This window comes from Streptomyces sp. NPDC001406 (assembly GCF_042895285.1).
In the GTDB taxonomy this organism is placed as follows: domain Bacteria; phylum Actinomycetota; class Actinomycetes; order Streptomycetales; family Streptomycetaceae; genus Streptomyces.
On record NZ_JBIAWG010000012.1, the window covers coordinates 339,488 to 384,858 of the forward strand.

34 protein-coding genes and 7 pseudogenes (1 of these 41 cut by a window edge) are annotated in these 45,371 nt (G+C 70.7%); 20 read left to right on the forward strand and 21 right to left on the reverse strand.

What is annotated here, in order from left to right:
• Together metG (ACFY1J_RS29280) and metG (ACFY1J_RS29285) are read left to right on the forward strand one after the other, a co-directional pair.
• On the forward strand, nt 1-1,111 hold the 3' portion of the coding sequence (gene metG, locus ACFY1J_RS29280) for a methionine--tRNA ligase (RefSeq protein ID WP_390708238.1). It extends 605 nt beyond the left edge of the window; the window shows 1,111 of its 1,716 coding nt (coding positions 606-1,716); its start codon lies off the left edge, out of view; its stop codon occupies nt 1,109-1,111.
• 4 nt (nt 1,112-1,115) lie between these two features.
• Nucleotides 1,116-2,738 carry a methionine--tRNA ligase gene (gene metG / locus ACFY1J_RS29285; protein WP_390732271.1) on the forward strand — a complete coding sequence of 541 codons (1,623 nt, stop codon included), beginning with the start codon at nt 1,116-1,118 and terminating at the stop codon, nt 2,736-2,738.
• Between the two features lie 19 nt (nt 2,739-2,757).
• Here the strand turns inward: metG (ACFY1J_RS29285) and ACFY1J_RS29290 are convergent, their stop codons facing one another.
• Nucleotides 2,758-3,105: a DoxX family protein gene (locus tag ACFY1J_RS29290; protein ID WP_390708240.1), complete on the reverse strand. Its 348-nt coding sequence runs from the start codon at nt 3,103-3,105 to the stop codon at nt 2,758-2,760.
• A 262-nt stretch (nt 3,106-3,367) separates the two neighbouring features.
• Here ACFY1J_RS29290 and ACFY1J_RS29295 point away from each other — a divergent pair.
• Nucleotides 3,368-4,216, forward strand: a pseudogene (locus ACFY1J_RS29295) (helix-turn-helix domain-containing protein); the annotation flags it as partial.
• 82 nt (nt 4,217-4,298) lie between these two features.
• Nucleotides 4,299-4,646, forward strand: coding sequence for a hypothetical protein (locus tag ACFY1J_RS29300; RefSeq protein WP_390708241.1), 348 nt, complete (start codon nt 4,299-4,301; stop codon nt 4,644-4,646).
• Nucleotides 4,647-4,984: 338 nt separating this feature from the next.
• On the opposite strand, the pseudogene ACFY1J_RS29305 reads toward ACFY1J_RS29300, so the two are convergent.
• A pseudogene (locus tag ACFY1J_RS29305) lies at nt 4,985-5,404 on the reverse strand (pectate lyase); the annotation flags it as partial.
• A 230-nt stretch (nt 5,405-5,634) separates the two neighbouring features.
• Here ACFY1J_RS29305 and ACFY1J_RS29310 point away from each other — a divergent pair.
• Nucleotides 5,635-6,240, forward strand: a complete 606-nt coding sequence (locus tag ACFY1J_RS29310) for a hypothetical protein (protein ID WP_390708549.1) — start codon at nt 5,635-5,637, stop codon at nt 6,238-6,240.
• Nucleotides 6,241-6,265: 25 nt separating this feature from the next.
• On the opposite strand, the pseudogene ACFY1J_RS29315 reads toward ACFY1J_RS29310, so the two are convergent.
• Nucleotides 6,266-6,676: pseudogene (locus ACFY1J_RS29315) on the reverse strand (dioxygenase); the annotation flags it as partial.
• Here ACFY1J_RS29315 and ACFY1J_RS29320 point away from each other — a divergent pair.
• A complete protein-coding gene (locus ACFY1J_RS29320) occupies nt 6,614-6,979 on the forward strand; it encodes an FG-GAP repeat protein (RefSeq protein WP_390708550.1) in 366 nt (121 codons plus the stop codon). The pseudogene ACFY1J_RS29315 and the gene ACFY1J_RS29320 sit on opposite strands and share 63 nt — an antisense overlap.
• A 72-nt stretch (nt 6,980-7,051) precedes the next feature.
• Here the strand turns inward: ACFY1J_RS29320 and aspS are convergent, their stop codons facing one another.
• Nucleotides 7,052-8,815: an aspartate--tRNA ligase gene (aspS, locus tag ACFY1J_RS29325; protein ID WP_390732272.1), complete on the reverse strand. Its 1,764-nt coding sequence runs from the start codon at nt 8,813-8,815 to the stop codon at nt 7,052-7,054.
• 165 nt (nt 8,816-8,980) lie between these two features.
• Between aspS and ACFY1J_RS29330 the strand changes: the two genes are divergently transcribed.
• A complete protein-coding gene (locus tag ACFY1J_RS29330) occupies nt 8,981-11,113 on the forward strand; it encodes a SpoIIE family protein phosphatase (protein WP_390732273.1) in 2,133 nt (710 codons plus the stop codon).
• Between the two features lie 17 nt (nt 11,114-11,130).
• Here ACFY1J_RS29330 and ACFY1J_RS29335 read toward each other — a convergent pair whose 3' ends face one another.
• The 4 genes from ACFY1J_RS29335 to ACFY1J_RS29350 form a co-directional block, all read right to left on the reverse strand.
• Nucleotides 11,131-12,162: an AI-2E family transporter gene (locus tag ACFY1J_RS29335; protein WP_390708245.1), complete on the reverse strand. Its 1,032-nt coding sequence runs from the start codon at nt 12,160-12,162 to the stop codon at nt 11,131-11,133.
• A gap of 120 nt (nt 12,163-12,282) precedes the next feature.
• Complete coding sequence (locus ACFY1J_RS29340) at nt 12,283-13,260, reverse strand: pirin family protein (RefSeq protein ID WP_390708246.1); 978 nt, start codon at nt 13,258-13,260, stop codon at nt 12,283-12,285.
• Nucleotides 13,261-13,367: 107 nt separating this feature from the next.
• Entirely contained in the window at nt 13,368-14,123 is a 756-nt protein-coding gene (locus ACFY1J_RS29345; RefSeq protein ID WP_390732274.1) for a hypothetical protein, read from the reverse strand.
• Between the two features lie 136 nt (nt 14,124-14,259).
• Nucleotides 14,260-14,721: an SseB family protein gene (locus ACFY1J_RS29350; RefSeq protein ID WP_390708248.1), complete on the reverse strand. Its 462-nt coding sequence runs from the start codon at nt 14,719-14,721 to the stop codon at nt 14,260-14,262.
• Between the two features lie 214 nt (nt 14,722-14,935).
• On the opposite strand from ACFY1J_RS29350, the gene ACFY1J_RS29355 reads away from it, so the two are divergent.
• The 3 genes from ACFY1J_RS29355 (at nt 14,936) to ACFY1J_RS29365 (ending at nt 18,487) form a co-directional block, all read left to right on the forward strand.
• A complete protein-coding gene (locus ACFY1J_RS29355; RefSeq protein WP_390708249.1) occupies nt 14,936-16,762 on the forward strand; it encodes an acyl-CoA dehydrogenase in 1,827 nt (608 codons plus the stop codon).
• A gap of 87 nt (nt 16,763-16,849) precedes the next feature.
• Nucleotides 16,850-18,148 (forward strand): M18 family aminopeptidase, encoded by a 1,299-nt coding sequence (locus tag ACFY1J_RS29360; RefSeq protein WP_390708250.1) that lies wholly within the window; start codon nt 16,850-16,852, stop codon nt 18,146-18,148.
• A gap of 90 nt (nt 18,149-18,238) precedes the next feature.
• Entirely contained in the window at nt 18,239-18,487 is a 249-nt protein-coding gene (locus ACFY1J_RS29365) for a DUF6458 family protein (protein ID WP_390708251.1), read from the forward strand.
• On the opposite strand, the gene ACFY1J_RS29370 is transcribed toward ACFY1J_RS29365, so the two are convergent.
• The 3 genes and pseudogenes from ACFY1J_RS29370 to ACFY1J_RS29380 all read right to left on the reverse strand — a co-directional run bounded on the left by ACFY1J_RS29370 (nt 18,475) and on the right by ACFY1J_RS29380 (nt 21,786).
• The gene (locus tag ACFY1J_RS29370) at nt 18,475-20,322 is read right to left on the reverse strand and encodes a thioredoxin-like domain-containing protein (protein ID WP_390732275.1); all 1,848 of its coding nucleotides are present in this window, start codon (nt 20,320-20,322) and stop codon (nt 18,475-18,477) included. The two genes, ACFY1J_RS29365 and ACFY1J_RS29370, sit on opposite strands and share 13 nt — an antisense overlap.
• A 69-nt stretch (nt 20,323-20,391) precedes the next feature.
• Nucleotides 20,392-21,252 (reverse strand): calcium-binding protein, encoded by an 861-nt coding sequence (locus ACFY1J_RS29375; protein ID WP_390732276.1) that lies wholly within the window; start codon nt 21,250-21,252, stop codon nt 20,392-20,394.
• A gap of 148 nt (nt 21,253-21,400) precedes the next feature.
• Nucleotides 21,401-21,786, reverse strand: a pseudogene (locus tag ACFY1J_RS29380) (cupin domain-containing protein).
• Between ACFY1J_RS29380 and ACFY1J_RS29385 the strand changes: the two are divergent.
• The 3 genes and pseudogenes from ACFY1J_RS29385 (at nt 21,785) to ACFY1J_RS29395 (ending at nt 25,995) form a co-directional block, all read left to right on the forward strand.
• Nucleotides 21,785-22,743, forward strand: a pseudogene (locus ACFY1J_RS29385) (helix-turn-helix domain-containing protein). The pseudogenes ACFY1J_RS29380 and ACFY1J_RS29385 overlap by 2 nt on opposite strands.
• Nucleotides 22,744-22,775: 32 nt before the next feature.
• Nucleotides 22,776-23,270: an LURP-one-related/scramblase family protein gene (locus tag ACFY1J_RS29390; RefSeq protein WP_390708254.1), complete on the forward strand. Its 495-nt coding sequence runs from the start codon at nt 22,776-22,778 to the stop codon at nt 23,268-23,270.
• 43 nt (nt 23,271-23,313) lie between these two features.
• Nucleotides 23,314-25,995: a SpoIIE family protein phosphatase gene (locus ACFY1J_RS29395; protein WP_390708255.1), complete on the forward strand. Its 2,682-nt coding sequence runs from the start codon at nt 23,314-23,316 to the stop codon at nt 25,993-25,995.
• Nucleotides 25,996-26,052: 57 nt separating this feature from the next.
• Here ACFY1J_RS29395 and ACFY1J_RS29400 read toward each other — a convergent pair whose 3' ends face one another.
• On the reverse strand, nt 26,053-26,853 hold the full coding sequence (locus ACFY1J_RS29400) for a carbon-nitrogen family hydrolase (protein ID WP_390708256.1): 801 nt from the start codon (nt 26,851-26,853) through the stop codon (nt 26,053-26,055).
• Nucleotides 26,854-27,067: 214 nt separating this feature from the next.
• On the opposite strand from ACFY1J_RS29400, the gene ACFY1J_RS29405 reads away from it, so the two are divergent.
• Nucleotides 27,068-27,892 (forward strand): maleylpyruvate isomerase family mycothiol-dependent enzyme, encoded by an 825-nt coding sequence (locus ACFY1J_RS29405; RefSeq protein ID WP_390708257.1) that lies wholly within the window; start codon nt 27,068-27,070, stop codon nt 27,890-27,892.
• A 137-nt stretch (nt 27,893-28,029) separates the two neighbouring features.
• A pseudogene (locus tag ACFY1J_RS29410) lies at nt 28,030-28,859 on the forward strand (SAM-dependent methyltransferase).
• Between the two features lies 1 nt (nt 28,860).
• On the opposite strand, the gene ACFY1J_RS29415 reads toward ACFY1J_RS29410, so the two are convergent.
• Nucleotides 28,861-30,156: a nitrate/nitrite transporter gene (locus ACFY1J_RS29415; protein WP_390708258.1), complete on the reverse strand. Its 1,296-nt coding sequence runs from the start codon at nt 30,154-30,156 to the stop codon at nt 28,861-28,863.
• Nucleotides 30,153-30,803, reverse strand: coding sequence for a GntR family transcriptional regulator (locus ACFY1J_RS29420; protein ID WP_390708259.1), 651 nt, complete (start codon nt 30,801-30,803; stop codon nt 30,153-30,155). The genes ACFY1J_RS29415 and ACFY1J_RS29420 overlap by 4 nt, the downstream gene beginning before the upstream one ends.
• Nucleotides 30,804-31,043: 240 nt before the next feature.
• Here ACFY1J_RS29420 and ACFY1J_RS29425 point away from each other — a divergent pair, with 240 nt between their 5' ends.
• Both ACFY1J_RS29425 and ACFY1J_RS29430 read left to right on the forward strand, forming a co-directional pair.
• Nucleotides 31,044-31,895: a D-alanyl-D-alanine carboxypeptidase family protein gene (locus tag ACFY1J_RS29425; protein WP_390708260.1), complete on the forward strand. Its 852-nt coding sequence runs from the start codon at nt 31,044-31,046 to the stop codon at nt 31,893-31,895.
• Between the two features lie 189 nt (nt 31,896-32,084).
• The gene (locus ACFY1J_RS29430) at nt 32,085-33,062 is read left to right on the forward strand and encodes a Bro-N domain-containing protein (RefSeq protein WP_390708261.1); all 978 of its coding nucleotides are present in this window, start codon (nt 32,085-32,087) and stop codon (nt 33,060-33,062) included.
• 89 nt (nt 33,063-33,151) lie between these two features.
• On the opposite strand, the gene ACFY1J_RS29435 is transcribed toward ACFY1J_RS29430, so the two are convergent.
• Genes ACFY1J_RS29435 through pdhA form a run of 3 tightly spaced genes read right to left on the reverse strand, consistent with a single transcriptional unit; the run spans nt 33,152 to nt 36,735 of the window.
• A complete protein-coding gene (locus ACFY1J_RS29435) occupies nt 33,152-34,555 on the reverse strand; it encodes a dihydrolipoamide acetyltransferase family protein (RefSeq protein WP_390708262.1) in 1,404 nt (467 codons plus the stop codon).
• A 10-nt stretch (nt 34,556-34,565) separates the two neighbouring features.
• Nucleotides 34,566-35,543: an alpha-ketoacid dehydrogenase subunit beta gene (locus ACFY1J_RS29440; protein WP_363296231.1), complete on the reverse strand. Its 978-nt coding sequence runs from the start codon at nt 35,541-35,543 to the stop codon at nt 34,566-34,568.
• A 1-nt stretch (nt 35,544) separates the two neighbouring features.
• Nucleotides 35,545-36,735 carry a pyruvate dehydrogenase (acetyl-transferring) E1 component subunit alpha gene (gene pdhA / locus ACFY1J_RS29445; protein ID WP_390732277.1) on the reverse strand — a complete coding sequence of 397 codons (1,191 nt, stop codon included), beginning with the start codon at nt 36,733-36,735 and terminating at the stop codon, nt 35,545-35,547.
• Between the two features lie 491 nt (nt 36,736-37,226).
• Here pdhA and ACFY1J_RS29450 point away from each other — a divergent pair, with 491 nt between their 5' ends.
• The gene (locus ACFY1J_RS29450) at nt 37,227-38,270 is read left to right on the forward strand and encodes a phosphotransferase (RefSeq protein ID WP_390708264.1); all 1,044 of its coding nucleotides are present in this window, start codon (nt 37,227-37,229) and stop codon (nt 38,268-38,270) included.
• Between the two features lie 92 nt (nt 38,271-38,362).
• Here ACFY1J_RS29450 and ACFY1J_RS29455 read toward each other — a convergent pair whose 3' ends face one another.
• Nucleotides 38,363-39,916, reverse strand: coding sequence for a protein kinase (locus tag ACFY1J_RS29455; RefSeq protein WP_390732278.1), 1,554 nt, complete (start codon nt 39,914-39,916; stop codon nt 38,363-38,365).
• A gap of 343 nt (nt 39,917-40,259) precedes the next feature.
• Between ACFY1J_RS29455 and ACFY1J_RS29460 the strand changes: the two genes are divergently transcribed.
• Nucleotides 40,260-41,894 carry a protein kinase gene (locus tag ACFY1J_RS29460; protein WP_390708266.1) on the forward strand — a complete coding sequence of 545 codons (1,635 nt, stop codon included), beginning with the start codon at nt 40,260-40,262 and terminating at the stop codon, nt 41,892-41,894.
• A gap of 87 nt (nt 41,895-41,981) precedes the next feature.
• On the opposite strand, the gene ACFY1J_RS29465 is transcribed toward ACFY1J_RS29460, so the two are convergent.
• Entirely contained in the window at nt 41,982-42,518 is a 537-nt protein-coding gene (locus tag ACFY1J_RS29465) for a bacterial proteasome activator family protein (protein ID WP_390708267.1), read from the reverse strand.
• Nucleotides 42,519-42,681: 163 nt separating this feature from the next.
• Between ACFY1J_RS29465 and ACFY1J_RS29470 the strand changes: the two genes are divergently transcribed.
• Nucleotides 42,682-43,257, forward strand: a complete 576-nt coding sequence (locus ACFY1J_RS29470; RefSeq protein ID WP_390708268.1) for a hypothetical protein — start codon at nt 42,682-42,684, stop codon at nt 43,255-43,257.
• A 35-nt stretch (nt 43,258-43,292) separates the two neighbouring features.
• Here the strand turns inward: ACFY1J_RS29470 and ACFY1J_RS29475 are convergent, their stop codons facing one another.
• Nucleotides 43,293-44,273, reverse strand: coding sequence for an NAD(P)H-quinone oxidoreductase (locus ACFY1J_RS29475; RefSeq protein ID WP_390708269.1), 981 nt, complete (start codon nt 44,271-44,273; stop codon nt 43,293-43,295).
• 47 nt (nt 44,274-44,320) lie between these two features.
• Nucleotides 44,321-45,010 (reverse strand): annotated as a pseudogene (locus tag ACFY1J_RS29480) (potassium channel family protein); the annotation flags it as partial.
• Nucleotides 45,011-45,371: the final 361 nt, after the last annotated feature.

Sequence of the window (45,371 nt, forward strand, 5' to 3'; positions counted from 1 at the left end):
GTGGGTCGCCCGCCATGACAACGACTGGCCGCAGCTGGCGTCCTCCATCGCCCACAAGTGGCTGACCGAGGGCCTGCACGACCGCGCGATCACCCGTGACCTGGACTGGGGCGTCCCGGTCCCGGCCGACACCTGGCCGGAGCTGGCCGCCGAGGGCAAGGTCTTCTACGTCTGGTTCGACGCCCCGATCGAGTACATCGGCGCGACGAAGGAATGGTCGGACCAGGACCCGGAGACCCGCGACTGGAAGTCCTGGTGGTACGACGTCGACAACGACGTCCGCTACACGGAGTTCATGGCGAAGGACAACGTCCCCTTCCACACGGTGATGTTCCCGGCCACCGAGCTGGGCGTGCGCGAGCCGTGGAAGAAGGTCGACTTCGTCAAGGCCTTCAACTGGCTGACGTACTACGGCGGAAAGTTCTCCACGTCCCAGAAGCGCGGTGTCTTCACCGACCAGGCCCTGGAGATCCTCCCGGCCGACTACTGGCGCTACTTCCTCATCGCGAACGCCCCGGAGTCCGACGACTCCTCCTTCACGTGGGAGCACTTCACCGCCACGGTCAACAAGGACCTCGCCGACACCCTCGGCAACTTCGTCAACCGTGTCCTGTCCTTCTCCCGCAAGCGCTTCGGCGACGACGTCCCCGCGGGCGGCGAGCCGGGCGAGGCGGAGGCGAAGCTCGGCGAGGAGATCGCGCGTCTCCTCGCGGAGTACGAGGAGCACATGGAGGCCCTCCAGTTCCGCAAGGCGTCCGCCGCGCTGCGCGCCCTGTGGTCGGCCGGCAACTCCTACCTGGAGGAGAAGGCCCCCTGGCTGGAGATCAAGACCGACAAGGACGGCGCGGCCCTCACCCTGCGCACGGCGATGAACCTGATCCACCTGTACGCGGTGGTCTCGGAGCCCCTCATCCCCAGCTCGGCGGCCACGATGCGCGCGGCGTTCGACCTGAAGGACGACTCGGCCGTGTGGGTCTCGGCGGACGAGGCGAAGGCCCTCTCCTCCGTCCCGGCCGGCACGCCCTTCACGGTCCCGCCGGTGCTGTTCGCCAAGCTGACGGACGAGGACCTGGAGACGTACAAGGAGCGCTTCGGCGGCCAGGAGGGATGACGCCGTGACGACCCGGAACCCGACCCGGAACCCGTCGTCGTACTACGTCACCACCCCCATCTACTACGTCAACGACGCGCCGCACCTGGGCCATGCCTACACCACGGTCGCGGCGGACGTGCTCGCCCGCTGGCACCGCGGGCGCGGCGAGCGCGTCTGGTTCCTCACCGGCACCGACGAGCACGGCCAGAAGGTCCTGCGCACGGCCGAGGCGAACGGCACGACGCCCGGGGCGTGGGCGGACCGGCTGGTCACGGAGTCCTGGCAGCCCCTGTGGGAGCACCTGGAGATCGCCAACGACGACTTCATCCGCACCACGCAGAAGCGCCACACCGACCGCGTCCAGGAGTTCGTGCAGGACCTGTACGACAAGGGCGAGATCTACAAGGGCGGCTACGAGGGGCCGTACTGCGTGGGCTGCGAGGAGTACAAGCTCCCGGGCGAACTGATCGACGGCGAGGGCGAGTTCGCGGGCCGCAAGCTGTGCCCGATCCACCGCAAGCCGGTGGAGATCCTCAGCGAGGAGAACTACTTCTTCCGGCTGAGCGAGTACGGCGACAGGCTCCTCGCCCACTACGCGGCCAACCCGGGCTTCATCCAGCCCGAGTCGGCGCGCAACGAGGTCGTGAACTTCGTCCGGGGCGGTCTGCAGGACCTCTCCATCTCCCGCTCGACCTTCGACTGGGGCGTCCCGGTGCCGTGGGACGACAAGCACGTGATCTACGTATGGGTCGACGCGCTCCTGAACTACGCCACGGCGGTCGGCTACAACGAGAACCGGGAGAAGTTCGAGTCGACCTTCCCGGCCGATGTGCACCTGGTCGGCAAGGACATCCTCCGCTTCCACGCGGTCATCTGGCCGGCGATGCTGATGGCACAGGGCCTGCCGCTGCCCGCCAGGGTCGCGGCGAACGGCTGGCTGATGGTCGGCGGCGAGAAGATGTCCAAGTCCAACCTGACCGGCATCAGGCCGCAGGACCTCACGTCCCACTTCGGCGTGGACGCGTACCGCTGGTACTTCCTGCGGGCCATCGCCTTCGGCCAGGACGGCTCCTTCTCCTGGGAGGACTTCTCCGCCCGGTACACGAGCGAGCTGGCGAACGGCTACGGCAACCTCGCCTCCCGCGTGGCGGCCATGGTCGGCAAGTACTTCGACGGCACGCTGCCCGGGGCCACGGCGGACGGCGCGGCGGAGCGGGCGGTCCACGAGGGCCTCGCGAGGGCGGCCGCCGAGTCCGACCGCCGTATCGGCGACGAACTGGACTTCCAGGGCGGCATCCTGGCCGTCTTCGACTTCATCAAGCAGGTCAACGGCTATCTCACGGAGCAGGAGCCGTGGAAGGTGGCCAAGGACGGCTCGGCCGAGGGCCGTGCCCGACTGGCCACCATCCTCTACACGGCGGCGGAGTCCCTGCGCGCGGTCGCCGTCCTCCTCGCCCCGGTCATGCCGGAGACCTCCGGAAAGCTCTGGGACTCCCTGGGCGCGGAGCCCTCCCTGGGCCCCCTGTCGGACCAGCGGATCCAGCAGGCCGGAGACTGGGGCAGACTCCCGGCCGCCTCGACGCTGACCAAGGGCCCGGCCCTCTTCCCACGCCTGGAGGAGCAGCCGGGCGTACAAATCAGCTGAATCCGCCCGGCTTCTCCCCTCAGACCGAGGCACCAAGAACAAGCGCACCGATGACCGGGGCCGCGTAGACGAGCGGGAACGGGATGTGCGAGTAACAGCGCGCCCGTGCCACGGTGACGACGGCCCCGGCGAAGTAGAGCACCAGCCCCACCCCCGCCGCGACCCCGACCACCGGCACGAACAGCCCGACCAGCAGCCCCACGGCCCCGGCGGCCTTGGCCAGCCCGAGCAGGGTCCACCACGACCGGGGCACCCGGTAGTCCTCAAGCAGCTTGACGATCCACTGGGCCCGCAGCAGCAGGACGGCACCCGAGAAGCCGGACATCAGAGCGGCGAGGACGGTGACGACGACATAGGCGATACGCATGAGAAGCTCCGCTCGAAATCAACACCGGACACCCCTCTGACGACCGCAAACCCACACGTGTGACAGCCCACGCAAAAAACTTCGCAGTACTGTCCGGGCCGAACTCGACCTCCTCCGCACCGGATCATGAAGAACCACGCTCCGGTGCGACCAGCCCTCTTCTCCAAGAACCCCGGGGAGAAAGAAACCTCACCAAGCCCCACCCCTACCGCCCGCCGCGCAAACTCACTCCCGCGAGTGAATATGCCCAACTCGGCTGGATTTGGGCCCGGTTGCCTGCCCTACGCTCAGCGCAAGCAACCACCCTCTCCGGGACCGGCAGGCGCACCCCGGCGGCGTCATCCACGACAACGCCCGCCACACCACCCACTTCACGGTGATCGGCAACCACCTCACCCAGCACCGGGAGCTGTCCCTGCTGGCCATCGGACTGGCCTGCCACATCCAGTCGCTCCCCACCGGCGCCGCCATCGACATCAAGTCCCTCACCGCGCGCTTCCCAGAGGGTCCGACCCGTATCGCCACCGCGCTGCGCGAACTCGAAGCCCACGGCTACCTCCGCCGCACCCGCGAACGCACCCCCGCCGGACGGATCGTCACCCGCACGGACTGCAACAGGCCCGGACACCACACCACCGCGGCCGACACCCCCAGCAGGCCCACCCGCCGCACGGACGCCGACAAGCCCCCACCCCGCAAGCTCCTCCCCGCCGTACCCCGACCCGCACACCCCAGCCCCACCCTCATCCGCACGGCCACCGACCTCCTCGCCGGCCTCCGCCGCACGGACCCCCGCCTCGTCCTCTCCGCCACCGACGCCGAACACCTCGCCCCAGGCGTCGCCGCCTGGCTGGAGCGCGACGTCACCCCCACCGCCGTACGCCACGCCCTGACCGGGGACCTCCCCCAGGACCCCCTGCGCCGCCCGGCCACCCTCCTGGCCCACCGCCTGGCCGCCCAGCTCCCGCCCCCACCACCGTTCCGGGCCCCGGCCCCGCCGCCCCCGGACCCACGGCACCCGATCCAGAACTGTGACGGCTGCGACCGCGGCTTCCGCTCCCCCACCCCCGGCCGCTGCCGCGACTGCCGATCCGACCTGATGGAGGCCGCCCAGCATGAGCGTGACGACGCAGGAGTTTCCTTCACTCCAAGCCCGGCCGGATACCCTGGCTGGGGCACTCCTGGAGGACACCATGAGCACACTGGCCGACCACGGACGCGAGCTGATCCCCCGCCCCGAGCAGACCCCTGACGCCCTCCGTGCGGCCCTCGCCGTCGTCGCCCCAGGGCGCCTGGACGAGATGCAGGCCACGAAGGACGACGCCTTTGCCAAAGCCGTCGAGTGGGAGTCTCTGAGCCCCGTGCGGAGCTGGGTCCTCATCTGGGCCAGGGATATCGAGATCGCCCGCCGTCCCGACCTGTCCTCCCGCTTCGCTCGGGCGCAGAGAACGCTGGAACACGAGGACCCTGCCACCGCTCAGGAAGCTCTGCGGCAGCTGAGCGCTGTCCTGGACGAAGCCATGAAGGCAGTACGCGGTTGAGCTGGAAGTGGGAGTACGCCTTCGGTGCGGAGGAAGCCGCGCGCACCGCTCCCGCCGACTTCCTCGCGAGGGTGGAAAACAAGGCGGAAGAGCTGGTCAGAGCAGCCGAAGCCGCCCATGTGCACGGCGAGGCCCACCAAGGCAGCGACCCGAAGGGCGGCGACGTCATCGTCCCTGGCAATGTTCACGTATCAGGTCGTCGTGCGCAGCGAGCGCGTCTACGTCGTTCAGATCACCTACCTGGGATTCTGAACCGTCGCAGGCGCCTGTCGGATGCGGCCACGAGCCCGGGGGAAGGGCCTGTTGCTTGCGTCACCGCTTCCCCCGGCCCTGATCGCTCAGCCGCCGGACAGAACCCCGGCGCCGGTCGTCGTCGCCAGTTCCGTCGGGAGGTTCTTCGCGGAGGTCTCCAGGCCGGCCGTGAGGGTCGGTGTCCGGTTCACCGTCGTCCTGAGCTTCTTCGACGTCGTGGCGTTGTACGCGGCGACCAGGTCGGTCGTCGTGCCGTTGACGAGGTTGCCGCTGCCCGCGACCGAGCCGGTGCCGTCGCCGCTGAGGAGCTTGGAGAGCTTCTGGCCGGAGGCGACCTTCCAGTAGTTGTTCTGCGCGACGACCTGGGCCTTGGCGCGGGAGTTGATGCTGTACTGCAGGACGTACCCGTTGAGGGTGGTCGTGTCGTAGAGGTTGTTGTAGATGTGGACCTGGCCGATGCGGGTCAGCGGGGCACGCTGGACGATGCCCTTCCACACGTTGTGGTGGAAGCCCCCGGCGAGGGGGCTTACGCCTCCCCAGTTGCCGCCCCGCCCACAAAGGTTGCCGCGACCGCACGGCCTCGTCGCAGATCGGGCACCGCGCCCGGCCACTAGGCTCCTGCCCTACGACCGCACCTCCCCCGGGCCACCGAGTGAACCTCCCCGCATCCCTTGCCGCACACCTCCCCGAACCCCATCGGCGTCTTCTCGCCGACGTCCCGGCCGTGGCCGCCCGTATGGCCCTGGCCGGCGGATACGCCCTTCAGGCCCACGGCCTGCTCGAACGCGCGCACGCGAACGTCGACTTCGCGACGGAGAGCGCCGAGCCGATGCCCCGCATCGCGGCCGCGCTGCACGACGCGCTCGTCTCCAGGGGCCGTGAGACGACCGTCCAGGACGTGGATCCCCTCTCCGCCCATCTGACGGTCACGGATCCGCCGACCGGCACGGCCGTCCCCCTCGGCCTCCACAAGGAGACCTTCTGGAGCCCGCCCGTCCTGACCTCGTACGGCCCGACGCTCTGTCCGGAGGACGCGGTGGGCACCAAGATCCGGGCCCTGTACGACCGGGGCCTGGCGGTCGACCTGATCGACGCGCGGGCGGCGGCGTCCCGTTTCTCCCTCCCCGACCTGGAGGAGCTGGCCCGCCGCCACGTCCGCGACGAGTTCGACCTCCCCACCCTCCGGACCCGCCTGGAGGGCACGGACTACTACCCGGACACGGCCTTCACGGCCTACGGCCTGGCGGACGACGAGATCACCGTCCTGCGCGCCTGGGCCCAGGCCTGGTCGACGGACATCGCCGAGCGGCTGCTGGAGGAGGGGGCGTCCCCGGACGACTGATCCGGGGACGCCCCCTCGTCCGGAATTACGACGCCGACGCCGACGGCGTCTCCGACGTGCTGGGCCGGGGAGCGTCCTGGCCGTCATGGGTCGCCGCCGGGTCCACGGCCACGGTGATCGAGCCCCGGACGCCCCGGGCGATGTGGTCCTTGTGGTAGCGGAGCTTCAGGAGGCCGCCCTGGGTGCCGCTCTGGTCGTAGATGGTGTCCTCGGTGAGGGTGGTGCGTTCGGCGGTGTTCGTGGCGTACGGGTCCACGGTCGCCGTGGCGAGCACCGCCTCCTCCGCGAAGAAGAACTGGCCCGTGTGGCAGGTGTGCCCGCCCTCGTAGCCCGCGTCCGTCCACTCGCCGTCCACGTGCACCTTGACGTGGATGTGGACACAGCGGCCCCGGTACCAGCCCGGGAAGACCGTCCGGAACTCCACCCGGCCGTATCGGGCGCGCTGGGCGCCGGTTCGTACGCGTTCAACCAGTACGCGGCGGGCATCCAGGGCGGCAACGAGGTCGACGACTTCTTCGGTACGACCGTCTCCGCCGGGGACATCAACGGCGACGGCAAGCCCGAACTGTTCGTCGGCGCGGCCGGCGAGAACAACTCCACCGGCGCCGTCTGGGTCCTCCCCGGCTCCGCCACGGGCCCGAAGGCCAGGGGCAGCCACGTCTTCACGGCAGCCTCGGTCAACCTCACCCAGCAGAACGGCACACTGCTGGGCGGCAACGGCCTGCTCTGGGTGATCTAGAGCACCGCAGGGGCGTACGGCCGAGGGGCCGGAAACCGTGTCGGTTTCCGGCCCCTCGGGACGTCCTGGTGCCTACTTCGGCTGCGGCTTGCGCACCGACAGGTGCAGTTCCTTCAGCCGTGCCTCCTCCAGCTCCGTCGGCGCGCCCATCATCAGGTCCTGGGCGTTGCCGTTGAGCGGGAAGGCGATGGTCTCGCGGATGTTCGGCTCGTCGGCCAGCAGCATGACGATGCGGTCGACGCCCGGCGCGATGCCGCCGTGCGGCGGGGCACCGAAGCGGAAGGCGCGGAGCATGCCCGCGAACTTCTCCTCGACGGTCTCCCGGTCGTAGCCCGCGATCTCGAAGGCCTTGAGCATGATCTCCGGCTCGTGGTTCCGGATGGCACCGGAGGACAGCTCGACGCCGTTGCAGACGATGTCGTACTGCCAGCCCAGGATGTCCAGCGGGTCCTGGTTCTCCAGGGCCTCCAGGCCGCCCTGCGGCATGGAGAAGGGGTTGTGCGAGAAGTCGATCGCGCCGGTGTTCTCGTCCTTCTCGTACATCGGGAAGTCGACGATCCAGCAGAAGCGGAAGACGCCCTCCTCGAAGTGGCCGGCCCGCTTGGCGGCCTCGACCCGCACCGCGCCCATGACCTTCGAGACCTCGTCGAACTCGCCCGCGCCGAAGAAGACGGCGTGACCGGCCACCAGGCCGAGGCGCTCGGTGAGGACCTTGACGTTCTCCTCCGTCAGGAACTTCGCGATCGGGCCCGTCAGCGAGCCGTCCTCGGCGACCCGGACCCATGCCAGACCCTTGGCGCCCAGCGACACCGCGAAGTCGCCCAGCTGGTCGAAGAACTTGCGGGGCTGGTCCTGGACGGCCGGCACCGGCAGCGCCCGCACGTGCTTGCCGGCGAACGCCTTGAACTCGGAGCCCTCGAAGACATCCGTGATGTCCACCAGCTCCAGCTGGGCGCGCAGATCCGGCTTGTCGGAGCCGTACTTGAGCATCGCCTCGCGGAACGGGATCCGCGGGAAGGGCGAGGTGACGTGGCGGCCGTTGCCGAACTCTTCGAAGAGCTCCGTCATGAGCTTCTCGACGGGCTGGAAGACGTCCTCCTGCTCGACGAAGGACATCTCGATGTCGAGCTGGTAGAACTCGCCCGGCGAGCGGTCCGCGCGGGCGTCCTCGTCACGGAAGCAGGGCGCGATCTGGAAGTAGCGGTCGAAGCCGGAGATCATCAGCAGCTGCTTGAACTGCTGCGGGGCCTGCGGCAGGGCGTAGAACTTGCCCGGGTTCAGACGGGAGGGGACCACGAAGTCACGGGCGCCCTCGGGGGAGGTGGCGGACAGGATCGGCGTCGCCATCTCGTTGAAGCCGAGCGCCGTCATCTTGTGACGGATCGCGGAGATCACCGCCGTACGCAGCATGATGTTGCGGTGCATGCGCTCGCGGCGCAGGTCCAGGAAGCGGTACTCCAGGCGCCGCTCCTCGTTGACCCCGTCCTCGGCGTTGATCGTGAAGGGCAGCGGGGCGGCGGCGCCGAGCACCTCGACCTCGCCGACCTCGATCTCGATCTCGCCCGTCGGCAGGTCCGGGTTCACGTTCTCGGTGCCTCGCGAGACGACCTTGCCGTCGGCGCGGACCACCGTCTCCTTGGACAGCTTGTCCAGGGCCTCGTACGCGGCCGTGCCGGGGCGGGCGACGAGCTGCGTGATGCCGTAGTGGTCGCGCAGATCGATGAAGAGGATGCCGCCCAGGTCGCGCCGATTGTGCAGCCAGCCACTCAGCCGGACGTCGGTCTCGACGTCAGAGGCGCGGAGCTCGCCGCAGGTGTGGGACCTGTACCGATGCATCGTCGTTCATCCAGTCTTCGCGGATCGGGGTCTGGGTGGGGCAGTGCTTCAGGTTGTTTCACGTGAAACACAGACCAGCGTACCGGGCACCCGAAGATCGCCTCCCACCATTGCCGCAGCAGGGAGCAGTGGCACTCTTCGATCGCATCTTCTTAAAGTGGGGCAATGCGCACTGGCGAGCCCCTGCCCGCCGTCGGGGACGTTCTCTCCTCCCTCGCGACCGGGGTGTGGCACTGGAACACCGCCACCGGGCTGGTCACCATCGACGCGGAGACCGCTCGGCTGCTCGGACTGCCCGGCGAGACGACCACCCTCACCGAGGCCCGGGCGCGCGCCCGCTTCCATCCCGTCGACTGGAACGAGAACACCAGCATCATCCGGCTCGCCTCCGACGAGGGCACGCTGGCCGAGGTGCGGCTGCGGATCATGGACGAGCAGGGCCGCATCGTACGCACGGTACGCAGCCGCTTCAGACCGGTGTACGACCGGGGGGAGCGCGTGTACCGGGTGACGGGCACCCTGCAGGAGGTCACCGAACCGACGCCGGGCACCGCGGCGCAGACCCCCGTCACCGGTGACTGGCGCCGCTCCCGGGAGGCGTTCCTGCTGGACGCGGGCCGGGCGCTGGCCGAGGCTCGGTCCACGTCGGAGGTGCTGCGGGTCGCGGCGGGGCTGTCGATGCCGGGGTTCTCGCCGGACGGGCTGGCCGTCTTCGGGGTGCAGGGCGACCGGCTGACGGTCATCGGCCATCACGGGCATCAGCCCGGCGACGAGGCTCCCTTCACCGATATGCCGCTGGAGACGGACTACCCGGCCGCCGAGGTGGTCCGGACCGGCCGTGCGGTCTATCTGTCCTCCCCCGAGCAGTACAAGACCCGCTACCCGGTGACCTGGCCGCTCGCCCGGCACGTCGGCCGGCAGTCCTGGGCGTTCCTGCCGCTGACGGCGGCCGGCCGCACGATGGGCGCCTGGCTGGCGGCCTTCGCCTATCCGGTCGCCTTCACCCCGGACGAGCGGTCGGTGCTCACGACGGTGGCCCGCATGCTCGCCCAGGCCCTGTCCCGGGCCGGGGCCGCCGAGTCCCAGCGTGAACTGACCGACGGGCTGCAACGCTCCATGCTGCCCACGCTGGGCCCCGAGGTCCCCGGCATGGGCGTGGCCGCCCGCTACATCCCCACCGGCGGCGGGCTCCAGGTCGGCGGCGACTGGTACGACATGATCCCGCTGCCCGGCAGCCGGTTCGCGCTGGTCATCGGTGACGTCCAGGGACATGACGTGCGGGCCGCCGGTCTGATGGGCCAGCTGCGGATCGCCCTGCGCGCCTATGCCTCCGAGGGCCACCGCCCCGACGCAGTCCTCTCCCGGGCCTCCCGCTTTCTGCACGGCGTCAACGACGGCGCTCTGCACGGTGTCGACGACAGCACCGGTGACGACGCCGACCCGCGCTTCGCGACCTGCCTCTATGCGGAGGTCGACCCGGTGTCCGGCGTCCTGGAGATCGCTCGCGCCGGGCATCCGGACCCGGCGATCCGGATGGCGGACGGCACGGTGATGATGCGGCCGACGGCGGGCGGTCTGCCGCTGGGCATCGACCCGGACGCCGACTACCCGACGACCCGGTTCGCGCTGGAGCCCGGCGAGACCATGATGATCTGCACCGACGGGCTGATCGAGACCGGCGGTCATGACCTGGAGAGCGGCTGGCACCGCCTCCGCGCCGTACTGGAGGACCACGAGGGCGGCCTGGAGTCGCTCGCGGACGCCCTGGTGCAGGCGGTGCACGGACCGTCCTCGCACCAGACGCCGGGGCCGCTGGCCGACCGGCGCGAGGACGACATAGCCGTGCTGCTGCTGGGCAGGCCGGGGGAGGGCGAGGGCTACGGCGCCACGATGCTCGTCGGGCCCACGGTCCGGCGCACCCTGCTGTCGGTGGCGCAGGACGAGCCGGAGCGGATCGCCGAGGCCCGCGAGCATGTGCGCGGGCTGCTGCACGACTGGACCTCCGACGAGCAGGTGGACACCGCGGTGCTGCTGGTGTCGGAGATGCTCACCAACGTCCTCGTGCACACCGACGCCGACGCCCTGCTGCTCGCCGAGGTCACCGGGGAGACGGGCGAGCGGCGGCTGCGGGCCGAGGTCACCGACGCCGGGGACGACCTCCCGCACAAGCGAAGCCCCGGGGAGCTGGCCTCCTCCGGGCGCGGTCTGGTGCTGATGGAACTGCTCGCGGACGCGTGGGGGGTGGATCCGCGGGGCGAGGGGAAGAGCATCTGGTTCGAGCTGTACGAGAAGCGGTGACCCGGTCGGAACGGTGGCTACTTGGTGGCGTACCGGCTCCGCAGCTCGTGCACGACCCCGAAGGCGGCCGCGGTGAGCGGTACGGCCAGCAGCATTCCGACGATGCCCGCGACGGACGCCCCGGCCGTGATCGCCAGCATCACCACCGCGGGATGCATCTGCACGGTCCGGCTCTGGATCACCGGCTGGAGCACATGACCCTCCAGCACCTGCACCGCGACGACCACCCCGAGGGCCCACAGCGCGATCACGAACCCCCGGTCGGCAAGCGCGACCAGCACGGCCACCGCGCCGGAGAGAAAGGCGCCGAGGTAGGGGATGTAGGCGCCGACGAAGACGAGCGCGCCGAGGCCCGGCGCGCCCGGCACCTGAAGGATCAGCAGCCCGATGGTGATGCAGGTGGCGTCGATGAGCGCGATGACGGTGGTGCCGCGCATGAACCCCTCGACGGCCGCGAAGGCCCGCCGCGCCATGGCCTCCAGGGTGTCGCCGGTGCCGCGCGGGGCGAGGGACCGCAGGCTCTCGGCGGCCCGGTGGGAGTCGCGCAGGAAGAAGAAGACGAGCAGCAGCGCCAGTACGGCCATGGCGATGCTCTCGCCGACCACGCTGACCCCGCTGATGACGTTGGAGGCGGCCGTCCCGCCGAACTTGGCCAGCAGGTTCTTGGCGTTCTCGGCGAGGTCGTCCAGCGAGGTCCCGGCGGCCCCGAAGTGCTCGGCGACGGATCTCGCGGCGGCCCGCAGCGAGGAGATGATCTGGCCCCCGGTGTCGATCAGCGCGGCGACCACGATGTAGACGGCCCCGCCGATGACGGCCACGACCGCGACACAGGTGAGCCCGGCGGCCAGCGAGCGCTGCACCCCGGCCCGGACGAGCCGCCGGTACAGCGGCCCGAGCAGCGCGGTCCCGAGCAGCGCGAGCAGCACGGGCGTGACGGTCGTACGGAACGTGGTGCACAGCCGGACCCCGACGTACCCGACCCCGGAGACGAGCAGGATCACCACGCACCAGGCGGCGAGTCGGCGGACGGGGTCGGGCAGAAGCTGCACGCACCCAGCCGATCATGCGCGCGGCCGGGCTGTCCTGCGCTCGGGCCCGGCCGGGTGACGCGGTACGGCGAAAGCCCCGTCCGGCGCCGTTGACGGACGGGGCTTTCGCCGGACTCGGGCTCAGGCCTGCGGTCCGCTCTCGGTCATGCCGTGGACGGCCGGGATCGTTCCGAGCCGGCCCTTCTGGAAGTCCTCGAAGGCCTGCTGGAGTTCCTCACGGGTGTTCATGACGAAGGGGCCGTAGTGGGCCATGGGCTCGCGGATGGGCTGCCCGCCGAGCAGGACGATCTCCAGGTCCGGTGTGTGGGAGTCCTGCTTCTCGTCCGCGCGGACGGTCAGCGAGGAGCCGTTGCCGAAGACGGCGGTCTGGCCCAGCTGGACCGGACGGCGGTCGTCACCGACGGAGCCGCGCCCGGCCAGGACGTACGCGAGGGCGTTGAAGTCCTCGCGCCAGGGCAGGGTGATCTCCGCGCCCGCGGCGAGGGTCGCGTGGATCATCGTGATCGGGGTGTGGGTGATACCGGGACCGGTGTGGCCGTCCAGCTCACCGGCGATGACGCGGAGCAGCGCGCCGCCGTCGGGGGAGGTGAGCAGCTGGACGTTGCCGCCGCGGATGTCCTGGTAGCGGGGGGCCATCATCTTGTCCTTGGCCGGGAGGTTCACCCACAGCTGCAGGCCGTGGAAGAGACCGCCGGACATGACCAGGGACTCCGGCGGGGCCTCGATGTGGAGCAGGCCCGAGCCGGCGGTCATCCACTGGGTGTCGCCGTTGGTGATGGTGCCGCCACCGCCGTGGCTGTCCTGGTGGTCGAAGGTGCCGTCGATGATGTAGGTGACGGTTTCGAAGCCACGGTGCGGGTGCCACGGGGTGCCCTTGGGCTCGCCCGGCGCGTACTCCACCTCGCCCATCTGGTCCATCATGATGAACGGGTCGAGGTAGCGGTAGTTGACCCCGGCGAACGCCCGGCGCACCGGGAAGCCCTCGCCCTCGAATCCGCTCGGTGCGGTCGTCACGGCCAGCACGGGACGGGCGACGGCGTCGGCCGGCGCGGCCACACGGGGCAGGGTCAGCGGGTTCTCGACGGTCACTGCAGGCATTGGTCGGTACCTCCTTGTGCGCCCACTTTAGTTGAGCATTGAACTTTCTGCCACCCCCAACAGAGAAAGCCCGGAGGACATTCCCTCCGGGCCTCGCCGGGTGCCGGTCAGTCGAACAGGGCGGCCATCGCCGGCCCCACCAGGGAGGGGCCGAGCAGGGTCATGGGGAGCCCGAGCACCAGCGCCAGGCTCAGGGCGCCGATCAGATGCCCCACCGTCGCCCGCCCGACCGTGGTGGTGCCGTCCGGATCCTCGGGGTCGTACACGATCTCGACCTCGCTCGGGCCGCCCTCCGGGCCGCTGCGCTCGCGCCGCTCACCGCGGGCGTCGACGTAGGGGTAGACGTGGTGCGTGGCCGCGTCCTCGCCGGTTCCGACGTCGTAGGAGAACTCCAGCCGCCCCTCGACCGCGATCCCCCGGGCCCGCAGCACGACGGTGTCGCGCAGCGTGCGCAGGCCGGCCACCACGGCGGCGACGCCGGGCGCCAGGACACTGGGGACGCCCACCGCCCAGGAGACGGTGGCCCGCTCCCCCGCGCCGCGGGCCACCAACGCGGCGGCGACCAGTACATAGAGGACACCCAGCACCCCGAGGGCCACGTTCCTCGGTTCCGGCCCCGGGCGCTCCACCGGCTCGACGGTCACCCGGGCCGCCCCGTCCCGGCGCGGCTCGTCGGCGTCCCGCACCGGCAGCGCGCGGCGCAGCGCCTCGGCGAACTCGTGCACGGCGGGTGCGCTGCGGGAGACGAGGCAGTGGGTCGCCGGGCCGGGCAGGGCCGAGGTCAGGACGACGATCAGCTCGCGCCCTGCGCGGCCGCTCACGTCGACGCGTTCGATCGCGGCGACGGGTATCCTGCGGCGCACTCCTCCCGACTCCAACAGCAGTACGCCGCGGCGGAGTCGGGCAGCAGAACGCCGCCGGCCGTGCAGGGCCGGCGGCGAGGTGTCGGGTGGGGTCACGCGGGCACACTAGGGCCAACCCGTGGGCGGAGGGGACGGTTCAGCCGCCGTACATCCGGCGCATCGCGAAGTCCACCATCTGCTCGACCGCCTTCGCGTCGAAGACCATCCGGTGCTCGCCCTCCATGTCCAGGACGAAGCCGTACCCGGTCGGCAGCAGGTCGATCACCTCGGCGCCGGTGATCACGAAGTACTTGGACTCCTTGCCCGCGTACCGGCGCAGTTCCTTGAGCGAGGTGAACATCGGGATCACCGGCTGCTGGGTGTTGTGCAGGGCGAGGAAGCCCGGGTTGTCGCCGCGCGGGCAGTAGACCTTGGACGTGGCGAACACCTGCTGGAAGTCCTCAGCGGCCAGCTGACCGGTGGTGAAGGCACGCACCGCGTCCGCGAGCGACGGCGGCGACGGCTCCGGGTAGAGCGGCGCCTGCTGGCCGTACCCGCCGGGCATCTGCTGCTGCGGCGTGGTGTACTGCGCACCCACGTTCTGGTCGTAGCCGTACATGGGCGCTAGCCTACCGACCCCACCGGGGTCGCCGAAGGCCCGTCAAGCCTTCTTGAGCCGTTCCCCAGCGTTCTTATGTAGACCCTTCTCACACTTGGACGGGCAGGGGTTGCTTCTTATTACCGACGGGTAGCATCATCGTAGCTACTTGTTGGTACGTGAACCAGTTGCGAGGAGACAGTGCCTCGCCGAGTCCGATACGGAGCCGTCACCCATGGGGCACTACAAGTCGAACCTACGCGACATCGAGTTCAACCTGTTCGAAGTACTCGGGCGCGACAAGCTGTACGGCACCGGCCCGTTCGGTGAAATGGACACGGACACCGCCAAGAGCGTCCTGGAGGAGCTGACGCGCCTCGCGGAGAACGAGCTGGCCGAGTCCTTCACGGACGCGGACCGCAACCCGCCGGTCTTCGACCCGGAGACCAACACCGCGCCCGTCCCGGCGTCCTTCAAGAAGAGCTACAAGGCCTTCATGGACTCCGAGTACTGGCGCCTGGGCCTGCCCGAGGGCATCGGCGGCACGACGGCTCCCCCGTCCCTGATCTGGGCGTACGCGGAGCTGATCCTCGGCTCGAACCCGGCCGTGTGGATGTACTCCTCCGGCCCGGCGTTCGCCGGCATCCTCTACGACGAGGGCAACGACGTACAGAAGAAGATCGCGCAGATCGCCGTGGAGCGGACCTGGGGTTCGACCATGGTGCTCACCGAGCCCGACGCGGGCTCCGACGTCGGCGCCGGCCGCACCAAGGCGATCCAGCAGGAGGACGGCTCCTGGCACATCGAGGGCGTCAAGCGCTTCATCACGTCCGGTGAGCACGACATGGAGGAGAACATCCTCCACTACGTCCTCGCCCGCCCCGAGGGCGCCGGCCCCGGCACCAAGGGCCTGTCCCTCTTCCTCGTCCCGAAGTACCTGTTCGACTTCGAGACCGGCGAGCTGGGCGAGCGCAACGGCGCCTACGCCACCAACGTCGAGCACAAGATGGGCCTGAAGGCCTCCAACACCTGCGAGATGACCTTCGGCGACCGCCACCCGGCCAAGGGCTGGCTGATCGGCGACAAGCACGACGGCATCCGCCAGATGTTCCGCATCATCGAGTTCGCCCGCATGATGGTCGGCACGAAGGCGATCTCCACGCTGTCCACCGGCTACCTCAACGCCCTTGAGTACGCCAAGGAGCGCGTCCAGGGTCCCGACCTGGCCAACTTCATGGACAAGGCCGCGCCCAAGGTCACCATCACGCACCACCCCGACGTGCGCCGCTCGCTGATGACGCAGAAGGCGTACGCGGAGGGCATGCGCGCCCTCGTCCTCTACACCGCCTCCGTCCAGGACGCCATCGCGGTCAAGGAGGCGAACGGCGAGGACTCCAAGGCCGAGCACGCGCTCAACGACCTGCTCCTGCCGATCGTCAAGGGCTACGGCTCCGAGAAGGGCTACGAGCAGCTCGCCCAGTCGCTGCAGACCTTCGGCGGCTCCGGCTTCCTGCAGGAGTACCCGATCGAGCAGTACATCCGCGACGCCAAGATCGACACCCTCTACGAGGGCACGACCGCGATCCAGGGCCAGGACTACTTCTTCCGGAAGATCGTCCGCAACCAGGGCGCCGCGCTGAACTCCCTCGCGGAGGACATCAAGAAGTTCCTCGCGCTCGGCACCGGCGGCGAGGAGCTGGCCGGCGCCCGCGAGCACCTCGCGAAGGCGGCCGTCGAGCTGGAGGCCATCGTCGGCCTGATGCTGACCGACCTCGCGGCCACCGAGCAGGACGTCAAGAACATCTACAAGGTGGGCCTGAACACCACCCGCCTGCTGCTGGCCTCCGGTGACGTGGTCGTCGGCTACCTGCTGCTGAAGGGTGCCGCGGTCGCCGCCGAGAAGCTGGAGACGGCCTCCGCCAAGGACAAGGCCTTCTACACCGGCAAGATCGCGGCGGCGAAGTTCTTCGCGGCCAACGTCCTGCCCGGCGTCACCCTGGCCCGCAAGGTGTCCGAGGGCGTCGACCTGGACCTCATGGAGCTGGACGAGGCGGCCTTCTAGTCCCGGCCGCCACTGCCACAGGTTTCCTGCGTGGGCCCGTTCCCGGTAAGGGGGAGCGGGCCCTCGCCCGTCGTTAAGGTGAACCCCATGAGCGAACCAGCCCGCTTCGACCGCGGCCACACCGATGACCTCATGTCCTTCCTCGCGGCGAGCCCGTCGCCCTACCACGCCGTGGCGAACACCGCCGAGCGGCTGGAGAAGGCCGGCTTCCGGCAGGTCGCGGAGACGGACGCGTGGGACGGGACGAGCGGCGGCAGGTTCGTGCTGCGCGGCGGCGCGATCGTGGCCTGGTACGTCCCCGAGGGCGCCGTGCCCCACACGCCGTTCCGGATCGTCGGCGCGCACACCGACTCGCCGAACCTGCGGGTCAAGCCGCAGCCGGACAGCGGGGCGCACGGCTGGCGCCAGGTCGCCGTGGAGATCTACGGCGGACCCCTGCTCAACTCCTGGCTCGACCGGGACCTGGGCCTGGCCGGGCGGCTCACCCTGCGGGACGGCTCGACCCGCCTGGTGAACGTGGACCGGCCCCTGCTGCGGGTGCCGCAGCTGGCCATCCACCTGGACCGGTCGGTGTCGACCGAGGGGCTCAAGCTCGACAAGCAGCGGCATCTGCAGCCGGTCTGGGGCCTGAGCGGCGATGTGCGCGACGGCGACCTGATCGCCTTCCTCGAAGAGGAGTGCGGGCTGCCTGCGGGCGACGTGGCCGGCTGGGACCTCATGACGCACTCCGTGGAGCCGCCCGCCTATCTGGGCCGCGACAAGGAGCTGGTCGCCGGTCCCCGGATGGACAACCTGCTGTCGGTGCACGCGGGCGCGGCGGCCCTGGCGGCCGTGGCCTGCTCCGAGCAGGCCCTCCCGCACATCCCCGTGCTGGCCGCCTTCGACCACGAGGAGAACGGCTCGCAGTCGGACACCGGCGCGGACGGGCCGCTGCTCGGCAACGTTTTGGAGCGTTCGGTGTTCGCGCGCGGCGGGTCGTACGAGGACCGGGCCCGCTCCTTCGCCGGCACCGTCTGTCTGTCCTCCGACACGGGCCACGCGGTCCACCCCAACTACGCGGAGCGGCACGACCCGACGCACCACCCGAGAGTCAACGGCGGGCCGATCCTCAAGGTGAACGTCAACAACCGCTATGCCACGGACGGTTCGGGCCGCGCGGTCTTCGCCGCCGCCTGCGAGCGGGCGGGCGTCCCCTTCCAGACCTTCGTCTCCAACAACGCCATGCCCTGCGGCACCACCATCGGCCCGATCACCGCGGCCCGCCACGGCATCCGGACCGTCGACATCGGCGCGGCGATCCTGTCGATGCACAGCGCCCGCGAACTGTGCGGCGCCAACGACCCGTTCCTGCTGGCGAACGCCCTGGTGGCGTTCCTGCAGCAGTAGGCCCGCCCCTGCACCCCGGGCATGAGCACCGGGGTCCCGGGTACCCGACCCCCGACCGGAACCACCGGATCGCAAGGGGAGGAGACACCCATGGGCCTAGGCGGATGCATCATCCTCATCGCCGCGGGCGCAATCCTCACGTTCGCGACCGACTGGCACATGAAGGGGGTCGACCTCGACCTGGTCGGGCTCATCCTGATGGCCGTCGGACTGATCGGGGTCACCACGTTCACCAGCATCGCCCGGCGCAGGAGGATCGTGGTGCCGCCCCCGACGACGGTCGTCGAGGAGGAGCGGCACCACCACCGTGACGGCTACGGCGACGGCTACGGCAGCTGAGCGTCGTCCGTCCCCGCGTCGTCCATCCCCGCGAGGACCAGCGGAAGACGGTCCGCACCGCCTTCGGTGAGGCGGACCGGTACGCCCCAGTCCTGCTGGTGGACATGGCAGGCGGGGTACTCGTTCGTGGGATCGTCGTCGCACGACGCCGCCATCGCCGAGACGTGCAGGACTCCCTCCGCCACCGCCGGATCGAGCTCCAGGGTGCGGGACAGGTCGGTGTCCGCGCCCTCGCCCTTCAGCAGCAGCCCGGGCGGGGTGGCGGAGACCAGGAGGCGGGTCGAGGGGCCGTACCGGGTGTCGAGCTTCTGGCCGGCCGGGGCCTGGAAGATCACGTCCAACCGCAGCCTGCCCGGGGCGACTTCGGTCGTCGCGCGCTGGGTGCGGTGGGCGACGGCCGTCACCCGGACCGCCTCCTCCGGGAGCCGCAGCCGGGTCAGCCGGTGCCGGGCCGACTCGACGACCACGATGTCGTCGCCGACGAGGACGGCATCGCTCGGCTCCCTCAAGTCGGTGGCCAGGGTGGTCACTTCACCGGTCGCGGGGTCGTAGCGGCGCAGGGCGTGGTTGTAGGTGTCGGCGACGGCCACGGAACCGTCGGGCAGCGCCGTCACCCCCAACGGATGCTGGAGCAGCGCCTGTTCCGCGGCGCCGTCACGGTGGCCGAAGTCGAACAGCCCGGTGCCGACGGCGGTGCGGACCCGACCGTCGAGGTCCACCCAGCGCAGCGCGGAGGTCTCGGAGTCGGCCAGCCAGAGCCGGTCGGCACTCGCCGCAAGACCGGAGGGCTGGGCGAACCAGGCCTCCGTGACCGGTCCGTCGACCAGCCCCTCATTGGTGGTCCCCGCCGCCACCGCCACGGTGTTCCCGACCGGGTCGTACGCCCACAGCTGGTGCACACCGGCCATGGCGATCCACACCCTCCCGTCGAAGACGGCCACGTCCCAGGGGGAGGAGAGGTCGATCTCACGGGCCGGTCCCGAGGTCGGCGACCCCTGCCACCACTGCCGGCCGGTGCCCGCGAGCGTGGTCACCTCGCCCGTGCCGAGGTCCAGTCGCCGCAGGGCGTGGTTGACGGTGTCCGCGACGACCACGGACGCCCCGTCCTCGAAGAGGGCGAGGCCCTGCGGCTCGCTGAAGGAGGCCGTCCCCGCCGCACCGTCCACGAAGCCGCGCGCACCGGAGCCGATCCGCCGCACGACGGTCTCCCCGTCCGCCTCCAGCTCCACCAGTTGATGCCGGGTGGTGTCGCTGACCAGGAAGTTCCCGGACGGCAGCAGCAGCGCCTTGCCGGGGAAGCGCAGCACGGTCGGCTCCGGCTCCGGCGCCACGTACGGCCCGTCCCCGCGCCGCAGCGTCCCCTTCGCCCCGTGCTCGGCTTCCAGTTCCCGCACCAGCCGCTCGATGGCGTGCGCATGCCCCTCGCCGGCGTGCTGCGCGACGACGTACCCCTCGGGGTCGATCACGACGAGCGTCGGCCAGGCGCGCACGGCGTACTGCTTCCAGGTGGCGAGCTCGGGGTCGTCGAGCACCGGATGCTCGACGCCGTACCGCTCCACCGCGTCCACGACCGCCTGATGCTCGGCCTCGTGCACGAACTTCGGCGAGTGCACGCCGATGATGACGACCGTGTCCCGGTGCTTCTCCTCTAGTTCGCGCAGTTCGTCGAGGACGTGCAGACAGTTGATGCAGCAGAACGTCCAGAAATCAACAACAACGCACTTACCTCGCAGGTCGGCGAGGGTCAGCTCTTTGCCTCCGGTGTTCAGCCAGCCGCCCTTGCCGATCAGCTCGGGGGCGCGGACACGGGCGCGACGGGGTGCGGAATCGGTCATGCGTCCAAGAGTGCCATTCGCGCGGCACGCCGTGACATCCGTCCGCACCCAGCCCCCACCGCGGCCTCGTCAGTCCTGGTGGACCACGTTCCTGCCGGGCCCGCCGGACAGCGTGTCCCGGCCGGGGCCGCCGTACAACTTGTCGTTGCCGCTGTTGCCGTAGAGCTTGTCGTTGCCGCTGTTTCCGTACAGGACGTCGTTGCCCTTGCCGCCGTACAGGCTGTCGTTTCCGGTTCCGCCGTAGAGCTTGTCGTTGCCGTCGTCGCCGGACAGGTACTGGGCGCCGGCGCCGCCGTGCAGCTCGTCGTCGCCCTTGCCGCCCTGCACGATGTTGTCGCCGCCGCTCGCGTAGATCGTGTCCCTGCCGTCACCGCCCCAGGCCAGGCCCTCGGCGCCCACCGTGATGGTGTCGTTGCCCGCGTCGCCCGAGACGTAGGCGCCGTCGAGGCGGCCGGAGTCGGTCAGCCGGTCGTTGCCGGCGCCCAGGGAGATCTCGGCGTAGTAGTAGATCTGATCGGTGGAGTTCTTGTACGCGACCGTGTCGTTGCCGTCGCCGAGGTTCATGACCAGGGCGGCGTACGGGTCCTGGCTGTCCACGTTGGTGACGGTGCAGGAGACCTTGGTGTGGTCCGCGCTGTCGGGGTACGCGCAGTCGTGGCCCGCGGTGATTTGGACGACGTCGTCGATCACATAGGTGATGCCCGTGCGGTCCGCCGTGAGCGCGGCGGTGACGGTGGCCTTGTTCGTCTGGCCGGCGGCGGCCTGGTAGGTGAGCTGCCAGTCGTACTGGTTGACCGAGGCGGTGGCCGGCGCCGTCGCGGCGTCGGCCGGGCCGGCCAGGGCGAACGGGACGGCCAGGGCGGCGCCGAGGGCCAGCGTCAGCGCCGGGAGGGCGCGTGTCGGCCTGCGGCGGGCGGGACGAGAGGGCATGGCGGAACCTCCGGGAGGAACGTGCGGAATCTTGGCGACCTACGCAGCGTTCGACTCGGGGCCGATGCGTCAGGTTGGGCAACTTCCTTGCACGCACCGGAAGTTCAACTGCGGGACACCCCCTGTCCCGGAGGATTTGGCGCCCCGGTCAGGACAGGGCGTGTCCGGTGGTCGCGTCCACGTGCCCGGTGACCTCGTCGTGCCGGTCGCCCACCGAGAGGGTGCCGGTGGGCTCGAAGACCAGGATCTCGGCGGGCCCGGGGCATAGGGCTTGTGCTCGGTGCCGCGCGGGACGGTGAACACCGAGCCCGTGGGGAGGACGACCGTGCGCTCGCCGGCCGGTTCCCTGAGCGCGATGTGCAGCTCGCCGCCGAGGACGAGAAAGCACTCGTCGGTGTGATCGTGTACGTGCCGGACGTGCTCGCCCTCGACCTTCGCCACGCGTACGTCGTAGTCGTTGACGGTGGTGACGATGCGGGGGCTCCACCGCTCGGTGAAGCCGTCACGGTCGCACGAGTGCTGGAAATCGCGTATGCCGCAAGGATCCTCTCAGCCGGTGCGGCCCCATCGGGTCGCCGTGATCGTCGACCAGGGCACGAACCCGTTCGAGGTCGGTGTCGCCACCGAACTGTTCGGGCTGCCGCGCCCCCAGCTGGGCCTGCCCCGGCCCCTGTACGAGGTGACGCTGTGCGCGCCGACGCCCGACGTGCGGATGAACCACGGTTTCTTCACGCTGACGGCCGCCCGGACAACGTCGTACCGCGCGGGCCCGAGGTCCTGGACGCGATCCGGCGCACGCACGCCCGGGGCATCAGCTTCTGCACGGGCAGCTTCGCGCTCGCCGAGGCGGGGCTGCTCGACGGCCGACGGGCCACCACCCTCCCCCACTGCCTTGAGGGCGTGGGGGGACCCCCAGGCTGTGGGCCGACTCCTTCCGGAAGCTGCACCCGAAGGTGCGGCTGAAGCCGGACGTGCTCTTCGTGGACGAGGGCGACCTCCTGACCGCCGCGGGCAGCGCCGTCGCCCTCGACCTGGGGCTGCACATCTGGCGCCGGGACCACGGCGCCGAGATCGCCAACGCGGTCTCCCGGCACCTCGTCTTCGCCTCCCACCGGGACGGCGGCCGGCAACAGTTCGTGGAGCGTGCCGGTCCCCGAGGTCCCCGACGAGTCGCTCGGCCCGCTGCCGGCCTGGGCACTGGAGCGGCTGGCCGAGCCGCTGACGGTGGCGGACCTGGCGGCCCGCGCGGCGCTCTCCCCCGCCACACTCCACCGCCGCTTCCGCACCCAGCTGGGCACCACCCCACTGGCCTGGCCGACCGGGGAGCGCGTCGCGCCGGCCTGCCGCCTGATCGAGCGGGGAGAGGAACGACTGGACGTCGTCGCGCCCCGCAGCGGCCTCGGCACGGCGGCCGACCTGCGAGCACGCCTGCGGCGGGAGACGGGGTTGAGCCCGTCGGCCTACCGCCGCCGTTTCGGGTCCCGTCCGTGATGACCGGCCCGCTCCCGGGAACCGGTGACCGTATGAGACTCCTCGTACGCGACCGGCTCCTGGGCATCGGTGACGACTACTGGATCGAGGACGAGCACGGCGACAAGGTCTTCCTCGTCGACGGCAAGGCCATGCGGCTGCGCGACACCTTCGAGCTGAAGGACACGCACGGGCGCGTCCTGATCGACATCCATCGGAAGGTGTTCTCGCTGCGCGACACCATGGTCGTCCAGCGCGCCGGCGAGCCGCTGGCGACCATTCGGCGCAAGCGGCTCTCCCTTCTTCGCAACCACTACCGCGTGTCCCTGGCCGACGGCACGGAACTGGACGTCAGCGGCAAGATCCTCGACCGTGAGTTCGCCATCGAGTACGACGGCGAGCTCCTCGCGGTGATCTCCCGGCGTTGGCTGCACGTCCGGGAGACGTACGGCGTCGACGTCGTACGGGACGACGCGGACCCGGCGCTGCTGATCGCGGTGGCCGTGTGCGTGATCCACCTCGCGGAGAAGGAGCGGGCTGCAGACTGACGGCCGCGGTGTCCGGCCCGCGGAACGGTGTTAGAAAAGAGGCATGGCGGGATTTCCCGGCCGCCTGCGTTCGGTGCTGAGCGCACGCACCGTCGCCCAGCAGGTCTTCGTCCTTCAGGCGGCGATCGTGGTGCTCCTCGTCGTCGCCGCGGTGGCCGCCGTCCTGCTTCAGGTGCGGTCTGACAGTGGACGAGAGGCCCGCAACCGCGCGCTCGCGGTCGCCCAGACCTTCGCGCACTCACCGGGCATCGCGGCGGCGATGCAGGGCCCGGACCCGAGCGCGGTGCTGGAACCGCGCGCCGAGGCGGCACGGAAGGCATCCGGCGTCGATTTTGTCGTGGCCATGAGCAAGAACGGCGTCCGCTACACGCACCCCGACCCCGGCCAGATCGGCAAGCACTACATCGGCAGGATCGGCCCCGCCGCGAAGGGCGGGACCGTCCGGGAGACCTACACGGGCGCCCTGGGCCCCGCGGTGCGCGCCGTCGTCCCCGTGAAGGACGCGCACGGCAAGGTCGTCGGTCTCGTCGCCGCCGGGGTCAGGCTCTCCGCGGTGACAGGGGTCGTCGCGCGCCAGCTGCCCGTGTTCATCGGCGCGGCGGCCGTGGCCCTCGCCGCCGGCACCGCCGGCACCGCCCTGGTCAGCAGGCGGCTGCGCAACCAGACGCACGGTCTGGAGCCCGCCGAGATGACCCGGATGTACGAGCATTACGACGCCGTCCTGCACTCCGTGCGGGAGGGCGTGCTGATCCTGGACGGCGAGGGCAGGCTGGCGCTGGCCAACGACGAGGCGCGCAGGCTGATCGGGCTGCCCGCGGACGCGGAGGGACGCCAGGCCCTCGACCTGGACATCGGCGGCGACATGGCCCGCCTGTTCGCCTCCGGACGGGACGCCACCGACGAGGTGCACCTGGCCCGCGGCCGGTTGCTGGCCGTCAGCCAGCGGCCGACCGACCGTGAGGGCGGGCCGCCGGGCAGCGTCGCGACCCTGCGGGACACCACGGAGCTGCAGGCCCTCAGCGGCCGGGCGGACCAGGCCCAGGAGCGCCTCAAGCTGCTGTATGACGCCGGGCTGGAGGTCGGCACCCGCCTCGACGTGACCCGCACCGCCCAGGAGCTGGCGGACGTCGCGGTGCCCCGGTTCGCCGACTTCGTCACCATCGACCTGGCCGATCCCGTCCTGCGCGGCGGGGAGCCCGGGGACGGTTCCCCGGACATGCGGCGCGTCGGGTTCCGCGGGGTGCGGGAGGGCAGCCCGCTCTACGGCGTCGGCCGGCTGATCCGTTTCGTCCCGGCCACCCCGCAGGCCAACGGCTTCGGCACCGGCGTGGCCGTGCTGGAGGCGGACCTGGCCGCGTTCTCCGGGTGGCAGGTACAGGATCCGGAGCGGGCCCAAAAGCTCGTGGAGTTCGGGATCCACTCCATGATCGCCGCTCCGCTGCGCGCCCGCGGCGTCATCATGGGCGTGGCCACCTTCTGGCGCTCCGGCCCGCGCAAGTCCTTCGAGCAGGACGACGTCTCCCTCGCCGAGGAGCTGGTGGCGCGCGCCGCCGTCAGCATCGACAACGCCCGCCGCTACACGCGCGAGCACGCGATGGCCGTGACGCTGCAGCGCAGCCTGCTGCCCCGGGCCCTGCCCGACCAGAACGCCCTCGACGTGGCCTACGGCTATCTGCCCGCGCAGGCCTCCCAGGGCGGGGTCGGCGGGGACTGGTTCGACGTCATCCCGCTGCCCGGCGCCCGGGTGGCGCTCGTCGTCGGGGACGTCGTCGGCCACGGTCTGCACGCGGCCGCCACGATGGGTCGGCTGCGGACCGCCGTGCACAACTTCTCCACCCTGGACGTCCCGCCCGATGAGCTCCTGGGACACCTGGACGAGCTGGTGACCCGTATCGACCAGGACGAGGACGGGACCGCCGGCGACGAGGGCCCGCCGGTCACCGGAGCCACCTGTCTGTACGCCGTCTACGACCCCGGATCCGGCCAGTGCGTCCTGTCCCGCGCCGGGCATCTCCAGCCCGCCGTCGTCAGTCCCGACGGCAGCGTGGAGTTCCTGGACGTCCCCGGCGGGCCTCCGCTGGGCCTGGGCAGCCGCCTCCCGTTCGAGATGACCGGGCTGAAGCTTGCCGAGGGCAGCGCGCTGGTGCTGTACACGGACGGGCTGGTCGAGGACCACGACCGTGACATCGACGAGGGGCTGGAACTACTGCGGCAGACGCTGGCCCGGCCCGGCCGGACACCGGAGGCGACCTGCCGGGCGGTGCTGAAGGCCATGGTGCCCGAGCGGCCGCGCGACGACGTGGCCCTTGTCGTCGCCCGTACGCGGATGCTCGCCGCCGACAGCACGGCGGCCTGGGACGTGCCGTCCGAACCGTCGGCCGTCGGCCGGGTCCGTGCCTCGGCAGGGCGGACGCTGGAGGCATGGGGCCTTGCGGAGTCCGCCTTCACGACCGAACTGATCCTCAGCGAGCTGGTCACCAACGCCATCCGGCACGCCAACGGCCCCATCCGCGTCCGTCTGATCCGCGACCGCTCCCTGATCTGCGAGGTCGCCGACGGCAGCAGCACGGCCCCGCATCTGCGCCGCGCGTCCGCCACGGACGAGGACGGACGGGGCCTGTTCCTGGTGGCCCAGTTCGCCGAACGCTGGGGCACCCGCTATACGGCCGAGGGCAAGGTCGTCTGGGCGGAACAGCCGCTGCCGGCCGGGCGGGACGAGAAGTAGAGCCGCCGCCCGCCACCGGCCGCTCCCTACGCGCTCCCTACGCGCTCCCTACGCGATCTAGAGGCCGCGGCGCGGGGGCGCCAGCCCCAGGACGCGGTCCTTGAGCGCCGGGAACTGCTCCCGGATCGTCGCCACCCTTCCCGGGTCGAACTCCACGGTGAGCACCTGCTCCTCGGCTCCCGCCTCCGCCAGCACGTCGCCCCAGGGATCGACCACGATCGAGTGACCTGCCTGCGGAACCCGTCCGTGGGTCCCGGACGTTCCACACGCGAGCACGAACGCCTGGTTCTCGACCGCCCGCGCCTTGGCCAGCAGCGTCCAGTGCGCGCGCCGGCGCTCGGGCCAGCCCGCCGGGATCACCAGCGTCTCGGCGCCGGCGTCGACGAGCCCGCGGAAGAGTTCGGGGAAACGGAGGTCGTAACAGGTGGCCACGCCAAGGGTGGTCCCGGGCAGACGGACCGTCACCAGATCCTGCCCCGCTCCCATCAGGACGGCCTCGCCCTTGTCGAAGCCGAAGCGGTGGATCTTGCGGTATGCCGCGACCAGATCACCGGAGGGGGAGAAGACCAGGGACGTGTTGTAGAGGGGGCCGTCGGGGTCGCGCTCCGGGATCGAGCCCGCGTGCAGCCAGACACCCGCCTCGCTGGCGGCCTTCGCCATCACCTCGTACGTCGGGCCTTCGAGCGGCTCGGCCTCGCGACCGAACTCCTCGTACGCGAAGGCGCCCGTCGTCCACAGCTCGGGCAGCACGACGAGATCGGAGTCGGCCTGGTCCCGTACCAGCGCGGCGACCCGTCGCCGACGGGATTCGACCGATTCGCCCTCATCTACGGCGATCTGGATCAGCGAGGCGCGCACACTACCACCGTCCTGGCATTCGAGCCGTCCACACGGGCCTACGATCGTCACACGAAAGCACTGCCGGGGTGCCTCACAGCAGCGTAACTTGGGGGTCCCCCCTGTTCGAGCAAAGCCGAGAGCCTGGGGGAGTTCCAAGACACCCGCCGACAGGCACGTCCCTGGCACCGCCGCCCAACCTGCCCGTGTACCGACCGCCGAGGGGTCCCGTTCCGTGAGTCTGCATCCCACCCTCCAGCCCTACGCCGACGCCTGGACCCACTCCATCGATGCGATATCCGAGCTGGTGCAGCCTCTTGTCGAGGGTGAATGGAACCGGCGGACCCCATGCCCCGGATGGTCGGTCCGCGACATCGTGTCCCATGTCATCGGCATGGACTGTGAACTGCTCGGCGACCCGCGCCCCATCCACGCGCTGCCGCGCGACCTGTTCCATGTGACGAACGAACACCAGCGGTACATGGAGATGCAGGTCGACGTCCGCCGGCATCACACGGCCCCGGAGATGACCTCCGAGCTGGAGTACACGATCATCCGCCGCAACCGCCAGCTGCGGAACGAGTCCCGCGAACCCGGCCACAAGGTGCGCGGCCCGCTCGGCACCGAGATCACTCTTGCGGAGGCCATGCGCAACCGCGCGTTCGACGTGTGGGTCCACGAGCAGGATCTGCGCACGGCCCTGGGGCAGCCGGGCAACCTCGACTCCCCGGGCGCACACATCACCCGTGACGTGCTGCTCGCCGAGCTGCCCCGCGTCGTCGCCGACAGGGCGAACGCCCCGCGCAGTTCGGCGATCGTCTTCGACGTGTACGGGCCCGTGGAGTTCCTGCGCACCATCCGCGTCGACATCCAGGGCCGCGGCACCCTGGAGACGGCCCCCGCACTCGGCCCCGCCGCCTCCTTCACCCTGGACTGGGAGACCTATGTCCGGCTGGCCTGCGGCCGTCTGACGCCGGAGGCGGCGGGCGAGCGGGTGAAGACGGAGGGCGACCCGGAACTGACGGCGGCCGTCCTGCGGAACTTCACGGTCACGCAGTAGGGCCGTCCGCGCGGTCACGCGGCAGGGCCGCCCGGGCGGTCGTCCGGCGGGGCTGTCCGCGCGGTCGACCAGTACGGCCGTCCGCGGTCGGTTGATTCGGTGTCGCCGGTCCGCTGCCGGTAACCAGCGTGCCCGCCATGACGGACACAGTGGCCACGCCCCGGGCCGACGACCGACCGCCCCGCCTGACCCGGCCGACCTTCCACGGCCCGCTCGCCGAGGCCCGCGCGGCCGCGCTGGTCGGCCGTCCCGCGCGGCTGCGGCCCGGCAGCGTGCTCGACGTCGGCTGCGGCTGGGGCGAGTTGATGCTCCGTGTCCTGGACGCCGTACCGGACGCCCGTGGGACCGGCATCGACGTGCGCGGCGAGGATCTGGAGCGGGGCCGGCAGAGCGCCGGGGCGCGGGGGTCGCGGACCGGGTGGAGTTCGTCGAGGAGTCGGCCGAGGGCACGAAGCGCGGGCCCGCCGACCTGGTGCTGTGCCTCGGGGCCGGCCACGCCCTGAGCGCGGCCGAGCCCCCCGGGCACACCCTGGAGGCCCTGCGCGAGCTGCGGCGGCTGGTCTCCGACGGCGGGCGTGTGGTGTTCGGCGAGGGCTTCTGGGAGCGGCCGCCGACGCCGGCCGAGCCGGCGGGCATGTGGCTTGGGGCCGAGGCGGGCCAGCACTACGACCTGGCCCGGCTCGTCGGCCTCGCGGTGGAGGCCGGGTTCCGTGCCCATGGGGGTCCCCCTGTTCGAGCGAAGCCGAGAACTTGGGGGAGGATCGGGACCGCGAGCCGTGACGAGTGGGAGGAGTTCGAGTCGGCGTACCAGGCGGACACCGAGGTGTGGCTCGCCGGGCATCCGGACCATCCCCGGGCGGCCGAGACGCGCGCGGACCTCGACCGGCACCGGGCCCGGTGGCTCACCTACCGCGGCATCCTGGGCATCGTCCATCTCACCCTCGTACCGGTCGCCGCGGCCGGCTGACTCACGCGGGGACGTGCACCGTCTCCACCCGGCTGGCGACCAGCCGTTCCCGCTCCCGCCGCACCGCCCGGCTGCGCAGCCGCAGGATCTGACTCACGCCCAGCGCCTGCAGGACGAACACCGCCGAGAAGGCCACGCTGTAGTTGTCGCCGGTGGCGTCCAGCAGGACGCCGATCGCGAACAGGGTCGTCATCGAGGCGACGAAACCACCCATGTTGGTGATTCCGGACGCGGTGCCCTGTCGCTCGGGCGGGTTGGCGGGGCGGGCGAAGTCGAAGCCGATCATCGACGCGGGGCCGCACGCGCCCAGCACCGAGCACAGCACGACGAGGAGCCACATCGGCGCCCGGTCGGCCGGACAGAGCAGGGTCGCGGCCCATACGACGGCGGTCGCCGCGACCGTGCCCAGGGCCAGCGGCAGCCGCGCCGCGTGGTGCCGGGCCACGATCTGGCCGTAGACCAGACCGACCACCATGTTCGACAGGACGACCAGGGTCAGCAGTCCGCCCGCGGTGGCGCGGCTCAGGCCCTGGGCCTGGACCAGGAACGGAAGGCCCCACAGCAGCAGGAACACCATCGCCGGGAACTGCGTGGTGAAGTGCACCCACAGGCCCAGGCGGGTGCCCGGCTCCCGCCAGGACGCGGCGATCTGCCGGCGTACGTAGGCCGCGCCCCGGTGCGGGAAGGGCTCGGGCTCGTGGCCCTCGGGGTGGTCCTTCAGGAAGAGCAGGACGAGGACGAGCACGATCGCACCCGCCAGCGCGCTGCCCGCGAACGCCGGGGTCCAGCCGATGCCGTGCAGCAGCCGGGCCAGCAGCAGGGTGGAGACCAGGTTGCCCGCCATGCCGACCAGTCCCGCGAGCTGCGCGACCAGCGGCCCGCGCCGCACCGGGAACCAGCGGGTGCCCAGGCGCAGCACGCTGATGAACGTCATCGCGTCACCGCAGCCGAGCAGCGCGCGCGAGGCGAGGGCCATGCCGTACGACGGTGAGAAGGCGAAGCCCAGCTGTCCCGCGGTGAACAGCACGGCCCCGATGCTCAGCACCTTCTTGGTGCCCAGCCGGTCGACCAGCAGGCCCACGGGTATCTGCATGCCGGCGTAGACCAGGAGCTGGAGGATCGAGAACGTGGACAGGGCCGAGGCGTTGACCTGGAAGCGGTCGGCCGCGTCCAGGCCGGCGACCCCGAGGGACGTCCGGAAGATGACGGCGACGAAGTAGACCGAGACGCCGATGCCCCAGACGGCGACGGCCCGGCGGCCGCCCGGAGGGTCACCCGGAAGGGTGGCGTTCCTCATCGCACCTCACCCCGTGCGAGGTGCGAGAACCAGCTCACGTGCCGGTGCACGACCCCGACGGCCCCCTCCGCGTCACCGGAGCGCAGCGCGTCGAGGATCTCCTCGTGCTCCGTGAGCGTCTTGGCGATCCGGTCGGGGTGGGAGTGCATGACGGCGACGCCCATGCGCAGCTGGCGGTCACGGAGCTGGTCGTAGAGCCGGGAGAGGATCTCGTTGCCGCCGCTGCGCACGATCTCGGCGTGGAAACAGCGGTCGGTGACCGCGGCCGCGGCCAGATCACCGGCGGCGGCCTGCTCCTTCTGCCGGGCGAGCAGCTCCTCCAGCCGCTCGATCAGACCGGCCGGTGCGGGAACGGCCTTGCGGGCCGCGTACTCCTCCACCAGCAGCCGGGTCTCCACGACGTCCGCGATCTCCTGCGCGGAGACGGGCAGCACCAGGGCGCCCTTCTTCGGGTAGAGCTTGATGAGTCCTTCCACCTCGAGCCGCAGCAGCGCCTCGCGCACCGGGGTGCGCGAGACCCCGACGGCCTCGGCCAGCTCGCCCTCGGTGAGCAGCGTGCCGCCCTCGTAACGGCGGTCCAGGACACCCTGCTTGACATGGCTGTAGACGCGGTCGGCGGCGGGGGGCTGCTTCACGGCCAGGCTCATGCCCACAGGATAGATACAACACGTACGCATGGGGGTGGCGGTCCATCATGCGGACGGCAGAAAAATTCCCTCAGGAACAACACAACCTTCTGTGCTACTTACGTGTCACACACGTGCGGCCCCACTCCCCCTTGCCACCGCAACTCGGCCGCATTACAGGGGCATTCGACACCATTCGGGGTATTTGACTTGATTACCGGCATTAAGGGCATCCGCCTCCGCAGAGCCGCAGCCGTCGCCGTGACGACTGGCGCAGTACTCGCCGCTGGAGCCCTCACCGCGGCACCGGCGCAGGCCGTCACGACGCCCACCATCACCGCCAAGAGCGGGTTCCTGATGAACAGCACCAACGGCGCGACCCTGTTCAAGAAGTATGAGAACACCCACCGGCTCACCGCCTCCACCACGAAGATCATGACCGCCAAGGTGGTGCTCTCGCAGTCGAACCTGAACCTGGACACCAAGGTCACGATCAAGAAGGCGATCAGCGACTACATGGTCTCCAAGGGCTACCCTTCGTCGGCTCACCTGATCGTCGGTGACAAGGTCACCGTCCGTCAGCTGCTGTACGGGATGATGCTGCCGTCCGGCTGCGACGCCGCGATGGCCCTCGCCGACAAGTTCGGCTCCGGCACAACGGTCAGCGCGCGGGTGAAGTCGTTCATCTCGAAGATGAACACGACGGCCAAGAACCTCGGCATGACGAACACGCACTTCGACTCGTTCGACGGCATCAGCAACGGCTCCAACTACTCGTCGGTGAAGGACCTGACGCTGCTGGCCCGAAGCGCGATGAAGAACTCCACGTTCAAGTCCGTCGTGAAGACCAAGTCGTACACGGCGAAGACGATCGCGAGCTCCGGCGCCACGCGCACGATGGCGCCGTGGAGCAACACCAACACCCTGCTCGGCTGGAACGGCGTGCTCGGCGTCAAGACCGGCTCCGGCACCGAAGCCAAGTACTGCCTCGTCTTCGCCGCCACGCTGAACGGCGAGTCGGTGATGGGCGCCGTCATGACCGCCCCCTCGGCGGCCGACCGCACGTCGGACGTGAAGAAGCTCATCAACTACGGCTACGCCAAGATCAGCTGATCCCCATGTACATCCAGGGCCCGTCGTGGTGTGCGGCGGGCCCTTCGCGTAAGGCAGTTGGGATCACTCACGCTCAACTGCGGTCCCGCCAGCGGAATCAGCGATCTTCGCTCGCAATCGTGAATATCGCGGCCTCAGCTGGCATATTCGTTTTGCTCCGCTTTACGTTCCGCGGCGGAGGTGGTTCACATGAACGAACCCAGCAAGCGGCCCGACTCGGCCGAACGGCATGAGGCGATCGACGTCAGCGACTTCGTGTACGCGGCGACTGGCGCCCGGGTGCGCCGACTGACCATGCCGGATGGGGCCCATTGGTTCCCGGCGGTGGATGTCTGCAAGCGGTTGGGTCACACCAACCCGCAGAAGGCACTCTCCGACCATGTCCCGGAAGACCATCGAGAGATTCTCGAGACCCTAACTGGAGGTTACGGTCTCAGCATTCCCGCAGGTAGAGAGTGGCGTCGAGACCTGAATGTCATCTCTCTGCAGGGTCTCATCCTCCTCGTCAACGCCTGCACGAAGCTCTCTTGCGCCCCCTTCAAGCAGTGGGCCGCCGAGGTGATCGAGACGGTGCAGCGGGAAGGTTCTTACTCTCTCGAAGAGGCCGAGGTGCAGCCCACCGACCCCGGTGCCCCGGTCGTGTACGCCATGCCGGAGCAGGTAGCCGAGGCCATCGTCCGGCTGGAGACGCACAACCTTCAACTGGACGAGGAGCTTGCGAAGGCGCAGCATGAATCGCTCGTGCTGCAGAAGGGAACGGTCACACTGCAAAGGGAGATGCTGGCCACACAGAAGGCCACACTCGCCGTCCAACAGGCCATGGTCCGGGCGATGGAACGCATCGCGGACCGGCTCGACGCTCTCGTCCTCGAACGCCGGGCGCCCGGCGGCCGCCTCGCGGTGCTGCCCACCACGGAGACCGTGCTGGCCGACTGGCGGCACCGGTTGTCCGTGACGGAGGACGTGTGGACGGTGGCCGTGGTGATCGCCCCGGTCCTCGTCGAACAGGGTGAACTCCGCGAGCCCCTCGAATCGATCGCGGCCCGTACGGGCCTTTCGGTGCGCCGCGTCAACGAATGCCTCCGCCTGCTGCAGAAGCACGCCTGCATCCGCTCACAGGGCGGTGCGGAGGACGGGGCGCCGGTGTACGTGCTCAACCAGTCCTGAGAGAAAGTGAGAAAGAGATGGAGGGGGCGGTCGCAAGTCGAATTTGCGGCCGTCCCCTCCCGGTCTCCGAGACTACCCAGTGACGGTCATCACGCCCAACTGATCAGCCGCTTCGGCTGCTCCAGGATCGCCGCCACGTCGGCCAGCACCTTGGAGCCCAGCTCGCCGTCCACCAGTCGGTGGTCGAAGCTCAGCGCCAGGGTGGTGACCTGACGCGGCTTCACCTTGCCCTTGTGGACCCACGGCTGGAGCTTGATCGCACCGACCGCGAGGATCGCGGACTCGCCGGAGTTCAGGATCGGCGTGCCGGTGTCGACGCCGAAGACGCCGACGTTGGTGATGGTGACCGTGCCGCCCTGCATGGCGGCCGGGGAGGTCTTGCCCTCCCGTGCCGTGGACACCAGCTCGCCGAGGGCCTCCGCCAGCTGCGGGAGCGTCTTGGCGTGCGCGTCCTTGATGTTCGGAACGATCAGGCCGCGCGGGGTGGCCGCGGCGATGCCCAGGTTGACGTAGTGCTTGAGCACGATCTCCTGGTTCGCCTCGTCCCAGGACGCGTTGATGTCCGGGTTGCGCCTGATCGCGACCAGCAGGGCCTTGGCGATCAGCAGCAGCGGGTTCACCCGCAGGCCCTGGAACTCCTTGTCCTGCTTGAGCTCCTCGACCAGCTTCATCGTGCGCGTCACGTCCACCGTCACGAACTCCGTGACATGCGGCGCCGTGAACGCCGAGCCGACCACGGCCTGGGCGGTCATCTTGCGGACGCCCTTGACCGGGATGCGGGTCTCGCGCGCGCCGTCGTACGTCACCACCGGCGCCGGAGGCGTCACGGCGGCGGGTGCGGCCGGTGCGGGCGCGGGAGCCGGGGGCGCGGCCGGTGCGGGCGCGACCGCCGCGTGCACGTCCTCGCGCGTGATGATGCCGTCCGGGCCCGACGGGACCACGGTGGCCAGGTCGACGCCGAGGTCCTTGGCCAGCTTGCGCACCGGGGGCTTGGCCAGCGGGCGCTGCTGGACGGCGGCGCCGTGGCCGTGGCCGTTCAGCTCGGTCTGGACCGCCGCGGCCGCCTCCGGGGCCGCGGTCCCAGTGCCCTTGCGGGGGCGGCGCTTGGTGGAGGAGGTGGCGACGCCGTACCCGACGAGCACCGGCTGGCGGCCCTCCGGCTTCGGCTCGTCCTCGGGCTGCTCGGCCCCGGGTGCGGCGGGAGCCGGTGCCGGGGACTCGGCGGGGGCGCCGCCGGCCACGTCCACCGCGATGATCGCCGTGCCCACGTCCACCGTGGTGCCCTCGGGGAAGTGCAGCTCGCGGACCACGCCGTCGTAGGGGATGGGGAGTTCGACGGCCGCCTTCGCGGTCTCGACCTCGCACACCACCTGGCCGTCGGTCACCTTGTCGCCCGGCTGCACATACCACTTGAGGATCTCGGCCTCGGTGAGTCCCTCGCCCACGTCGGGCATCTTGAACTCGCGTACGGACGCTTCCGTCATCGTCGTCACGACCCTCTCCTCAGTACGCCAGGGCACGGTCGACGGCGTCGAGCACCCGGTCCAGGTCCGGAAGATACGACTCCTCCAGGCGCGCCGGCGGATACGGGGCGTGGTAGCCGCCCACCCGGAGCACAGGAGCCTCCAGGTGGTAGAAGCAGCGCTCCGTGATCCGGGCGGCGATCTCCGCGCCCGAGCCGAAGAACACCGGCGCCTCGTGGACCACGACCAGGCGGCGGGTCTTCTCGACCGAGGCCTGGACGGTGTCGAAGTCGAGCGGGGAGACCGAGCGCAGGTCAACGACCTCCAGGGACTTGCCCTCCTCGGCGGCCGCGTCGGCGGCCTCCTGGCAGAGCTTCACCATCGGGCCGTAGGCGACGAGGGTCAGGTCGGTGCCCTCGCGGGCGACGCGGGCCTTGTGCAGCGGACCCGGGATGGCCTCGGTGCTGACCTCGGCCTTGTCCCAGTAGCGCCGCTTGGGCTCGAAGTAGATCACCGGGTCGTCGCTCTGGATGGCCTGCTGCATCATCCAGTAGGCGTCCGACGCGTTGGAGGGGCTGACGATCTTCAGGCCCGCCACGTGCGCGAACAGGGCCTCGGGGGACTCGGAGTGGTGCTCGACCGCGCCGATGCCACCGCCGTAGGGGATGCGGATGACGACCGGCATCTTGACCTTGCCCAGGGAGCGGGCGTGCATCTTCGCGAGCTGGGTGACGATCTGGTCGTACGCCGGGAAGACGAAGCCGTCGAACTGGATCTCCACGACCGGGCGGTAGCCGCGCAGGGCCAGGCCGATCGCGGTGCCGACGATGCCGGACTCGGCGAGCGGGGTGTCGATGACCCGGCTCTCGCCGAAGTCCTTCTGCAGTCCGTCCGTCACACGGAAGACTCCGCCGAGCTTGCCGACGTCCTCACCCATGACGAGGACCTTGGGGTCGGACTCCAGGGCCTTGCGCAGGGATTCGTTGATCGCCTTGGCGAGCGCCATCTTCTCGGCCATGTCAGTTGCCCCCCTCTGCGTCCGCGAACGACGCCTGGTAGGCGGCGAACTGGGCTCGCTCCTCGTCGACGAGCGCGTGCCCGTCCGCGTACACGTTCTCGAACATGGCGAAGTCGTCCGGGTCCGGCATGGATCGGACCACTTCGCGTACTCGTTTGCCCAACGCTTCGCTCTCCGCTTCGAGTTCCGCGAAGAATCCCTCGTCCGCGTGGTTTGCGGACTCCAGGAACCGGCGAAGGCGCAGGATCGGGTCCTTCGCCTCCCAGGACGCCCGCTCGTCGTCGTGGCGGTAGCGGGTGGGGTCGTCCGAGGTGGTGTGGGCGCCCATGCGGTACGTGTACGCCTCGATCAGCGTCGGGCCCTCACCGGCGCGGGCGCGCTCCAGCGCCCACTGGGTGGCCGCGAGGCAGGCCAGCACGTCGTTGCCGTCGACCCGCACGCCCGGGAAGCCGAAGCCCTGCGCGCGCTGGTAGAGCGGCACCCGGGTCTGCTTCTCGGTCGGCTCGGAGATGGCCCACTGGTTGTTCTGGCAGAAGAACACGACGGGAGCGTTGTAGACCGCGGCGAAGTTGAAGGCCTCGGACACGTCGCCCTGGCTGGAGGCACCGTCGCCGAAGTAGGCGATGACCGCCGAGTCCGCGCCGTCCTTGGTGATGCCCATCGCGTAGCCCGTGGCGTGCAGCGCCTGGGAGCCGATGACGATCGTGTAGAGGTGGAAGTTGTTGCTGTTCGGGTCCCAGCCGCCGTGGTTCACACCGCGGAACATGCCGAGCAGGTTGGTCGGGTCGACCCCGCGGCACCAGGCCACGCCGTGCTCGCGGTAGGTCGGGAAGACGTAGTCGTCGTCGCGCAGGGCCCGGCCGGAGCCGATCTGGGCGGCCTCCTGGCCGAGCAGCGAGGCCCACAGGCCCAGCTCGCCCTGGCGCTGCAGGGAGGTGGCCTCGGCGTCGAAGCGGCGGGTGAGCACCATGTCGCGGTACAGGCCGCGCAGCTCGTCCGGGGTGATGCCGGCGACGTATCCGTCGTACTCGGCGTTCTTGACCCGCTTGCCCTCCGGCGTCAGCAGCTGCACGAGCTCGGGTTCGGAGCTCTTCTTCGCAGTGCTGCGGGTGGTGCGCTTGGTGCCGGTGGTGCCGGCCTTGCCTGCGGTGCTGCGTCGCGGCTTGCTCGCGGCACTGCTGTCCACGGTCACGTGTGCTCCTCCGTCGATCCGGCCCCCGGGGTTGCCGGTGAGCTGGGGGTCCCCCTTGCTCTTTTGAGCTCGGGAGAGCGGCTCACCTGTTCCGAAACCCGTGCACGGGGTGGGTGCCGCTCGGCCGGGAACAGGCGTGACAGGTGCCCCGGCGAGCGCCCTGCAAACGTCACGTTACCCAGTGCTCCACATTTCTGTGAAACCCCTCCTGACCTGCGTTTTTGCTTGGATTTCCAAGTAAATCGGCGCGGACGGGAAGGTCGCTGGTCACAGCCTTGCAGGAGGCCGGAGCAACGGCACGTTATCCCGCACACCCCGGCCACGGGAAGAGTCGACGTCCGAAATCGACCTGGCACAGAAATGGGGCTGTATCGGCTTATTTCACGCAAACGGCAGAGTCGGCGACACTTCGAGCACTGACCGTGAACGAATGCGACTGCCTGTGACAAGCCCCAGCTCACCGGCCCCGCGGGTGCCCTAACATCTGGCGCGTGCCGCGCTCATGTGTACCACCCCTAGTACCCCTCGCGCCCCCTCTGGGCGCCCTGCTCCGTCTGTACGCCGCCGGTTCCGCCCTCGCCTGCGAGCCCGTCGAGCAGGGTCTGCTCAACCGTGGCTACCGGCTGTGCACCACCCGCGGCCGCTACTTCCTCAAGCACCACTTCGACCCCGACACCGCCGATCCGGCCGCCATCGAGCGCCGGCACCGCGCCACCCAGCGCCTGGCCGACCTGGGCGTCCCCGTCGCCCCGCCGCTCCCCGGCCGCGACGGGCGCACCGTCGCCGTCGTCGGCGGCCACGCCTACGCCCTGCACCCCTGGATCGACGGCAGGCACCGCCACGGCGGCCAGCTCACGCCCGGGCAGTGCGTGCGGCTCGGGGCGCTGCTGGGAGCCGTGCACGCCGCCCTGGAGCGGGTGATGCCGCCCAAGGGACGCACACGCCCGGCCACCAGCCCGCACCCCGTGAAGAGCGCCGACCCCGCCGACACCTTCGCCCTCATCGACGAACTGCTCGCCCACGTCAGCCGCCACCGCCCGGCCGACGCCTTCGACGAACTGGCCCGGCACCGGCTGCTCGAACGCCGCGCACTCCTCGAACAGCACGCGGACCGGCGCCCCCCGCGCGGCGGCTCGGTGGGCTGGGTGCACGGGGACTTCCACCCCTTCAACCTGCTCTACAAGGGTGACGCGCCCGCCGCGATCGTCGACTGGGACCGGCTCGGTGTGCAGCCCCGCGCCGAGGAGGCCGTACGGGCCGCCGCGATCTTCTTCGTACGGCCCGCCGGCGCGCTCGACCTGCCGAAGGTGCGGGAGTACGCGCGCGCGTACCGGCGCGCGGCCGGGGCCACGCCCTCGGAGCTGGCGGCGGCCGTGCACCGCGTGTGGTGGGAGAGGCTCAACGACTTCTGGATGCTGCGCTGGCACTACGAGCGCGGCGACACCCGTGCGGACCCCCAGTTCCCGGCCGCGTCGGCGCTCGCGGTGTGGTGGACGCGGGAGTACGACGCCGTGTGCGACGCGTTCGTGGAATGAACCCGCGAGCAGCACGCACGCGTGAGGCACCGATCGGCTCTCACGCGCGCGTGGCGGTCGTCTCAGGGGGCCGGCGTCTCAGCCGGTGCGCTTCAAGGCCCGCCCGTGGCGCCCGGGTTGCCCGTCGGGTCCGTCGCCGGGTCCGAGGACTGCGGCTGCGACGGGGTCCCAGGATCCGTCGGCTCGTCCGAGGGCGTCGGGTCGGTCGGCTCGTCGGTCGGTTCGCTGGTCGGGCTCTCGGACGGGGTGTACGACGGGGTGTACGAGGGCGTGTAGTCGGAACCGGTGCCCGGGTCCGTGGTGTCGCCCGTGGCCTCGTCCGTGGGCTGGTCCGTCGCCTCGTCGGTCGGGCTCTGGGTGGCCGTCTCGTGCTTCGTGGTCTGCGAGGTGGTGGGCGACTGCGTGGTGCCGCTGCCACCGGTGCCGTTGCCGGTGTTCTTCAGCGCCAGCGCCACCCCCGCCACGATGGCGACCACCGCGAGGACGGCGAGGATCCACAGCTTGCCGCGGCCGCTGCCCTTGTTGCCGTACCCCTCGAAGCCGCCGTCGTCGCCGCTTCCGTACCCGGCGGGCAGGATCGGCTGCGGGATCTGGGTGGTGCCTGAGGCGTGCGCCGGGTGCGGCATGGCGGTCGTGCCGGCGAAGCCCCCGGCCGGGGTGTGCCGGCCGTCGTGCATCGTCACCGGCCCGGTGTTCCAGGTGCCGGTGTGGCCGCCCTGGTCGTACAGCATCTGCAGGCCGTACTGGACCAGGCCGCGCATCTCCTCGGCCGTCTGGAAGCGGTCGTCCGGCTCCTTGGCGAGCGAGCGCATGACCAGGCCGTCGAGCTCCGGCGGAACGGACTCGGAGACCTCGGAGGGAGGCTTGGGGATGTCCTGCACATGCTGGTAGACCACCGACAGCGGGGTCTCGCCCGTGAACGGGGGCCGCAGCGCGAGCAGTTCGTACAGCAGGCAGCCCACCGCGTACAGGTCGGAGCGGTGGTCGACGGCCTTGCCGAGCGCCTGCTCCGGCGACAGGTACTGGGGTGTACCCATGACCATGCCGGTCTGCGTCATCGTCGTGGACGCGCCGTGCAGCGCACGGGCGATGCCGAAGTCCATCACCTTGACGGCGCCGTTGGTGGTGATGATGACGTTGGCGGGCTTGATGTCGCGGTGCACGATGCCGTGCTGGTGCGAGTAGGCCAGCGCCTCCAGGACACCGGAGACGATGATCAGGGCCTGCTCGGGGCCCGGCGCCTCGGCGTTGATCAGCAGATCGCGGATGGTGCGGCCCTCGACCAGCTCCATCACGATGTACGGCACCGACTGGCCGCCCACGAAGTCCTCGCCGGAGTCGTACACGGCGACGATCGCGTGGTGGTTGAGACCGGCCACCGACTGGGCCTCGCGCGTGAAGCGGGCCTTGGAGGTCGGGTCCTCGGCGAGGTCGGCGCGCAGCAGCTTGACCGCGACCGTGCGCCCGAGACGCACGTCCTCGGCCGCGAACACCTCGGCCATGCCACCCCGGCCGAGCCGATGGGTCAGCCGGTACCGGCCGTCGCCGACGAGCCCTCCGTTGCCCCACATCTCCGGCGCGTCTGACATGCCGCCGCCGGACGCCTCGGGGTCGGACGGGCCCTGGGCGCGCTGCGTCTGTGCCATCAGTCCTCGCCGTCGTTTCTGCCCGCGGTGCGCGCGGTGTTGTTACGGTCTCCGTCGGCCACGCTACAGCCTCCGCGCAAGCCGCCGGTCCGCGTTGGACACAGGGACCGGCCCCGGACCGGCCGGTCATCAAACCCGTAGCACGCGCTGTCGTGCAAATTCTGTGTACTGCGCGTACGGCCGCTGTAACGCTTCCGCGACGCTTCTTTCGCGTACGGTCACGGAACGGGCACCGCGCTTGACGTGTCAGTGCCCTGGGGCAGACTTGGCCGAGAATGACACATTCGATCAACAACAACCGGTCAACGACGGCGCCTGAGAGCCTAGTGGGGGACAGGGAAAGATGAGCCAGGACGGCGCACACGGCCGGTATGCGGGGCGGGCGCTCGCCGGCGGCCGCTACCAACTGCGCGACTTGCTCGGCGAGGGCGGCATGGCCTCGGTTCACCTGGCGTACGACGCGGTGCTCGACCGCCAGGTCGCGATCAAGACCCTGCACACGGAGCTGGGCCGGGAACAGGCCTTCCGTGAGCGGTTCCGCCGCGAGGCCCAGGCCGTGGCGAAGCTCACGCACACCAATATCGTCTCCGTCTTCGACACCGGCGAGGACGACCTGGACGGGATGACCACTCCGTACATCGTCATGGAGTACATCGAGGGCCGCCCGCTGGGCTCGGTCCTCGACGAGGACGTCCGGCAGCAGGGCGCGATGCCCGTCGACAAGGCGCTGAAGATCACCGCCGATGTGCTGGCGGCCCTGGAGATCAGCCACGAGATGGGGCTGGTCCACCGCGACATCAAGCCCGGCAACGTGATGATGACCAAGCGCGGCGTCGTCAAGGTGATGGACTTCGGCATCGCCCGCGCCATGCAGTCCGGTGTCACCTCCATGACGCAGACCGGCATGGTCGTCGGCACCCCGCAGTACCTCTCGCCCGAGCAGGCCCTCGGCCGGGGCGTGGACGCCCGCTCCGACCTCTACTCGGTCGGCATCATGCTGTTCCAGCTGGTCACCGGGCGGCTGCCGTTCGACGCGGACTCCCCGCTGGCCATCGCCTACGCGCATGTGCAGGAGGAGCCGGTGGCTCCTTCGTCGATCAACCGCGCGCTGCCGCCGGCCGTGGACGCGCTGGTCGCCCGCGCGCTGAAGAAGAACCCGAACGAGCGTTTCCCGTCCGCCGAGACCATGCGCGACGAGTGCCTGCGCGTCGCCGCCTCCGTCCAGGCGACCCCGCCGAGCATCGTGCCGGGCACGCCCGCCCAGAGCGGCGCCGGCGTCGGCTCCGCGGTGTTCCCGCCGGTCGACCAGGCGACCCCGGCGCCCACCGGTCCCGTACAGACGCCGTACCAGCCGACCCCGGCCCCGAACCCGTACGGCACCCCGACGCCGTCCCCGGCGTACGGCTACCCGCAGCAGGGCGGCTACCAGACGCCTGCCCCGGTCGGGTACGGGCAGCAGGCCCCGTCGACCCCGCCGCCCTACACCATCTCGCCCCAGACCTCGGTCCAGTCCCCCGGCGGCTCCAAGAGCAACAAGCCGGTGATCATCGGCTCGATCGCGGTGTCCCTGGTCGCGGTCGTCGGCCTGATCGTGGCGCTGGTCCTGAACAACGGCAGCGACGACAACACCGGGGGCGGCGGCAGCAGCGCGAGCGCGTCCTCCCCGGCGTCCCACGCGGCGGGCTACCGCGGGCCGGACACGTCGCGGACGATCGAGACCAACGAGTGCACGGAGCCGCAGGAGTCGTACAACGACCCCAAGAAGATCCAGCTCCCCGACTTCCGCTTCAAGTACATCAAGTCGGTCAAGGCCTGCGCACAGGCCGCGGGCTGGACCGTGAAGACGGTGCCGGTCGACGAGAACACGTACGGCGAGGGCACGGTCATCAACCAGCTCCCCGCCCCCGACTCGGACGTCGACCCGAAGAACGTCGAGATCCAGGTCTACGTCTCCACGGGCAACCCGCCGACCGGCTGAGCCCGACGAGCGCATGAGAGAGGGCCCGGCATCCTTTGCCGGGCCCTCTTGTGTACGGGCCGGTTGCCGTGCCCTCGCGGGTACGGGCTACAGGTACGGGCCGCCCGTGCGGCCGCCCGCGCGCGGGTCGTCGCCGTCGTGGTTCGCGCCTGGCGGGAGGGCGCGGCGCATCTGCTCCAGCTGGGCCCTGGCGGCCATCTGCTGGGCGAACAGCGTCGTCTGGATCCCGTGGAAGAGCCCCTCCAGCCAACCGACCAGCTGAGCCTGCGCGATGCGCAGCTCGGCGTCGCTCGGCGTCACGTCGTCCATGAACGGCAGCGAGATCCGCTCCAGCTCCTCCACGAGTTCCGGGGCGAGCCCGTCCTCCAGCTCCTTCACCGAGCTGCGGTGGATCTCCTTGAGCCGGGCCCGGCTCGCCTCGTCCAGGGGAGCGGCACGCACCTCCTCCAGCAGCTGCTTGATCATGCTGCCGATCCGCATGACCTTGGCCGGCTGCTCCACCTGATCCGTCACCGGTGTCTCGCGGGAGTCCTCGTCTCCTGTGCCACCGAGCGCCATCCCGTCCTGGCCCAGGACCAGGATCTGGGGATTCTCCGGCGACCTTTCGTTCCTCGGCATCTCCATGCCGCCATTCTCTCGCACCCCTACACCTCATCACCGTGGTGCCCCCCGTGGGGCCTGATCCACCGTTTAGACCCGTCGGCGGAATCCGGAATGCCGGGATGCTTCGTAAATGTGAGGCTTATTTCTGTCGATCTTGGCGATTGGGTTCCGGGAGGTCACCGCTGTGACTCCATGGCTGCGTTTCACGCTCCGCGCCGCGGGGCTGCCGTTCGTCCTCGGTGCGGTGGCCGTTCCGTGCGGCGCCGTGCCCTCGTACGGCGCCGAGGCCTCGCCCCCGGGCTCCCCCGCCCCACCCGCCTCCGGGACCGCGGCCGCGTCGGCCGCCGGCTCCGGTCCCACCGCCTCCGGCTCCGCCTCCGCGTCGGCCGCGGACTCGCCCGAGCCGTCCCGGGCCGGGAGCCGGGCCGGTGAGGGGCGCGAGCGGCCGGGGCGGCCGGAGGAGCCCGCCGCGGAGGTCGAGGGCGACGAGACCGAGTCCCAGGAGGAAGCGGACGATCCCGGCGAGGACGGCGACGCCAGCGCCCTCGCGACCCCGAGCCCGGCGTCCTCCGCGTCGCCCCAGGAGGCCGGGCTGGTTCCCTCCGCGCCCCCGGTACGGCCCGCGGAACAGACCGGCGCCCACGGGGGCGAGTCCACCGCCGAGCCCGTTCTGCAGATCCTGCCGCTGGGCAGCGGCCTGGTCCTCATCGGGCTGGGGCTGGGCCTGGCGTTCGTCGCCCTGCGGGTACGCAGGAGCTGAGACCCGCCCTGCCGACCGCGCCGGGGCACCGGGCGCTACCGCGCGATCAGCAGGACCTTGCCGACGTGGCCGCTCGCCTCCACCACCCGGTGGGCCTCGGCGGCCTCGGACATCGGCAGCTCGCGGTCGACGACCGGGCGGATGTGACCGGCGGCGATCAGGGGCCACACATGCTCGCGCACGGCCGCGACGATGGCCGCCTTCTCAGCGAGCGGGCGGGCCCGCAGCGAGGTCGCGCTGATCGCGGCCCGCTTGTTCAGGAGCGCGCCGATGTTCAGCTCGCCCTTGGCGCCGCCCTGCAGGCCGATGATCGCGAGACGGCCGTTGACGGCGAGGGCCCGGACATTGCGGTCCAGATACTTGGCGCCCATGTTGTCGAGGATGACGTCGGCGCCCGCACCGTCCGTGGCCCGCTCCAGCTCGGCGACGAAGTCCTGCTCCCGATAGTTGATCAGCACGTCGGCACCCAGCTCGGCGCAGCGTTCGAGCTTCTCCTTGGTACCGGCCGTGACCGCGACCTTCGCCCCGACCGCCTTGGCGAGCTGGATGGCCATCGTGCCGATACCGCTGGAGCCGCCGTGCACGAGCAGCGTCTCACCGGGGCGCAGATGGGCGACCATGAAGACGTTCGACCAGACCGTGCAGACCACCTCGGGCAGCGCGGCGGCCTGCGTGAGGTCGATGCCCTTGGGGACCGGCAGCAGCTGCCCCACCGGGACGACGACCTTCTCCGCATAGCCGCCGCCCGAGAGCAGCGCGCACACCTCGTCGCCGACGGCCCAGCCGGAGGCCCCGGGGCCGAGCGCGGCGATCCTGCCGGAGCACTCCAGGCCGGGGTAGGGGGACGCGCCGGGAGGCGGGTTGTAGAAGCCCTGCCGCTGCAGGATGTCGGCCCGGTTGACGGCCCCGGCCACCACCTCGACCAGCACCTCGCCTTCACCGGGCACCGGATCGGGGACCTCGTCCCACACCAGCGCCTCGGGCCCACCAGGTTCGGGAATCGTGATCGCATGCATGACGGCGACGCTACCCCTGACCGCGGTGGCCTTCGGGTGAGGCCCGCTCAGTCCCGTGGCAACGGCCGCAGGTCCGGGGTACCCTGCGCACCCGGTGTCACCCGGACGATCGTGATCAGACGGTCCGTCAACTGGAGGGTGCCGATGGACGGATCGTCGTAACCGAGCACCCGGTGCCCGCGCACGACGCTCACCACCAGGTCGTCCATGTCCCGCGGGCCCCGGCCCACCTCGGCCTTGACCACCGGGCGTTCGACGAGGTCGAGGCCGCTGCCCTGCTGGATCAGATCCTCCATCACCATGCCGGCGGCGGGGCTGAGCACGGACAGGCCGAGCAGCCGGCCGGCCGCGCTGGCGCTGGTGATGACGGCGTCGGCGCCCGACTGCTTGAGCAACGGCGCGTTCTCCTCCTCGCGCACCGCCGCCACGATGTTGGCGCTGCGGTTGAGCTGCCGGGCGGTGAGGGTGACCAGAACGGCCGTGTCGTCGCGCTGCGGCGCGACGATGATCTGCCGGGCCTTGTGCAACTCCGCCCGCTTCAGCACCTCGCTGCGTGTCGCGTCGCCCATGACGCCCGCATAGCCGTCGGCCGTCGCGGCGTCGATCACCTTGCTGCTGGGGTCGATCACGACGACCTGGTCCTTCCGCAGCCCCGTCGCCAGCACGGTCTGGATCGCCGACCGCCCCTTCGTGCCGAAGCCGATGACGACGGTGTGGTCGCGCAAGGTGGACCTCCAGCACCAGGTGCCGCCACGACGGCCGAAGCCTCCCCCTGAACCCCCTCGTGGTCAACCAGTGGGCTCAAGCGGCGCGCCCTTGTCAGTCCGCCGACAGGTGCACCCGGTTGCCGTTCTCTGCTGACGATCCAGGAGATACCGCCACTGTCGGCCCCGCAGGTCGAGGTACCGACCCAGTTTCGCTCCCGTTCATCAAAGCTGGCCATGCGAACCTCACATCTTGCTCAGAAGATTCACGGAAGCTGGCAGTCCGCCTCTCGACGCTGTGAGGCGCCCCGAAGTTCTCGGACAGCGGTCCCCATAGGATCGAAGTCCAGAACGGCGGAGAGAGCACGTGGCACAGAAGCGTAGGAAGTTCAGT

Excerpts from the sequence above, each read along its gene's own strand:
- ACFY1J_RS29310 (WP_390708549.1), top strand. The coding sequence starts at position 5,635 with ATGGCCCTGGCCGGCGGATACGCCCTTCAGGCCCACGGCCTGCTCGAA.
- ACFY1J_RS29340 (WP_390708246.1), bottom strand. The coding sequence starts at position 13,260 with ATGCCTGCAGTGACCGTCGAGAACCCGCTGACCCTGCCCCGTGTGGCC.
- ACFY1J_RS29460 (WP_390708266.1), top strand. The coding sequence starts at position 40,260 with ATGAGCCAGGACGGCGCACACGGCCGGTATGCGGGGCGGGCGCTCGCC.
- ACFY1J_RS29430 (WP_390708261.1), top strand. The coding sequence starts at position 32,085 with ATGAACGAACCCAGCAAGCGGCCCGACTCGGCCGAACGGCATGAGGCG.
- aspS (WP_390732272.1), bottom strand. The coding sequence starts at position 8,815 with ATGCATCGGTACAGGTCCCACACCTGCGGCGAGCTCCGCGCCTCTGAC.
- ACFY1J_RS29300 (WP_390708241.1), top strand. The coding sequence starts at position 4,299 with ATGAGCACACTGGCCGACCACGGACGCGAGCTGATCCCCCGCCCCGAG.
- ACFY1J_RS29390 (WP_390708254.1), top strand. The coding sequence starts at position 22,776 with ATGAGACTCCTCGTACGCGACCGGCTCCTGGGCATCGGTGACGACTAC.
- ACFY1J_RS29475 (WP_390708269.1), bottom strand. The coding sequence starts at position 44,273 with ATGCATGCGATCACGATTCCCGAACCTGGTGGGCCCGAGGCGCTGGTG.
- ACFY1J_RS29290 (WP_390708240.1), bottom strand. The coding sequence starts at position 3,105 with ATGCGTATCGCCTATGTCGTCGTCACCGTCCTCGCCGCTCTGATGTCC.
- ACFY1J_RS29370 (WP_390732275.1), bottom strand. The coding sequence starts at position 20,322 with ATGACCGATTCCGCACCCCGTCGCGCCCGTGTCCGCGCCCCCGAGCTG.
- ACFY1J_RS29360 (WP_390708250.1), top strand. The coding sequence starts at position 16,850 with ATGAGCGAACCAGCCCGCTTCGACCGCGGCCACACCGATGACCTCATG.
- ACFY1J_RS29330 (WP_390732273.1), top strand. The coding sequence starts at position 8,981 with ATGCGCACTGGCGAGCCCCTGCCCGCCGTCGGGGACGTTCTCTCCTCC.
- ACFY1J_RS29350 (WP_390708248.1), bottom strand. The coding sequence starts at position 14,721 with ATGTACGGCTACGACCAGAACGTGGGTGCGCAGTACACCACGCCGCAG.
- ACFY1J_RS29355 (WP_390708249.1), top strand. The coding sequence starts at position 14,936 with ATGGGGCACTACAAGTCGAACCTACGCGACATCGAGTTCAACCTGTTC.
- ACFY1J_RS29395 (WP_390708255.1), top strand. The coding sequence starts at position 23,314 with ATGGCGGGATTTCCCGGCCGCCTGCGTTCGGTGCTGAGCGCACGCACC.
- ACFY1J_RS29420 (WP_390708259.1), bottom strand. The coding sequence starts at position 30,803 with ATGAGCCTGGCCGTGAAGCAGCCCCCCGCCGCCGACCGCGTCTACAGC.
- ACFY1J_RS29415 (WP_390708258.1), bottom strand. The coding sequence starts at position 30,156 with ATGAGGAACGCCACCCTTCCGGGTGACCCTCCGGGCGGCCGCCGGGCC.
- ACFY1J_RS29375 (WP_390732276.1), bottom strand. The coding sequence starts at position 21,252 with ATGCCCTCTCGTCCCGCCCGCCGCAGGCCGACACGCGCCCTCCCGGCG.
- ACFY1J_RS29465 (WP_390708267.1), bottom strand. The coding sequence starts at position 42,518 with ATGGAGATGCCGAGGAACGAAAGGTCGCCGGAGAATCCCCAGATCCTG.
- ACFY1J_RS29455 (WP_390732278.1), bottom strand. The coding sequence starts at position 39,916 with ATGGCACAGACGCAGCGCGCCCAGGGCCCGTCCGACCCCGAGGCGTCC.
- ACFY1J_RS29440 (WP_363296231.1), bottom strand. The coding sequence starts at position 35,543 with ATGGCCGAGAAGATGGCGCTCGCCAAGGCGATCAACGAATCCCTGCGC.
- ACFY1J_RS29365 (WP_390708251.1), top strand. The coding sequence starts at position 18,239 with ATGGGCCTAGGCGGATGCATCATCCTCATCGCCGCGGGCGCAATCCTC.